The 57,671-nt window shown below is 32.8% G+C and carries 55 protein-coding genes and 1 tRNA gene (2 of these 56 only partly in view); 34 read left to right on the forward strand and 22 right to left on the reverse strand.

Annotated features, from left to right (window positions below; translation table 11 throughout):
- The 3 genes in view from LNQ49_RS17670 to ribD are tightly spaced (at most 9 nt apart) and all read right to left on the reverse strand, a layout consistent with a single transcriptional unit that may run on beyond the window.
- Window positions 1-76: the 5' end (the start) of an IMPACT family protein gene (locus LNQ49_RS17670; protein ID WP_229990331.1), read on the reverse strand. 557 nt of this gene lie to the left of the window's left edge; 76 of the gene's 633 nt are visible here — the first part of the coding sequence; the start codon lies at window positions 74-76; its stop codon lies off the left edge, out of view.
- A gap of 9 nt (window positions 77-85) precedes the next feature.
- Window positions 86-688 carry an HAD family hydrolase gene (locus tag LNQ49_RS17675; RefSeq protein ID WP_229990332.1) on the reverse strand — a complete coding sequence of 201 codons (603 nt, stop codon included), beginning with the start codon at window positions 686-688 and terminating at the stop codon, window positions 86-88.
- The gene (ribD, locus tag LNQ49_RS17680; protein ID WP_229990333.1) at window positions 681-1,736 is read right to left on the reverse strand and encodes a bifunctional diaminohydroxyphosphoribosylaminopyrimidine deaminase/5-amino-6-(5-phosphoribosylamino)uracil reductase RibD; all 1,056 of its coding nucleotides are present in this window, start codon (window positions 1,734-1,736) and stop codon (window positions 681-683) included. The genes LNQ49_RS17675 and ribD overlap by 8 nt, the downstream gene beginning before the upstream one ends.
- A 106-nt stretch (window positions 1,737-1,842) precedes the next feature.
- Between ribD and LNQ49_RS17685 the strand changes: the two genes are divergently transcribed.
- From LNQ49_RS17685 to prmC, 3 genes are read left to right on the forward strand one after another with little or no spacing between them, the layout of a single operon-like run.
- Window positions 1,843-2,328, forward strand: a complete 486-nt coding sequence (locus LNQ49_RS17685) for a GNAT family N-acetyltransferase (protein ID WP_229990334.1) — start codon at window positions 1,843-1,845, stop codon at window positions 2,326-2,328.
- Window positions 2,329-2,332: 4 nt separating this feature from the next.
- Window positions 2,333-3,142, forward strand: coding sequence for a hypothetical protein (locus tag LNQ49_RS17690; protein WP_229990335.1), 810 nt, complete (start codon window positions 2,333-2,335; stop codon window positions 3,140-3,142).
- A gap of 27 nt (window positions 3,143-3,169) precedes the next feature.
- On the forward strand, window positions 3,170-4,024 hold the full coding sequence (gene prmC / locus LNQ49_RS17695) for a peptide chain release factor N(5)-glutamine methyltransferase (protein ID WP_229990336.1): 855 nt from the start codon (window positions 3,170-3,172) through the stop codon (window positions 4,022-4,024).
- Window positions 4,025-4,140: 116 nt separating this feature from the next.
- Here prmC and LNQ49_RS17700 read toward each other — a convergent pair whose 3' ends face one another.
- Window positions 4,141-5,385 carry an ABC transporter permease gene (locus LNQ49_RS17700; RefSeq protein WP_229990337.1) on the reverse strand — a complete coding sequence of 415 codons (1,245 nt, stop codon included), beginning with the start codon at window positions 5,383-5,385 and terminating at the stop codon, window positions 4,141-4,143.
- A 145-nt stretch (window positions 5,386-5,530) separates the two neighbouring features.
- Between LNQ49_RS17700 and hisS the strand changes: the two genes are divergently transcribed.
- The 11 genes from hisS (at window position 5,531) to LNQ49_RS17755 (ending at window position 15,609) form a co-directional block, all read left to right on the forward strand.
- Entirely contained in the window at window positions 5,531-6,904 is a 1,374-nt protein-coding gene (gene hisS, locus LNQ49_RS17705) for a histidine--tRNA ligase (RefSeq protein ID WP_229990338.1), read from the forward strand.
- Window positions 6,905-7,099: 195 nt separating this feature from the next.
- Window positions 7,100-7,170: transfer RNA gene (locus LNQ49_RS17710), tRNA-Trp, on the forward strand.
- Window positions 7,171-7,554: 384 nt separating this feature from the next.
- On the forward strand, window positions 7,555-8,133 hold the full coding sequence (locus tag LNQ49_RS17715) for a nucleotide exchange factor GrpE (RefSeq protein ID WP_229990339.1): 579 nt from the start codon (window positions 7,555-7,557) through the stop codon (window positions 8,131-8,133).
- 96 nt (window positions 8,134-8,229) lie between these two features.
- Window positions 8,230-9,345: a molecular chaperone DnaJ gene (dnaJ, locus tag LNQ49_RS17720; protein WP_229990340.1), complete on the forward strand. Its 1,116-nt coding sequence runs from the start codon at window positions 8,230-8,232 to the stop codon at window positions 9,343-9,345.
- Between the two features lie 169 nt (window positions 9,346-9,514).
- The gene (locus LNQ49_RS17725; protein ID WP_229990341.1) at window positions 9,515-10,435 is read left to right on the forward strand and encodes an ABC transporter ATP-binding protein; all 921 of its coding nucleotides are present in this window, start codon (window positions 9,515-9,517) and stop codon (window positions 10,433-10,435) included.
- A gap of 149 nt (window positions 10,436-10,584) precedes the next feature.
- Complete coding sequence (locus tag LNQ49_RS17730) at window positions 10,585-11,901, forward strand: ABC transporter permease (RefSeq protein ID WP_229990342.1); 1,317 nt, start codon at window positions 10,585-10,587, stop codon at window positions 11,899-11,901.
- A gap of 105 nt (window positions 11,902-12,006) precedes the next feature.
- Window positions 12,007-13,170 carry a sigma-54-dependent transcriptional regulator gene (locus LNQ49_RS17735; protein ID WP_229990343.1) on the forward strand — a complete coding sequence of 388 codons (1,164 nt, stop codon included), beginning with the start codon at window positions 12,007-12,009 and terminating at the stop codon, window positions 13,168-13,170.
- Window positions 13,171-13,266: 96 nt separating this feature from the next.
- Window positions 13,267-13,920 carry a DEAD/DEAH box helicase gene (locus tag LNQ49_RS17740; RefSeq protein WP_229990344.1) on the forward strand — a complete coding sequence of 218 codons (654 nt, stop codon included), beginning with the start codon at window positions 13,267-13,269 and terminating at the stop codon, window positions 13,918-13,920.
- Between the two features lie 39 nt (window positions 13,921-13,959).
- Window positions 13,960-14,178, forward strand: coding sequence for a putative signal transducing protein (locus tag LNQ49_RS17745; protein ID WP_229990345.1), 219 nt, complete (start codon window positions 13,960-13,962; stop codon window positions 14,176-14,178).
- A gap of 87 nt (window positions 14,179-14,265) precedes the next feature.
- A complete protein-coding gene (locus LNQ49_RS17750) occupies window positions 14,266-15,069 on the forward strand; it encodes a Cof-type HAD-IIB family hydrolase (protein ID WP_229990346.1) in 804 nt (267 codons plus the stop codon).
- Window positions 15,070-15,081: 12 nt separating this feature from the next.
- Window positions 15,082-15,609 (forward strand): GNAT family N-acetyltransferase, encoded by a 528-nt coding sequence (locus tag LNQ49_RS17755; RefSeq protein ID WP_229990347.1) that lies wholly within the window; start codon window positions 15,082-15,084, stop codon window positions 15,607-15,609.
- A 25-nt stretch (window positions 15,610-15,634) separates the two neighbouring features.
- Here the strand turns inward: LNQ49_RS17755 and LNQ49_RS17760 are convergent, their stop codons facing one another.
- Both LNQ49_RS17760 and LNQ49_RS17765 read right to left on the reverse strand, forming a co-directional pair.
- Window positions 15,635-16,738, reverse strand: coding sequence for a helix-turn-helix domain-containing protein (locus LNQ49_RS17760; protein ID WP_229990348.1), 1,104 nt, complete (start codon window positions 16,736-16,738; stop codon window positions 15,635-15,637).
- 314 nt (window positions 16,739-17,052) lie between these two features.
- On the reverse strand, window positions 17,053-17,574 hold the full coding sequence (locus tag LNQ49_RS17765; protein ID WP_229990349.1) for a hypothetical protein: 522 nt from the start codon (window positions 17,572-17,574) through the stop codon (window positions 17,053-17,055).
- Between the two features lie 637 nt (window positions 17,575-18,211).
- Between LNQ49_RS17765 and mtaB the strand changes: the two genes are divergently transcribed.
- A complete protein-coding gene (gene mtaB / locus LNQ49_RS17770; protein ID WP_229990350.1) occupies window positions 18,212-19,546 on the forward strand; it encodes a tRNA (N(6)-L-threonylcarbamoyladenosine(37)-C(2))-methylthiotransferase MtaB in 1,335 nt (444 codons plus the stop codon).
- Between the two features lie 120 nt (window positions 19,547-19,666).
- Here the strand turns inward: mtaB and LNQ49_RS17775 are convergent, their stop codons facing one another.
- Entirely contained in the window at window positions 19,667-20,383 is a 717-nt protein-coding gene (locus LNQ49_RS17775; protein WP_229990351.1) for a 3-ketoacyl-ACP reductase, read from the reverse strand.
- A gap of 255 nt (window positions 20,384-20,638) precedes the next feature.
- Between LNQ49_RS17775 and LNQ49_RS17780 the strand changes: the two genes are divergently transcribed.
- Window positions 20,639-21,484, forward strand: coding sequence for a L,D-transpeptidase (locus tag LNQ49_RS17780; RefSeq protein WP_229990352.1), 846 nt, complete (start codon window positions 20,639-20,641; stop codon window positions 21,482-21,484).
- 61 nt (window positions 21,485-21,545) lie between these two features.
- On the opposite strand, the gene LNQ49_RS17785 is transcribed toward LNQ49_RS17780, so the two are convergent.
- Together LNQ49_RS17785 and LNQ49_RS17790 are read right to left on the reverse strand one after the other, a co-directional pair.
- Window positions 21,546-22,133, reverse strand: coding sequence for an LURP-one-related family protein (locus tag LNQ49_RS17785; protein WP_229990353.1), 588 nt, complete (start codon window positions 22,131-22,133; stop codon window positions 21,546-21,548).
- A 1-nt stretch (window position 22,134) separates the two neighbouring features.
- Entirely contained in the window at window positions 22,135-22,968 is an 834-nt protein-coding gene (locus LNQ49_RS17790; protein WP_229990354.1) for a DUF6929 family protein, read from the reverse strand.
- Between the two features lie 55 nt (window positions 22,969-23,023).
- Between LNQ49_RS17790 and LNQ49_RS17795 the strand changes: the two genes are divergently transcribed.
- From LNQ49_RS17795 to LNQ49_RS17835, 9 genes are all read left to right on the forward strand, one after another.
- Complete coding sequence (locus tag LNQ49_RS17795) at window positions 23,024-23,191, forward strand: hypothetical protein (RefSeq protein ID WP_229990355.1); 168 nt, start codon at window positions 23,024-23,026, stop codon at window positions 23,189-23,191.
- Complete coding sequence (locus tag LNQ49_RS17800; RefSeq protein ID WP_229990356.1) at window positions 23,178-24,059, forward strand: PPK2 family polyphosphate kinase; 882 nt, start codon at window positions 23,178-23,180, stop codon at window positions 24,057-24,059. The genes LNQ49_RS17795 and LNQ49_RS17800 overlap by 14 nt, the downstream gene beginning before the upstream one ends.
- A 156-nt stretch (window positions 24,060-24,215) precedes the next feature.
- Window positions 24,216-24,944 carry a hypothetical protein gene (locus LNQ49_RS17805; RefSeq protein ID WP_229990357.1) on the forward strand — a complete coding sequence of 243 codons (729 nt, stop codon included), beginning with the start codon at window positions 24,216-24,218 and terminating at the stop codon, window positions 24,942-24,944.
- A 3-nt stretch (window positions 24,945-24,947) separates the two neighbouring features.
- On the forward strand, window positions 24,948-25,352 hold the full coding sequence (locus tag LNQ49_RS17810; RefSeq protein WP_229990358.1) for a hypothetical protein: 405 nt from the start codon (window positions 24,948-24,950) through the stop codon (window positions 25,350-25,352).
- A gap of 341 nt (window positions 25,353-25,693) precedes the next feature.
- Window positions 25,694-27,151, forward strand: coding sequence for a PhoX family protein (locus tag LNQ49_RS17815; protein ID WP_229990359.1), 1,458 nt, complete (start codon window positions 25,694-25,696; stop codon window positions 27,149-27,151).
- A 96-nt stretch (window positions 27,152-27,247) separates the two neighbouring features.
- Complete coding sequence (locus LNQ49_RS17820; protein WP_229990360.1) at window positions 27,248-29,032, forward strand: cytochrome-c peroxidase; 1,785 nt, start codon at window positions 27,248-27,250, stop codon at window positions 29,030-29,032.
- 280 nt (window positions 29,033-29,312) lie between these two features.
- On the forward strand, window positions 29,313-29,912 hold the full coding sequence (locus LNQ49_RS17825) for a porin family protein (protein WP_229990361.1): 600 nt from the start codon (window positions 29,313-29,315) through the stop codon (window positions 29,910-29,912).
- 126 nt (window positions 29,913-30,038) lie between these two features.
- Window positions 30,039-31,088 (forward strand): sensor histidine kinase, encoded by a 1,050-nt coding sequence (locus tag LNQ49_RS17830; RefSeq protein ID WP_229990362.1) that lies wholly within the window; start codon window positions 30,039-30,041, stop codon window positions 31,086-31,088.
- Window positions 31,089-31,204: 116 nt separating this feature from the next.
- Entirely contained in the window at window positions 31,205-31,918 is a 714-nt protein-coding gene (locus LNQ49_RS17835) for a LytR/AlgR family response regulator transcription factor (protein ID WP_229990363.1), read from the forward strand.
- A gap of 2 nt (window positions 31,919-31,920) precedes the next feature.
- On the opposite strand, the gene LNQ49_RS17840 is transcribed toward LNQ49_RS17835, so the two are convergent.
- Together LNQ49_RS17840 and LNQ49_RS17845 are read right to left on the reverse strand one after the other, a co-directional pair.
- On the reverse strand, window positions 31,921-32,856 hold the full coding sequence (locus tag LNQ49_RS17840) for a DUF6268 family outer membrane beta-barrel protein (RefSeq protein ID WP_229990364.1): 936 nt from the start codon (window positions 32,854-32,856) through the stop codon (window positions 31,921-31,923).
- Window positions 32,857-33,034: 178 nt separating this feature from the next.
- Window positions 33,035-33,550 carry a hypothetical protein gene (locus LNQ49_RS17845; RefSeq protein ID WP_229990365.1) on the reverse strand — a complete coding sequence of 172 codons (516 nt, stop codon included), beginning with the start codon at window positions 33,548-33,550 and terminating at the stop codon, window positions 33,035-33,037.
- A 194-nt stretch (window positions 33,551-33,744) separates the two neighbouring features.
- Here LNQ49_RS17845 and LNQ49_RS17850 point away from each other — a divergent pair, with 194 nt between their 5' ends.
- From LNQ49_RS17850 to LNQ49_RS17860, 3 genes are all read left to right on the forward strand, one after another.
- Window positions 33,745-35,130: an MATE family efflux transporter gene (locus LNQ49_RS17850; protein WP_229990366.1), complete on the forward strand. Its 1,386-nt coding sequence runs from the start codon at window positions 33,745-33,747 to the stop codon at window positions 35,128-35,130.
- Window positions 35,131-35,221: 91 nt separating this feature from the next.
- A complete protein-coding gene (locus tag LNQ49_RS17855) occupies window positions 35,222-35,449 on the forward strand; it encodes a hypothetical protein (RefSeq protein WP_129537524.1) in 228 nt (75 codons plus the stop codon).
- 53 nt (window positions 35,450-35,502) lie between these two features.
- Window positions 35,503-37,440 (forward strand): LTA synthase family protein, encoded by a 1,938-nt coding sequence (locus LNQ49_RS17860; RefSeq protein WP_229990367.1) that lies wholly within the window; start codon window positions 35,503-35,505, stop codon window positions 37,438-37,440.
- Between the two features lie 272 nt (window positions 37,441-37,712).
- On the opposite strand, the gene meaB is transcribed toward LNQ49_RS17860, so the two are convergent.
- From meaB to LNQ49_RS17875, 3 genes are all read right to left on the reverse strand, one after another.
- The gene (gene meaB, locus LNQ49_RS17865) at window positions 37,713-38,807 is read right to left on the reverse strand and encodes a methylmalonyl Co-A mutase-associated GTPase MeaB (RefSeq protein WP_229990368.1); all 1,095 of its coding nucleotides are present in this window, start codon (window positions 38,805-38,807) and stop codon (window positions 37,713-37,715) included.
- A 104-nt stretch (window positions 38,808-38,911) separates the two neighbouring features.
- The gene (locus LNQ49_RS17870) at window positions 38,912-39,553 is read right to left on the reverse strand and encodes an NAD(P)-dependent oxidoreductase (protein ID WP_229990369.1); all 642 of its coding nucleotides are present in this window, start codon (window positions 39,551-39,553) and stop codon (window positions 38,912-38,914) included.
- 55 nt (window positions 39,554-39,608) lie between these two features.
- Window positions 39,609-40,016, reverse strand: coding sequence for an Rrf2 family transcriptional regulator (locus tag LNQ49_RS17875; protein ID WP_229990370.1), 408 nt, complete (start codon window positions 40,014-40,016; stop codon window positions 39,609-39,611).
- Between the two features lie 116 nt (window positions 40,017-40,132).
- On the opposite strand from LNQ49_RS17875, the gene LNQ49_RS17880 reads away from it, so the two are divergent.
- The 3 genes from LNQ49_RS17880 (at window position 40,133) to LNQ49_RS17890 (ending at window position 43,031) form a co-directional block, all read left to right on the forward strand.
- A complete protein-coding gene (locus LNQ49_RS17880) occupies window positions 40,133-41,044 on the forward strand; it encodes an AEC family transporter (RefSeq protein WP_229990371.1) in 912 nt (303 codons plus the stop codon).
- 31 nt (window positions 41,045-41,075) lie between these two features.
- On the forward strand, window positions 41,076-42,293 hold the full coding sequence (locus LNQ49_RS17885; RefSeq protein WP_229990372.1) for an MFS transporter: 1,218 nt from the start codon (window positions 41,076-41,078) through the stop codon (window positions 42,291-42,293).
- A 99-nt stretch (window positions 42,294-42,392) separates the two neighbouring features.
- Complete coding sequence (locus LNQ49_RS17890; RefSeq protein WP_229990373.1) at window positions 42,393-43,031, forward strand: peroxiredoxin; 639 nt, start codon at window positions 42,393-42,395, stop codon at window positions 43,029-43,031.
- Window positions 43,032-43,083: 52 nt separating this feature from the next.
- Here LNQ49_RS17890 and LNQ49_RS17895 read toward each other — a convergent pair whose 3' ends face one another.
- From LNQ49_RS17895 to LNQ49_RS17910, 4 genes are all read right to left on the reverse strand, one after another.
- Window positions 43,084-45,321 carry a cation:proton antiporter domain-containing protein gene (locus LNQ49_RS17895; protein ID WP_428978340.1) on the reverse strand — a complete coding sequence of 746 codons (2,238 nt, stop codon included), beginning with the start codon at window positions 45,319-45,321 and terminating at the stop codon, window positions 43,084-43,086.
- Window positions 45,322-45,499: 178 nt separating this feature from the next.
- Window positions 45,500-46,846: an adenylosuccinate lyase gene (gene purB, locus LNQ49_RS17900; RefSeq protein ID WP_229990375.1), complete on the reverse strand. Its 1,347-nt coding sequence runs from the start codon at window positions 46,844-46,846 to the stop codon at window positions 45,500-45,502.
- A 92-nt stretch (window positions 46,847-46,938) separates the two neighbouring features.
- Window positions 46,939-47,631: a sterol desaturase family protein gene (locus LNQ49_RS17905; RefSeq protein ID WP_229990376.1), complete on the reverse strand. Its 693-nt coding sequence runs from the start codon at window positions 47,629-47,631 to the stop codon at window positions 46,939-46,941.
- Window positions 47,632-47,643: 12 nt separating this feature from the next.
- Window positions 47,644-48,339 carry an SIR2 family NAD-dependent protein deacylase gene (locus LNQ49_RS17910; RefSeq protein WP_229990377.1) on the reverse strand — a complete coding sequence of 232 codons (696 nt, stop codon included), beginning with the start codon at window positions 48,337-48,339 and terminating at the stop codon, window positions 47,644-47,646.
- A gap of 183 nt (window positions 48,340-48,522) precedes the next feature.
- Here LNQ49_RS17910 and cysC point away from each other — a divergent pair, with 183 nt between their 5' ends.
- The 3 genes from cysC to LNQ49_RS17925 all read left to right on the forward strand — a co-directional run bounded on the left by cysC (window position 48,523) and on the right by LNQ49_RS17925 (window position 50,909).
- Window positions 48,523-49,044, forward strand: a complete 522-nt coding sequence (gene cysC, locus LNQ49_RS17915; RefSeq protein ID WP_229990378.1) for an adenylyl-sulfate kinase — start codon at window positions 48,523-48,525, stop codon at window positions 49,042-49,044.
- A gap of 161 nt (window positions 49,045-49,205) precedes the next feature.
- Window positions 49,206-50,183, forward strand: coding sequence for a sulfotransferase family protein (locus tag LNQ49_RS17920; protein ID WP_229990379.1), 978 nt, complete (start codon window positions 49,206-49,208; stop codon window positions 50,181-50,183).
- Between the two features lie 63 nt (window positions 50,184-50,246).
- Complete coding sequence (locus LNQ49_RS17925; RefSeq protein WP_229990380.1) at window positions 50,247-50,909, forward strand: TrmH family RNA methyltransferase; 663 nt, start codon at window positions 50,247-50,249, stop codon at window positions 50,907-50,909.
- A gap of 55 nt (window positions 50,910-50,964) precedes the next feature.
- Here the strand turns inward: LNQ49_RS17925 and LNQ49_RS17930 are convergent, their stop codons facing one another.
- From LNQ49_RS17930 to secA, 4 genes are all read right to left on the reverse strand, one after another.
- Window positions 50,965-52,572, reverse strand: a complete 1,608-nt coding sequence (locus LNQ49_RS17930) for a PepSY-associated TM helix domain-containing protein (RefSeq protein ID WP_229990381.1) — start codon at window positions 52,570-52,572, stop codon at window positions 50,965-50,967.
- Between the two features lie 94 nt (window positions 52,573-52,666).
- Window positions 52,667-54,826, reverse strand: a complete 2,160-nt coding sequence (locus LNQ49_RS17935) for a TonB-dependent receptor (RefSeq protein WP_229990382.1) — start codon at window positions 54,824-54,826, stop codon at window positions 52,667-52,669.
- 96 nt (window positions 54,827-54,922) lie between these two features.
- Entirely contained in the window at window positions 54,923-55,300 is a 378-nt protein-coding gene (locus LNQ49_RS17940) for a hypothetical protein (protein ID WP_229990383.1), read from the reverse strand.
- Between the two features lie 180 nt (window positions 55,301-55,480).
- Window positions 55,481-57,671, reverse strand: the 3' portion of a protein-coding gene (gene secA, locus LNQ49_RS17945) for a preprotein translocase subunit SecA (RefSeq protein ID WP_229990384.1). The gene runs 1,151 nt beyond the window's last position; the window shows 2,191 of its 3,342 coding nt (coding positions 1,152-3,342); the start codon falls outside the window, past its right edge; its stop codon occupies window positions 55,481-55,483.

A 57,671-nucleotide genomic window follows, 5' to 3' on the forward strand; every position in this document is an offset into this window, starting at 1 on the left:
ACTTGCTGCTCTTTTCTTTATACAAGACTTCTTCCGAAGGGGAAGCTATCGTTTGGTAAGTATCTTTGATTTCCAAGATTGTTTTTTAAATTATTTTTTTGTCAAATAAATCTACGACATCTTCTTTTCCTACTTGTAGGTTCCATACTTGAAGCCCTAGTTCGGCTGCAGCATTGGTGTTTTCGATTTTGTCGTCAACAAACAACGTTCGTTTTGGGGATAGCTCGTGTTTGTTTATAATGTAGTTATAGGCTTCGTGATTTGGTTTCCTCATTCCAATTTCGAATGAGAAATAGACTTTTTCAAAACATTGGTAGAAATCACTGTAAAAGGAAACGCCTGTTTTGTGTTCGAAAGTCTTGATGTGAATCGAATCGGTGTTGCTTAGTAAAAATAGCCTGTATTTTCCTGAAAGCATTTGAAGAAATTCTAATCGATATAGTGGGAAATCAAGTAAAACAGCGTTCCAAGCATTGAGGATTTCTTTTACTGAAGCATTCGGAATTTCTTTTTGAAATCCTGCTATAAATTCTTCAGGAGTAATACTGCCTGTTTCGAATTTTGTATTTAGTAGGTCTAAATTAGAGTTCCATTCTGATAGGCCAAGTTTTTTTAGTCCATCAATTGTAGCTTGTTTGTCTAGGTTGATAAATATATCCCCAAAATCAAAAATGATAGTGTCAATCATGGTTTCTAACTTGTATTAATTCGTCTTTGCCAATGTATGTTTTTTTTGATTTTTTACCAGCAACTTTAGGAGCTTTGGTGCCTTGTGTAAAGTAAGTATTTCCAACAAAAAAACGTCCTTCATCCCAAAGATTGGTATCGATAAAGGTTTGTAGAGTTTGTAGTCCACCTTCGATAATAATTGATTGAATTTGGTGTTTGTACAAAACTGCAAGTATTTGCTGTGCAATATTTTCTTTAAAATCAATTACTTCAAAGATAAGGTTTTCTTTTTCACTGGCAATTTTGATTTTTGTAAATACAATGGTTTTAACATCACCGTTAAAAACATGGCTGTCTTGTGGAATGCGATTGTTTTGATCTAAGACTACTCGAATCGGATTGTTTCCTGCCCAATCACGAGTATTTAATTTTGGGTTGTCATCGATAACAGTTTGTGTTCCGACTAAAATAGCTTGTTCTTCGCTTCGCCATTTGTGTACCAACTGTCTGGAATATGTATTTGTAATCCAGATCGGTTCTCTTTTGGAAACGGTATCGCTTTCTTTTTTTGGAGTTAGAAATCCATCTTTAGATGCCGCCCATTTTAAGATTATATAGGGTCTTTTCTGTTGGTGAAAAGTAAAGAAGCGTTTGTTGAGTTCGTTGCACTCTTCTTCCAAGACTCCAATGATGACTTTTTTTCCAGCTTCAAGGAGTTTTTTAATTCCTTTGCCTGCAACTTTTTCGTTTGGATCAACTGTACCGACAACCACATTGGGAATTTCATGTGTAATGATTAAATCGCAACAAGGAGGTGTTTTTCCAAAATGGCTACAAGGCTCTAAGCTTACGTAAATAGTTGCTTTTTGGAGTAACGATTTGTCTTTTACAGAATTTATAGCATTTACTTCGGCATGAGGTTCGCCAGCTTTTTTATGCCAACCTTCTCCAATAATCGTATCGTTATAAACGATTACGCTACCAACCATTGGGTTTGGGTATGTAGTTCCTAAACCATTTTTAGCAAGTTGAATGCAGCGTTTTATGTATTTTTCATGTATATTCACAATACAAAAGTAGTTATTTTTGAGTTTATGATTTAGTTTTGAAACTATCTAAAATTACAATAAAGTATATTTACTTTTGTGTTTAAATAAGACAGAATAAGAAGAAATGGAAAATTGGACTATCAGAAAAATAATTAAAGAAGATAATCTTGCTGTGGCACAATTAATAAGAGCAGTTTTTGATGAGTTGAATATTCCGAAAGTAGGAACAGCATACGAAGATCCTTATTTAGATTTTATGTTTGAAGAATATAATAAACCTAAATCAGTTTATTATGTGGTTGAAAACAATAGTAAAATTGTTGGTTGTGCTGGAGTTGCTCCTCTAGAAAATGAAGCAGAAACAATTTGTGAATTGCAAAAGATGTACTTTTTGCCCGAAACACGTGGTTTGGGAATAGGTGCTCAAATGATGGACAAATGTTTACAGGCGGCTAAAGAGTTTGGTTTTGAAAATTGTTATATAGAGACGATGCCTTTTATGCATGCCGCCCAAAAATTATATAAAAAATCAGGTTTTGAATATCTTGATGCGCCAATGGGTAGCACAGGTCATACTTCATGCCCAGTCTGGATGTTGAAAAAATTATAAGCTTATGAAAAAATTAATTATCGGAATTGCTTTGATTTCGATTGTATTCTCGTGTAAAGATTCGAAAGAAATAAAAACAGCTAAGGCTACTGAGGTTGTTGTTAAAGCTGTTAGTAAGGATTCTGTTAAGCAGAATGAAGTTGTTTCGGATGAAGATTTTAAAAGTGATTTTGATATTTTGTTACCTCGAAGCTATCGAAGTTATGGAGCTGAAAATCCAGCTGCTTCCTTAACTGAGAAATGGATTGATTTGTACGAACAAAATGGAGAGTATTATTTAGGGAAAGCAGATTTTAAAACGGAGAAAGGATTTGATGAGTGCTCTGGAGATTCTTTGATATCAATTATTTCTAAAAATAGAACAATTATTTTTATGGATTATCCTGGTTTGAAATTTGGGAAAATAAAGTCTTTAAAAATTGAAAAAAATAAAGTTTGGCCTAAAGAAAAAGCGACTTATTTGTTTAATAATGTTAGCTATACTTTGAGAGCTGAAGGGAAAGTTCTTTCTTCGTCAATGGTGCATACTGATGATGATAAGCAAGAGGTTTTTAAAGAGGTTGAGAATTATAAACTTTATTTAACCACAGGAAATACTAAAGAGCAATTGCTTTTAACAGAGGAATCGTTTAATGATACATTTGTAGTATTGCTTTTTGCAGGCGATATTGATGGTGATGGAAAATTAGATTTTGTTTTTGGCGCAAATAGGCATTATGAAGAGGAGCGAGTGATTTTGTTTCTTTCGTCAAAGGCTAAAAATGGTGAAGCAGTAAAAAAAGTTTCTGAAGTTGCAATAGGGTTTGATTGCTAATCAAATCTACTTTTAATAAAATATAAAATGAAAATAAAACAATACAGAACGCAATTTATTCAAGAGCTTTCGGGGATTTATGATGTTCTGGAAGTAGAGAGTTTTTTCTATTTAATTCTTGAAGAAAAAAGAAATCTCAAGCAAATAGATTTGGCTTTAAATCCTGATTTGACTTTTTCGGAACAAGAAATTGAGGAGTGGAGCGTGTTGGTTGCTGAATTAAAAAAAGAAATTCCGATTCAGTATTTATTAGGGAAGACTAATTTTTATGGATTGGATTTTGAGGTAAATTCAAATGTTTTGATTCCGCGACCTGAAACAGAAGAGTTGGTAGAGTGGATTGTAAAAGAAAATTCAAATATTGAAAAGCACAAAGAGTTAAAGATCTTGGATATAGGAACAGGGAGTGGTTGTATTGCAATTTCGCTGGCTAAGAACCTTCCAAAAGCTCAGGTTTCTGCTATTGATGTTTCGGAGAATGCTTTGGCCACTGCTAAGAAGAATGCTGATTCTAATAGTGTTTCAGTTACTTTTTTACATCGAAATATTTTGGAAACCGAAGATTTAATGCAGGAATTTGATGTTATTGTTTCTAATCCGCCCTATGTTCGGAATTTGGAGAAAGAAGAAATCAAGAAGAATGTTTTAGATAATGAACCTCATTTAGCACTTTTTGTTGAAGATAATGACGCATTGATTTTTTACAGAAAAATAGCTGAGTTAGCAAAGAAAAATTTAGTAAAAAACGGAAGTCTTTATTTTGAAATCAATCAGTATTTAGGAAAAGAAACTGTTGAATTGCTTGAGAACTTAGGCTTTAAAAACATCGAATTACGTAAAGATATTTACGATAATGATAGGATGATTTTTTGTAGAAAGTAAGATGTTGTGAGTGAGATGTTGTGAGTGAGATGTTGTGAGTGAGATGTGAAATGTTATTAGGGGTGTTTTCTGCAAGTTTTTTTAAACTTGCAGAAAACACTTAACACTAAAAGAATCTACTCGTAGCGTAATGCTTCAATAGGATCGAGTTTGGAAGCTTTTATTGCGGGATATAATCCAGAAACAATGGCAACCATAAAACTAGTGCTGAAAGCAGCAAAAATTGCTCCCCATGGAATTACAAATACAAAATTCATAGCTGTAGAAATTCCGAAGCCAATTAAAATCCCAAGAATAATTCCGACTAGACCGCCTAATTGTCCGATTAGTAAAGTTTCAATAAAAAACTGAACGGCAATAGTTGTCTTTTTGGCACCTAATGCTTTACGAACACCAATTTCGCGTGTACGTTCTGTTACTGACACAATCATAATATTCATTAAGGCAATCGATGAGCCTAGGATAGTGATGACACTAATACACCATGCAGCTATGCCTAGATATTGTGTGATGCTTAGAATACGATTAATAAGGTCATCGCTTCGTACTACACCAAAATTATTATCACGAGTGGGGCTTAATTTTCGAACTCGACGCATGGTGCTTGTTGCGTTGTCTATGGCTTGATCGAGGAGTTCTTTTTTAGAAACCATTACGCTTATAGTGTAATTTATGTTTGGAGCAGTAAATAATGAACGTGCTACCTGTATCGGGATTAGTACGCGTAAATCCTGGCTGTTTCCAAAAGTGGATCCTTTTTCTTTTAATACCCCAATTACTCTAAAGCGTGCTCCTCGAATAGAGATGATCTTATCGATTGGATTCACATCTTTTAGTAAGCCCTTCATAAAATCGGAACCTAGTATACATACATAGGTATTGTTTTCGATGTCAAACTGATTAAAGGTTCTGCCGATGCTGGTTTCTAGGCCTGAATTGCCAATAAAATGCTCATCGACGCCTAGAACTTTAATTTCGGGGTCGGTTTTAGTAGAAAGGTATCTTACTTCGGCAGTAGAAGTTGCTGTAAATGAAAGCGATGTTTCTGTAAATGGGTATCTGAATTTGTTTTTGAAAGCGACAGCTTCAGGATAAGAAATAATTGGATTGATAACTTCTCTTTCGTTACCACCTCGGTTTCTAACTTCATTTTCGTACTGATTAATATTGAAAGTATTTGCTCCCATAGAAGCAAAATCAGTAGAAATAGTATTTTCTAAAGCCGAAACTACGGTTAGGATTCCGACTAAAGCAGTGATGCCGATTGCGATAATTAAAACGGTTAGAATCGTTCGTAATAATTGAGTTCGAATCGAACCAAATGCAATTCGGATATTTTCTTTGAATAATTTTAGCATCATACTAGTTTGTCACGAAAATACAATTTTTGTTACAAGTTTGTTTTAGAAGAGTCATTAATTTATTTTAAAAGTGAGATATTTGCATTCGATTTACAATTTTGAGAAATCTGAAATCTTAAGTCTAAAATTTAAAATACCAAATTAAATGGCATCAAAACCTAGTATTCCTAAAGGAACCAGAGATTTTTCACCTACAGAGGTGGCGAAACGTCAATATATTATTCAAATTATAAAAAGTAATTTCGAGAAATTTGGTTTTCAACCAATCGAAACACCTTCATTTGAAAATTCGGAAACCTTAATGGGTAAATATGGAGAAGAAGGAGATCGTTTGATTTTTAAAATATTAAACTCTGGTGATTATTTGTCTAAAGCAAACGAAGCGCATTTAGAAGCAAAAGATAGTACAAAATTAACTTCTAGTATTTCTGAAAAAGCGTTGCGTTATGACTTAACTGTTCCTTTTGCTAGATATGTGGTACAACACCAAAACGAAATTGAATTTCCTTTTAAAAGATATCAGATTCAGCCAGTTTGGCGTGCTGACCGTCCGCAAAAAGGACGTTTTAGAGAGTTTTTTCAGTGTGACGCTGATGTTGTAGGGTCTAAATCATTGTGGCAGGAAGTAGAGTTGGTACAATTGTATGATACTGTTTTTACCTCTTTGGGATTAAATGGGGTTACTATAAAAATAAATAACCGAAAAATATTATCAGGAATTGCTGAAGTAATTGGTGCTTCGGATAAATTAATTGACTTTACAGTAGCGCTAGATAAGCTTGATAAAATAGGCGAAGATGGTGTGAAAAAAGAAATGATGGAGAAAGGAATTTCTGAAGAAGCGCTTGTAAAAGTGCAGCCATTATTTAGTTTTACAGGGACTATTTCGGATAAAATTAATCAGCTTTCAGATTTATTAGCTTCTTCTGAAGAAGGTATGAAAGGGGTGGAGGAATTGCGATTTATATGTGATAATGTTTTAAGCTTAGGTCTGTCTACGGCAATTTTAGATTTAGATGTTACACTAGCTCGTGGTCTTAATTATTATACAGGAGCAATTTTTGAAATTGGTGCACCTAAAACTGTAGCAATGGGATCTGTTGGTGGTGGTGGAAGATATGATGATTTAACTGGTATTTTTGGATTAAAAAATATGAGTGGAGTTGGAATATCTTTCGGATTAGATCGTATTTATTTAGTGCTTGATGAGTTGCAATTGTTTCCAGAAACTGTTATAGCAACTTCTAAAGCTTTGTTTATAAACTATGGTGATAAAGAAGCATTTTATGCACTAAAAGCAATTCAGGAATTAAGAAAAGAAAATATAAAAGTTGAATTATATCCTGATAATGTAAAGGTAGGGAAGCAGTTTCAGCATGCTGATAAACGTGCGATTCCTTATGCGGTTATAGCAGGAGAACAAGAAATTGAATCAAATTCATATTCACTTAAGAATTTGCTGACTGGTGAACAAGTTTCAGTTGATTTGGAAGGGTTGAAAGCGGCTTTGCTTGTGTAATCACAAAGAATACAGTCCCAATTGCTATCGTAAAGTATGAAAAGTTTTAATCTGATTTAAAAATACAGATTTCACAAATATTTGATGGTGATTGTGTTAGTGAATTATTAGCGTTTATCCGTTTAATTCTTTTTAAATTTGTTTGAAATAATTGGTGAGAAAGAAAAAAATACATTTAATTTGCGGCCTTAAGTTACGGGCGTAGTTCAAGGGTAGAATAGCGGTCTCCAAAACCGTTGATGGGGGTTCGAATCCCTCCGCCCGTGCAATAAAGTAGTATTAATAACAACAGTTATTAATTATTTAGCAGAGGCTTTCGTAGCGTTAAAGGTTAAAAAGCATAAAAAAAGCTTCGTCTATTAGGCGAAGCTTTTTTAATATAGTAAAGTTGAATTAATAATTTATTATAAGTGCCGAAGCTAACTTTATAAATTTAATTTTGATAGGTAAAACTAACTATTTTGTAATTACCTCAAATGTATCTAATCTATACTGCAATTTTCTTAAAATTATATTAATTTTTTGAGAATATGATTGCTCCAGAAGTATTAATTAATGGCTGAATAAAATGAAAATTTGTCAAAAGATGACAATTTGACATTTTATAAGATTTGGCAGTACTTTTGCAATCCATAGAAAAGAATAAAAAAATGAAGTTTAAGAATATTTTTAAAAATAAAAGTAATATGACTACGGAGAATACAGAAATCGATCAAGAAATAGATGACGTAACGTTAGAGAATAATGCCAATGGCGAACAGATTATTCTTGAGGAATTAAGTGTAGAAGAACAATTATCTCAAGACTTAGCAAGAGAGAAAGATAAATTCTTGAGGTTATTTGCTGAATTTGAAAATTACAAAAAAAGAACTTCAAAAGAAAGAATGGATTTGTTTAAAACTGCTAATCAAGAGGTATTGCTAGCTATGCTTCCTGTATTAGATGATTTTGACAGAGCACTAGTTGAAATCAATAAATCTGATGATGAGCTTTTGGCAAAAGGAGTAGAGTTAATCTATGACAAACTAAAAAGTACATTGACGGCTAAAGGTTTAGAGCAAGTAGAAGTTAGAGCAGGTGATGCATTTAATGCAGACTATGCTGAAGCAATTACTCAAATTCCTGCCCCTTCGGATAAACTAAAAGGTAAGATTGTTGATGTACTTGAGAAAGGATACAAATTAGGAGACAAAATTATTCGTTATCCTAAAGTGGTTATTGGAAACTAAAATAACAAATTATAAATCCCAAATCCCAAATAGATAGTTTTGAAAGTTCAGAATTGAGTTATTTATTGGGTTTTGTTTTTTGGAATTTAAACAATTATGAAAAAAGATTTTTACGAAATATTAGGCATTTCAAAAAATGCGGATGCTGCCGAGATTAAAAAAGCGTACCGTAAATGTGCGTTAAAATATCATCCGGATAAAAATCCGGACAACAAAGAGGCAGAAGAGAACTTCAAATTGGCTGCAGAAGCATATGAAGTTTTAAGCGACCCTAATAAAAAAGCCAAATACGATCAATACGGACACCAAGCCTTTGATGGTTCAGGTGGTTTTGGAGGTGGAGGACATGGTGGCATGAATATGGATGACATATTCAGTCAGTTTGGCGACATCTTCGGAGGCGGATTTGGTGGTTTCGGAGGCGGCGGAGGCGGCGGTCCTCGTCGTACTAAAGGAAGCAATCTTAGAATAAAAGTTAAATTAACTTTAGAAGAGATTGCAAATGGCGTTGAGAAAAAAGTAAAAGTAAAACGTAAGGTTCAAGCCAAAGGGGTTACTTATAAAACATGTTCTACATGTAATGGTCAAGGGCAGGTAATGCGTGTGACTAATACAATTTTAGGTAGAATGCAATCTGCTTCGACTTGTCCAAGTTGTGGAGGTTCTGGTCAGATTTTAGATAAAAAACCAGCCAATGCAGATTCGCAAGGAATGGTTCAGGAAGATGAAACTGTATCAATCAAAATTCCAGCAGGAGTTGTTGATGGAATGCAGTTAAAAGTTTCTGGTAAAGGAAACGATGCGCCAGGAAATAGTGTACCAGGTGATTTAATTGTTGCAATTGAAGAACTTGAGCACGATGTCTTGAAGCGTGAAGGAGAAAATTTACATTACGATTTATATATAAGTTTTCCAGAAGCTGTTTTAGGTATCTCAAAAGATATTGAAGCAATTAACGGAAAAGTACGAATTAAATTAGAAGAAGGAATTCAATCAGGAAAAATTCTGAGATTGAAAGGAAAAGGAATTCCAAGTATCAATGGATACGGAAGCGGTGATTTATTAGTACATGTAAATGTTTGGACACCAAAAACATTGAGCAAAGAACAAAAACAGTTTTTTGAAAATGCTTTAACGGATGAACATTTTATTCCGAATCCTGAGAAAACGGATAAATCATTTTTTGAAAAAGTAAAAGATATGTTTTCATAAATACATCTTGTCTTTTATAAAACGTTACAATTAATTTAGAAACCCATCTTAACTTTGTTTTAGGATGGGTTTTTTTTTGTAACAATACTAAGTATTCGCTACTAATTATTTACTTTTACACACGCGAGGCCAAAATGGCCAAATTGACTTAGTAAACCCACAAAAAAGCATGAGCAACTTACTCGAAGTACATAATGTCGTAAAACAATACGGTGATTATGTTGCGCTTAACGAAGTTTCATTGAATGTTCCAAAAGGTAGTATTTATGGGCTATTAGGTCCTAATGGAGCCGGAAAAACATCTCTTATACGAATTATAAATCAGATTACTTTGCCAGATAGTGGAGAAGTGATTCTTGATGGCGAAAAATTACAACCTAAACATGTTCAGCATATCGGATATCTTCCTGAAGAAAGAGGACTGTACAGTTCTATGAAAGTAGGAGAACAATGTTTGTATCTGGCTCAGATGAAAGGATTGTCTAAAGCCGAAGCTAAAAAACAATTAGAATATTGGTTTGATAGATTAGAAATACAAGGATGGTGGAACAAAAAAGTTCAAGAGCTATCAAAAGGAATGGCACAAAAAATCCAGTTTGTAGTTTGTGTATTGCATAAACCAAAATTATTGATTTTTGATGAGCCATTTTCTGGTTTTGACCCGGTTAATGCCAATGTCATAAAAGATGAAATTTTGGCATTAAAAGAACAAGGTTCAACAATCATCTTTTCGACACATCGAATGGAAAGTGTAGAGGAGCTTTGCGATCATATTGCTTTAATTCATAAATCGAATAAACTAATTGAAGGAAAATTGGTCGATGTAAAAAGACAGTTTAAGACAAATAGTTTTGAGTTAGGGATATTAACAGACAATATAGAAGGTTTGATGTATGATATTACACAAAAATTCACTGTTTTACCTGCCAATTTTAAATCATTGGGTGACGAATTAAAACTGGAAATTCAGATTGGAAATGCAACGCCAAATGAATTATTGAATATATTAACGCAACGCGGACAGGTGACTCATTTTGTTGAGAAAATTCCAAGTGTAAACGATATTTTTATTCAAACAGTAACCAAATAGATTGTTAGACTTGCTTAGATTTTTGGACAACTTAGATTAATTTTAAAATCTAATAAACCCAAGAAAGTCTAGAGAAATCAAAAAAATGAATAATCAAATAATCTAAGCAAGTCTAAGTAGTCTAAAAATCTAACAATCTAAAATAAAAAATGAGTATTATATCATTAATTATAAAAAGAGAATTTATTTCTAAAGTTCGTAATAAGTCTTTTGTCGTAATGACTTTTTTAAGTCCGCTATTGTTTGTTGGGATAGCTGCTTTTATCGGATATTTAAGTTCCATGAAAGCCGACACAAAGCGTATTGCAATTCATGACGAAACGGGTTTGTTTGCTGCGCAGTTTACAAAGCAGAATGTAAAAAATATTGAGTTTAGATATCTCGACCTATCCAAAGTACCTTTACAATCTTTAAAAGATAGTATCGCCAAAGAACGTTTAGACGGATTGCTTTTGATTCCTAAAACTGATAAAATAAAGGATTTAGAAAGTAAAATCGAATTTATATCCAACAATAGTCCGAGTATTGCTTTTATTGAAAATACACAAAATACAATTGCTGATGAGATTACGAGAATTAATTTTCAAGAAGCAAATCTTGATACATTGGCTATAAAAAATGCTCAGGCAAATGTAAATATACATCTTGCAAAAGCATCGGGGGAGGAAAGCTTAAAAGGATTAAATGAAATAAAAATTGCAATTGGAGGGTCTTTTGGTTACTTGATAATGATGTTTATTGTTATTTATGGTAATATGGTTATGCGAAGTGTAATCGAAGAAAAAACCAATCGAATTATAGAGATTATTATTTCATCAGTAAAACCTTTTCAGTTGATGATGGGGAAGATAATCGGAACTTCTTTGGCAGGTTTATTGCAGTTTTTAATTTGGGCTATAATAGGATTTGCTTTAATGTTTGCAGCATCAGCATTTTTTGGTGTAAACGTGGGGCCAACGGCTAAGATTCCGCCAGAATTAATGCAGGTAGCGCAAAAAGAATTGATAGGTACTGCTCAGATGTATATTAATGAATTATGGAGTTTGCCAATTGCAAGTATCTTAATTGGATTTGTAGTTTATTTCATAGGAGGCTACTTTTTATATAGTTCGTTTTATGCAGCTATTGGAGCGGCAGTTGACAATCAAACGGATTCTCAGCAATTTCTATTACCTATTATAATGCCTTTGATTTTGAGTGTTTATATTGGTTTCTTTACTGTGGTAAATGACCCACATGGGACTATTGCAGTAGTGTTTTCGATGATACCGCTTACTTCACCAATTGTTATGTTAATGCGACTTCCGTTTGGAGTGCCTTGGTGGCAAATAGTTATTTCAGTAACTTTATTGTTTGCTTCATTTTTTGCAGTAGTTTGGTTTGCTGCCAAAATTTATCGCGTAGGAATATTGATGTATGGCAAGAAGCCTACATGGAGAGAATTGTATAAATGGCTTAAATATTAATTTTTTAAAAGTTACTAAGGGGTGAGTTACTGAGTTGCTAAGATTAGCTTCTTTCAAAAAAAAACTCAGAACCTTAGGACTTGAGAATTTTAGAACCTCAAAAAAATGAGTAGAATACTAATTATAGAAGACGAAGCAGCTATACGTAGAGTGCTTACTAAGATACTATCAGAAGAAAATGATAGCTATCAGGTAGAAGATGCAGAAGATGGTGTTTCAGGATTAGAGAAGATAAAAAACAACGATTACGATTTGGTTTTGTGTGATATCAAAATGCCAAAAATGGATGGTGTTGAGGTATTGGAAGAAGTGAAAAAAATTAAACCAGAGATTCCGATGGTTATGATTTCTGGACATGGTGACATGGAAACGGCAATTCATACAATGCGCCTTGGAGCATTTGATTATATTTCAAAACCACCAGATTTAAATCGTTTATTAAATACAGTTCGTAATGCTTTAGACAGAAAAAAACTTGTTGTTGAAAATAAGATTTTAAAGAAAAAAGTAAGTAAGAATTACGAAATGATTGGTGATAGTGAAGCTATTAGTCATATTAAAGTGATGATTGATAAAGTAGCTGAAACGGAAGCTAGAGTTTTAATTACTGGGCCTAACGGAACAGGAAAAGAGCTAGTAGCACATCAATTACATGAAAAAAGCGGACGTTCTAATTTTCCTTTAATTGAGGTGAATTGTGCTGCAATTCCTAGCGAGTTAATCGAAAGTGAATTGTTTGGTCATGTAAAAGGAGCTTTTACATCGGCTGTAAAAGATAGAGCAGGTAAGTTTGAAGCAGCAGATAAAGGAACTATTTTTCTAGATGAAATTGGAGATATGAGTCTTTCAGCTCAAGCAAAAGTATTGCGTGCTTTACAAGAAAGTATGATTACCAGAGTAGGAGCTGAGAAAGATATAAAAGTAGATGTTCGCGTCGTTGCTGCAACCAACAAAGATTTAAAAACAGAAATTGCTGAAGGGCGTTTCCGTGAAGATTTATACCACCGTTTGGCAGTGATTTTAATAAAAGTGCCAGCATTGAATGATAGAAGAGAAGATATTCCGGCTTTGGTTTCGCATTTTGCCGAAAAAATAGCTTCAGAACAAGGGAATGCCGTTAAATTGTTTTCGTCTCAGGCGATACAATTATTGCAAGAATATGATTGGACAGGAAATATCAGAGAATTAAGAAACGTTGTAGAGCGCCTTATTATATTAGGAGGAAGCGAAATTTCTGAAACAGATGTGAAGATGTTCGCAAGTAAATAAAATTTAATTAAATGATTTTAAAATTAAATGATTGAAAGATTGGGCTACTAGTTTGATTTTTAATTGTTCAATTTTTTAATCTTTCAATCTTTGAAGATGAAACTAAAAAAAATAAACGAAAAGTTACAGGAAGCATTAATCGAAAACGGTTTAACCGAAGCTAATGCATTGCAGCAGGAAACTTTTTCTACGCTAAAGAGTGGAGTAGATTGTATTATTGTGGCTCCAAAGGGAAGCGGAAAATCAACAACGATTGTATTGAACGTTATTCAGCAATTGGCTGGTAAAAATGAAGAGTCACCACGTGCTTTGATTATTGTAGAAGATAAAGCAAAGGTGCTAGAAATGGAAGAGCTTTTTGAAAAGTACGGAAAGTACAATAATCTTGAAGTTTACGGAGTGCATGATAAAGGAGATATGGATTATGATAAAAACTACATTTCAACGGGTGTAGATGTCTTAATTGGAACTCCAAATAAATTAAGCGATATGTTTACTACTGCAGGGTATAATGTAAACCGTTTGAAAATGTTTATTTTGGATGATGCAGATCCAATTTTGAAATTACGTCATGAAACTAAAATTATGCGTATTTCAAATAGTATTGCCAAAACACAGCGAATTGTTTTTGCAGAAAAACTTACTGAACGTATTGAAATTTTGACAGATAAAATGTTACTTGAGCCTTATTTGTTTGAAATAGATGAGGAAGACAACAATGAGGATGAAGAGGAAGATATTGAAGAATAGATTTTAATTTAAGTTATTAATAAATAAAATAGAAACGATATGGGATTAATGAAAGTGTTTTCGGGAAGTGGAATTTTAGCACAAGCTTTACAATTAAAATTAGAAGAGGCACAGGTACCGACAGAAATTAGAGATAATACTCAATCGGCTCGTTTAGCTGGTTTTGGTGGTTCAGATTTAGCTGTTGAGGTATTTATTCAAGAGACTGATTTTGCTAAAGCAAACCCTGTTATTGAAGATTTTAAAATGAGTCTTTAACGATTAACTATTTGGCTCAGTTTACAGTCTTGGTTATTCTGAATTTACTGAAAGGCAAGACTGTAACTGAATATTTAAAAAAAGAATATGCAATACAAAATGTTGGTTTTAGACATGGATGATACCTTGTTGACCGATGACCATAAGATTTCAGATATCAACAAAGAAATGCTTCTTAAAGCCCAAGAACTGGGAGTTTATGTAGTTTTGGCTTCAGGTAGACCAACTTCGGCAATGACTTCTTTTGCCAAAGAACTGGAATTAGATTTAAACAATTCATATATGATTTCTTTTAACGGAGCTGTTATTAGTACTGTTAAAGACAACGAAATTCTTTTTGAACAAACTTTGTCAAAAGAGCAAATTCATGAATTGTATGATTACAGTATAGAAAAGAAAACACATATTATTACGTATTTGAATAATGAAATTATCAGCGAAACTGATTCTGAATTTATTGAAATAGAAAAGGTGATTACGGGTTTAAAACATACTAAAGTAGCTAGTTTTAAAGAAGCAGTTACTACGTCTGCAGTAAAATGTATTTTGCTTGAAGAACCAAGTTATTTAAAAGGACTTGAGGCCGATTTAAAGGCTACGATGCCTCATTTAAGTGTAGCAATGTCAAAGCCTTTTTTCTTAGAGGTAGCTCAAAACGGAATTGATAAAGCAGCAAGCTTAAAGCTTTTGGCGGAGAAATTAAATATCAATCAATCGGAGATTATTGCTGTAGGAAATGCAGGTAATGATTTGTCAATGATAGAATATGCTGGTTTAGGAGTTTGGGTAGATAATGTTACTCCCGAATTACGAGATAAGGCAGATGTAATTGTAGCATCAAATAACAATCACGGTGTTGCCGAGGTTGTACAACGTTATATCTTGAATTAAATATTTTATATAATGAAAGCTTCAATAGAAACTGAACGTTTATTGCTAAGAGAATTCCTTTCTACTGATGATAAAGGAATGTTTGAACTTGATTCGAATCCAAATGTACATAAGTATTTAGGAAATAAGCCAGTGACTCATATTGATGAAAGCCGTGCTTATATTGAATTTGTTCATCAGCAATATAAAGATTTTGGAACTGGACGTTGGGCAGTAATTCTTAAAGAAAGCAATACTTTTATAGGTTGGTCTGGAATTAAATTCATTACAGAAAGTATCAATAACCATAAGGATTTCTATGAAATTGGTTATCGTTTTATTGAAGAGTATTGGGGTAAAGGATATGCTACCGAAGCAGGAAAGGCTTTTATAGATTATGCTTTTAATGAAATGAAAGTAGAAGCTATTTATGCTTATGCAGATAAAGGAAATGCGGGTTCTAGAAATACACTAGAAAAGCTTGGATTAAAATATGTAAATTCCTTTATACTAGATGAAGGGGAAGAAGTTTGGTATGAACTAAAGAATCCTAATTTTTAGACCTAGATTTTAAAATGTTTTGTGTTTACAAATCTGAATATTTCTTTTTGAATTCTGAAGGAGTAAGTTTCGTCATTTTTTTGAAAATAGTATTAAAAGATGTTTTCGAGTTGAATCCCGACTCGTAGGCGATACCCAGTATAGAGAATTTTTTTTGTGAATTATCCAATAGCAATTTTTTAGCCAAATCAATTCTGTATTTGTTTACAAACTGAAAGAAATTCTGATTGAAACCAGTATTTAAGAGATAAGATAATTGATGAATATTAATTTGCAGCAGATCCGAAAGTTTCAACAAGTTAAGTTCCCCATCCAAATAGGGTTTTTCCGTTTCCATTATTGTAATTAATTGCTGTTTTAAATCTTCAAATTCATTATCTGGTATTAATTTCTTCTTATCAGCGAGTATTTTATCTTCTAGTTTTAACGACAATAATTCTTCTCTTTGTTTCTTATTTGTAGGGTAAATTTCCTTTTGTCTTATAGAATAGCGAGAGGCACTATAAGCAATAATTAAGAACAGTAAATCCATGATAAAATGTTCATTTCTTTTATGGATGAATATATTGTAAAGCTCATAGCATACAGTTATAGTTAGTATTATAAAGAACTGTACGATAAGCTCGATGAACCATTGCAAATTGATATTTTCGGTATTAGAAGATATAATCTGTATTCTTTTTTGATGGTGACGAATTTTGAAATAAATAATAATGATGTATAATAAATTATGCGACACTCCAATAAACATTGCAACAATATAAAATACTTTATTTTCAGAATTAAGTAATAATAAGAAATAGATAAAAGGAATTATAAGACAATATAAGTCATTCTTCCTAAAACGATAATTTGGATTTATAAAAAATACAGCGCTAAAGAATAAGAATATTGGAGTGAATATTTGTAGAATATCAATTATGAATATCAAGAGTCTATTAGGTGAGAACCCACAAAAAGTTAAAACATCCAGAAACCAAAATGTTGACCAGAAAAACAGAAATAAACCAAAGAAAAAATTACCTTTCTTGTTAACATTCATTGGGTTAGATAATACAATATGAGATTGTAAAATAAGACCTCCATATAATAAAACAATGACAAATTTCTGAAGATTTTCAAACTGCATTATTCCAAATTTTTATGGGTTACAATGTTTTAAAGGATATGTTTTTTTTAGAATTATTAAAAGTAATCAAATTTATTAATGATTTACTTTTTATGCGGAATTATATAAATGAGAAGGTAAAGAGGAGGAAAGTCAAAGTTTTATTTGTGTAAAACTAAGCCTTAGTTTATTTAAGAGAAGTAATTGAAGTTTGACCAAGGTTTGAATTGTTTATGGTCAAGAAAAAAGAATTCCAAATTTTTGTAATCTTAGCGTACTATGATGTGCAAAAATTTGGAAAACGGTTTGTAGGTTATAATACTTTGGGGAGTGTATTATTTTTTAGCTACTGAAATAAAATATTTATTTCCATCACCCATTGTAAGTTTTACACGCTCGTCGCAAACATCAATAGAGTAATTAGCATTCTCGTAACAAGTACAAGTTGTATTTTTATCTTTAGACATTTCAGTTTTACAGTTGTTGCTTTTGTAAGTTGACAATTGTGGAGTGTACAATGAAACTAAATCAGTCGAAGCAGTTACTAATGATATAATACTTGCAGTATTACCATTTGCAATTCTATAAACGATTCTATCTGTATAAGAGATATCATTTACCGTTACTTTTCTGATGTAGGTATAAGCAGTAGAACCTTCTTCAACAGATTTTACTTCAAATTTAAATCCAATACTACGAATTTCAATATCAAATTTTGATTGTGAATTGTAACTTGCCCAAGAGGTAAGTGTAGCAATTGAAGGAAAAGGATTTGTAGTTGGTGTACTAGCAGTTTGTGCCTGAACTCCAAAAGTAGTTAATAGCATTAATAAGATTGTGGGGAAAAATGCTTTCATGTTTTTTTAATTAATTTTAATACCTACTCTATATGGTTTTCGGCTTGCCCATTCATGTTTTTATTCAATTAAGAACTTTAATAACTTTATGAAAAAATAACTAACGTAAATTGATGTTAATTAGTATTGTTTTTACCACATTTTTCGTGGGGTGAATTTAAGACGAATATTTACGCGAACAAAGCGTATAATAGGAAAACTTTAGTTTTTAAAATCATTTTTTTTTAATGTATGCATCTTGTTAATATCCATTTAATTGGATGTGAATTTATTTGTCTAAGGTAGTTATATAAGGAGAAATAGACTACATATAAATAAGATTTTTCTCTAGTTAGAATGTTTTTTGCTTTGTTTTTTTTATTTGAATTTACAAAAAATATCTAATTAGCACTTTCATTGAGTCAAAATGACGCTTCATGCTTAGTTTTTTCTAGATTTTGCTTTTCATTTTTGCTAAAAGTAAAATCAGTATTGCTTTTTTGGTGTTTTTTGGAGGGAATAAATGTTTATACAACTCAAAATATTGATATATAGCTAATTATTGATTTCGTTTTGAAAAATATTGTACGTAAATTTGCAAACTCTTTTGTAAAGAGATAAATTATAATAGATACTACTTAAAACGTAGTTTATTGCTATGGAAAATAGAAAAAAAGTTGCTTTTTATACGCTTGGATGTAAACTGAATTTTTCAGAAACATCTACAATTGCCAGAAATTTTAATGATGAAGGTTTTGATCGTGTCGATTTTGAAGATGTTGCTGATATATATGTAATCAATACGTGTTCGGTTACCGAAAATGCTGATAAACAATTTAAGCAGGTTGTAAAAAAAGCGATGAAACTCAATAATAAAGCGTTTGTCGCAGCTGTGGGATGTTATGCACAGCTTAAGCCAGAAGAATTAGCATCGGTAGATGGTGTTGATTTGGTTTTGGGAGCTACCGAAAAGTTTAAAATTACTGATTACATCAATGATTTGAGCAAAAATGATATGGGCGAAGTGCATTCTTGCGAAATTTCAGAAGCTGATTTTTATGTAGGAAGTTATTCAATAGGGGATAGAACTCGTGCTTTCTTAAAAGTACAAGATGGCTGTGATTATAAATGTACTTACTGTACAATTCCGCTTGCCAGAGGAATTTCTCGTAGTGATGCTTTGGAGAATGTATTGCAAAATGCTAAAGAGATATCAGCTCAAAATATCAAAGAAATTGTTCTAACTGGAGTTAATATTGGAGATTACGGAAAAGGGGAATTCGGAAACAAGAAACACGAACATACTTTTCTTGATTTAGTACAAGCTCTAGATAAAGTTGAGGGAATTGAACGTTTGAGAATTTCTTCGATTGAGCCTAATTTATTGAAAAATGAAACAATTGAGTTTGTCTCTAAGAGCAGAACTTTTGTACCACACTTTCATATTCCGTTGCAATCGGGAAGTAATGACATTCTGAAATTAATGAAACGTCGTTACCTTCGTGAAGTATATACTGAGCGCGTAAATAAGATTCGTGAAGTTATGCCTCATGCTTGTATTGGTGTTGATGTTATTGTTGGATTTCCTGGTGAAACCGATGAGCATTTCCTTGAAACGTATCATTTCTTAAACGAAATGGATATATCGTATTTACACGTTTTTACTTATTCAGAAAGAGATAATACTGAAGCAGCTAATATGCCAGGAATTGTTCCTGCAAATGTGCGTGCTAAACGCAGTAAGATGTTACGTGGATTATCAGTTAAAAAACGTCGTGCTTTTTACGAAAGTCAATTAGGAGCTAATAAAACAGTTCTTTTTGAAGGCGAAAATAAGGAAGGCTATATTCATGGTTTTACAGAGAATTACGTAAAAGTAAAAACGCCTTGGAATCCTGAATTAGTAAATACATTACACGAAATTAATTTGACTACTATTGATGAAGACGGAAGCGTTCGTATGGAGTTTTTAAATAAACTGGCAGAAGCTTAACTGTTCTTTGTGAGATGTTTTCTGTGAGATGTAAAATATTTACTGTAAAACATGAAAATCTATAAAATAATAAAACCCCTTTTTCGAGGGGTTTTATTGTATATATTGGGTAGGTTTTTATTAAGGATTTGTTGACCAAATGCTGCTGTTTTTTATAAAAACTCTGCGATTTAATTTAAGTTGTGCAATGATTAATTCAGCGATATCTTCAGATTGCATTACTTTTTCTGGATTACCATCTGTTAGTTTTAAATCTTTAGCCATATCAGTTGCTACAGTACTTGGTGTTAAGGCTGTAACTCTGATATTGTGTTTTCTCATTTCCTGCATTAAAGAATCAGTTAATCCTAATACAGCAAATTTTGAAGCACTATACGCACTAGTCAATGCATTTCCGTTTAAGCCTGCAGTTGAAGATATGTTAATAATATCACCAATTTGGTTTTCAATCATATTTGGTAAAACGGCACGAGTTACATAATAAATACCCATTAGGTTTACTTGAATAATTCTTTCCCAAGCTGCTGGTTCTAATTCTAAAAAATTACCAAAAGCTGCGATTCCAGCATTGTTAATTAAAATATCGATAGTTTTAAATTCGGCTAATGCTTTCTCTACCGCATTATTTACTGAGTTAATGTCAGCTACATCGGCAGTAATTGCCAATGATTTTACTCCTAGAGCATTTATTTCGCTTGCTACATTATCAATATCAGCTTGAGTTCTTGCCATCAAAATTACATTCACACCTTCTTTTGCTAATGCAATTGCAACCGCTTTTCCAATTCCTTTTCCTGCACCTGTAATTAGTGCATTTTTATTTTTTAGATTACTCATAGTAGTTATTTTTATGTACTGTAAAGTACAATTTGTTTTATATCGTTTGTCGTACAAAAATACTTATTTTGAATTTTGGAAATGGTCTTTTGAATGGATTGTTAATATAAAATTAACTGGATTTTCCTGTTTTGAAATACTATTACGTTTTCGGTTTTACTTTTATAGCTATCTTTAAATAAAGGAACTTATTGTAATAATTATGTAATGCTTTATTGTATTGAATACTGCAAATTTGTAATAAACACATCTATTATGAAAAAAGTACTTCTTATTTTAACTATAGCAATTGTGCTATTCTCATGTAAAAAAAATGAGACTCCTGAGATAAAAGAAATGCAAATAAGAGAAAAACCAAAAGTGATTTCTTATCATATAGAGAATAGAAAAGATTGGTTGAAAACGAACGCTACCACTGATGCACAGTTGGGTATTCTTATTGCAATTAACAGAACGGATAAAGCTAATTTTACTAAAATGGATTCTATCTTGGTTCCTTCTGATTTAAATGGTAAGGTAGAGCATTATCTTCCGTTTCCGTTGACAGTACCGTATTTAAAAGATATTGATAAAATACTATTCTTTTCTTACCCAACGCAAACATTTGCGGCTTATGAGAAAGGGCAATTGGTTTACACTGGGCCTACTAATATGGGGAGAAAAAAAGATCCAACACCTACAGGGCTTTTTTATACTAACTGGAAAGCTGAGCAAACGGTAAGCACCTTTAATGATGAGTGGGATTTGAAATGGAATTTTAATATAGAAAACAAAAAAGGGGTTGGTTTTCACCAATATGCTTTGCCTGGATATCCCGCTTCCCATTCATGTTTGCGACTTCAGGAAAAAGATGCCCGTTATCTTTATGATTGGGCCGATCAATGGGTTCTTGCTGATAAAGAAAATATAAAGGTAAAAGGAACTCCTGTAGTCGTTTTTGGGACTTACGATTTTGATGGAAAGAAGCCTTGGCTACAATTAGCTAAAGATCCTAATGTTTTGGAAATTTCTGCAGATGACATAGAAAAAGAAACAGCACCTTTCTTAGAAAAGATTTTGGCAGAACAGAAGAATAGGGAAGAGTATGAAAGTAGTAAATAACAAAAAGCCACAAATTCCTTTTGTTGAGGTAATTTGTGGCTCCTATAATTTGATTTGTTTATTATTCTTTCAACACCATATCAATACACATTACAGCTGCTAGGATAAGTTGTCTTGAACTATCATCAGGGGGAACAGTATTCTCTATTTGAAGTACATAATTATCGGCACTGGTGAAAAATTCTTTTCCCATTCCTGCCCATTTTTTATTTACTTGACCAAGCATTTTTGTGTCTTTGGTAAATTTAAAATCCCAACCTGTCCATTTTCCTTGTAGTGTACAAACCGGTCTTTCGTTTTTATCTAAAATTTCGAATTTCCCTCCGATAGAAAGTAGTTTTTGTTTGAATGTTCCAATTAAGCGTTCTTTTTCGTCGAAAATTTCTACTGTAGAACGGAAAATCGCTACACCACGTTTTACATTAATTATTTTTTCCCCAGCTGGAGTTGAAATTTCAATGTTAAAAGGTGTTGCTCTTTTAAAATCGGTAAAGCGTAATACTTTGGTGAAAAAGCCTAGGTCTTTTTCTCGGCAATTCATTATTATTTGATTATTCTCAGGATTGTAAATGTCATAGTTGTTAGCAGCTTTGAACATCCCGATATGTTCTTTTACTAAAAATAGGTTTTGATTTAAGATAGGGTTCATTCTAATTGTTTAAAGTTAATTTGTAGATTGTTGTTTTTAAAACTTCAGTATCGTTGTCTTCGCAAAGCAAAAATTCGATTTGTGAGTTTGATTTTTTATATAATGTTAGTCCTTCAAATTTATTTGTTGAGGTAATCTTTTTGGTGAAGTCTATTTTCATGGTTTTAAGATCGATTCGACCAATGAAACTTCCTAATATTTCTCCATCATTGTAAGTAGATTTTGTGTCTTCGGCTGTAGCCAAAAAGTAAATTTTATCATCAACCAGTATGGCATCAGTAAAACTGCTTCGAACTCCTTTTATTTTTGGAAGCTTATAATCTACTGCAATAAGGCTGAACTCTTCGCCTAAGTTTTTGGCATGTATGGTGAAGATGGCATTTTTATTGGTTTTTCCATTTCCACGATTGAATAAATACCAGTTCTCGCCATCAAAGATTGCTCCTTCGAGATTAAAATCTTCGGGTTTTATACCTGAGAAATTTTGCATTACAGCATAAAAATCAGTTAGATTGTTTGTTGCAATTTTAGTTTTTGATTTTAAATCAAATTCAACCATTTTGTTTCTCTGATCGGTAGAACCGGAACCAAAAATGTAAAGGGTATCGTTGTGATTTGTGATGGATTCAAAATCAGGTTTCAGATTTTTTGCAATGTTTTCGGTTGGATTAGCAATTATTTCATGTTTTTTTAAATCGGTGCTATCGATATTGTATTCGTATAAGTAACCGCTATTATCGCCAATGATAAATAATGAATTGTCTTGATATATAAGCCCTGATGCTGAACCGATTCCTATGATTTGGAATAGGATTTCGAGTGTGAATTTTTCCATGGATGTTGTTTTAGTGCAGGTGTCTCAGCCCCGATTGTAATGAAAATACTTTGAAATGAAATTGTTGTTTTGTCTTGAAGGAACAGAGCGACCAGCGGAAGCTCCTGTAACTTTATTAGAGAAAAGCAATTTACTGAAAAGTATTGTAATGCAAAGCGGGAAAAAGCTGACCAAAAATAGTATATTTACTTTAATTAAAACGATGAAATATGAAATCAATTGACCCAAAGAATTTTAAAGTTGTTGATAAAATAAAATTATCAAAGATCCCTACATTATTGGATATCGATGCCGATGAGAAGGAAAAAGAAGTTAAGCTGGATAAGGTGCAAGCCAAATTAAGTAAACTGCAAGATGTTATGTATGCTCATAATAGGTACGGTGTCTTGATTTGTTTGCAAGGAATGGATACTTCGGGGAAGGATAGTTTGATTCGTGAAGTTTTTAAGGAGTTTAATCCTCGTGGGGTTGTGGTTCATAGTTTTAAGACACCTAATTCGACAGAGTTGGAACATGATTATTTATGGAGACATTATCTTGCTTTGCCTGAAAAGGGGAAGTATGCGATTTTTAACCGTACACATTACGAGAATATTTTGGTTACTCGTGTGCATCCTGAATTTATATTAAATGAGAATTTGCCCGGAATTGAGAAAGTAGAAGATATTCCTAAGGATTTTTGGAAGGATAGAATTGACCAAATCAATAATTTTGAGAAGCATATTACCCAGAATGGAATTATTGTTTTTAAGTTTTATTTGCATTTGAGTAAAGAAGAACAGCGCCAGCGTTTATTGCGACGATTGGAAAAAGAGAAGCATAACTGGAAATTTTCGGTAGGAGATTTAAAGGAAAGAGGACATTGGGAGGAATATATGGAGTATTATGAAGAGGCTATAAATAAAACCTCGACCAAAGATGCGCCTTGGTATGTAATTCCAGCCGATGATAAAGAAATGGCTCGTTATATTGTAGCAAAGGTTATTTGGGAAGTGATGCAAAAACATACCGATATTAAGGAACCTGAACTGGATGAGAAGATAAAAGATAATATTAAAATATATAAACAGCAGTTAGAAAATGAGTCTTAGAAATAAGGCTCTTTTTTTTGGTTTGATGTTATTGTAAGTTTGAAATCAAGCATTTTTTGCAAAAATAATAAAGGAAGGTGTAGAAAACGAAGTATTTATTGTAGTGTTTTTCTTATTTTTGAAAGAACAGTATAAGCACTATAATAATTTAACAATATGGATACAAGCACATTTGGATTTGGAGTAAAAACCAATTTAAAGCCTTCGGAATATAATAACTTATTTGGAGACCCTTTTTTTGGAGAAGTAGGAAATTTAAACGCAAGAATCGTATATCAGCGATTGAGTGAAAGAGAGAAAGCTTTGATGCTAAAAGCGAATTATATTAAAATGATTAAAAAAGCTAGGGAAAGAAATTACAATATGGCAGCTGATTGTTTGCAATGGTGGTTGGATGGTACAGGAAATACTAAAAATATTGATTTTCATTGGCTTAGAAAGCAAAACGAAGTTATTGTCGCTGAAAATAAGAATGTTAAACGATTTCAAAATGATCCTGAATTTGAAGCATTTATTAAAACTTTGAAAGAAGGAATTTCGAGTAGGCATATTAGACATTTTGACTGTCAATTTACTGGAGGTATTTTTAGAGAATTGTACTATACTGTTGGTACTAGTACAATAACTTCAAGATGTAATTTTAATGTTTTAAAACAGAAAGATAATTTTACATTGTCAGGTACAATAATTCATTCTTGGTGGGATAGATACGATTGGCATAAAGGAGCATTTGCTTACATTTATGGTTTCGGAAATGTTCAGGATTCAGACGCTTTATTAGTAGAAAAATATTGTGGAGCTAAACCATTTGATATGAGAAGTAATTGGCAACAAACTTTTAATAAAACTTTCAAAGATGGAATATCAAATCTTAAATTAAGATAAGAAATGAAAAATAAAAAATACTTTATAATATTAGGAATTATCCTCTTCTTAATCTTTGCTACTTATTATTGGGATAATAGATTCGTAAAACTTCAGCCTGTAATTACAAAGGAATATACACGTCAAATAATAACTTTTGAAACTGATTTATATAAAATTGCAAAACCAAACGAAGTTCCTGAGAATTATTATAAAAACATAAAGTATGTTATAGACCGTTCGGGTCAAGATTATATGGTTAAAAAGGGAGAAATTTATGTTAGACATAAACTAATGAAAGATTTGAATCTTATTTGGAATTATACTACAAGAACTAGTGACGCTCGTTATTTTGAAGAAATAAGAGAAATGGATAGCATTAATCTTAGTAACCATAAGCGCTATGAAGATTCTATAAAAAAGAAATGAAAAAAGATATTCTCAATTTAAAAATGGATTAAGATTCAGTGTTGTGTTATGAAAAGGATGTACTATTTAAGGAACCTGAACTAGATGAGAAGATAAAAGATAATATTAAAATATATAAACAGCAGTTAGAAAATGAGTCTTAGAAATAAGGCTCTTTTTTTTGGTTTGATGTTATTGTAAGTTTATGAATGGTTAGGATTACTAATTTAATGTTAATTTTTTTAAGGTTTATGAAGGTGTTTTGACTGGACTATTGTTTTTTTGATAATATCTAAATCATTTTAAGTTAAAGAAGAGGGAGTTACTTTGCTAAAAAAATATAAACCAACTTTAAACTAAAAATGAAAAGAATTATTTTACCCCTAATTATTCTAGGTTCGTTAATTACATCATGTAATAATGACTCTAAAGATCAAGAGGAAGTAGCAACATCTAGTGTTGTATTAAAGGATCAATCGGTTACTCCAAGCCTATTGAAAGCAAAAGCAGGTTTTGAAAACTTAAAGATTTATTCTCTTTTTAGTTCTGATGATGTTTTTCCAGATAGTCCAAAGTTTGTTTTTGGAGGTTCTGCTGATGGTTCTGGTCTGTTAAAAAATACGGATGGGACTTTTACTTTTTTGGTAAACAATGAAGATAATTTTGCCGTTTCTAGAATTACTCTTGACAAAACATTCAAACCTACTAAAGGGGAGTATTTGTTAAATTCTAGTGGTGGAACTTGGAGATTATGTGGTGCTACATTGGCTACGCCTGCTGAGCATGGTTTTGGACCAGTATATTTAACTTGTGGTGAGTCTGGAGAAGAATCTCGTACGCATGCATTGGACCCTAACGGAAGTGTAGGTTCAGCATCAGTATCTAAGGAATTAGCTGGATTTGGACGTTTAAGTGCTGAAAATGCTTTGCCTTTACGTACAGCTGCTTACAAAGGTAAAACGGTTGTTGTAATTGGTGATGATGACTCAGGAACTTACGGTGGTCAAGTTTTTATGTATGTATCTAATACTGTGGGTGATTTATCTGGTGGATCTTTATATATGTTAAAAAGAAATGATGATAACCAAAGAGAAAAAGATATGGATGTTAACAAAACATATCCTGTTTCTTTTGTAAAAATCGACAATCATACAACACTTACTGGTGCTCAAATTAATGCATCTGTAAATACTTTGAAAGCAATTAAATTTGGTCGTGTAGAAGATTTGGATTACCGTAAAGGTGGTGGTGCAGCTGATCGTGAATTGTATTTTAACGTTACTGGACAAAATACAACTGGAACAAATGCTGATGGTTCTAGAACTAAATACGGTAGAGTTTATAGATTAAATCTTGATGCAGCAGATCCGTTAAAAGGAACTCTTGAGGTTGTTCTTGATGGTGATAACCGTACAGGAATTGCTGGTAAATTTCAGAATCCAGATAATATTTGTGTAACTAAAAACTTTGTTTACGTTCAGGAAGATGCAAACGGATATGGTGATGAAACTCACGATGCTTACATCTATCAATACAATATTGCAACTAAAGACTTAAAAGTTGTGGTTGAGTTGGATCACCGTCGTACACAGACTGATGCTGCTAAATATAACGTAGGTGGAATGTCTAAATTTGGAGATTGGGAATATGGTGCTTTAATTGATATTTCTGAGCAAGTTGGTATCGAAGATACTTTTATGTTAAGCGTTCAGCCTCATAGCTGGACTGGCGATAAATACAAAGGTGTTGATGGGGGAACTAACCGCCCTAATGAGCAACAAGCAAGTCAAATCTTAGTTCTTAAAGGTTTAGCGAGATAAATTTCTTAAGTAATTATAAAACAGCTATCCACTACTTCAATTTGAGGTAGTGGTTTCTGTTTTTCTGAATATTCCTCTTTTAATCGGTATTAAATCATGAAAAAAATATATTGTTTGTTGTTGGTAATAGCATTAGTTGCTTGTCAGAAAAAAAACAAACATCAGGAAGTAAATGAATTATTTAAAGCAGATATTACTTTATTGATTCAAAAAGTTGCCAAGCTTAAATATTCGGTTCAATCGGATTCGACTGAAGCGCAAATCCAGAGACAGTTTCTAGAAGCACACCAAAGCTATAAGAAAGTCGAGATGATAAGTGAGTATTACTCGCCAACTGTTTCTAAAGCTATTAACGGTCCTGCAATAAGTGAATTTGAAGAAAATGATAAGGTAACAGTTCCGCCTGAGGGATTTCAGGTTATTGAAGAATTAGTTTTCCCTAAATATAATGCCACCAGTAAGAAAGAATTAGTTCAAGAATTAGGCGTGCTTGCTGCCAATTTAAATCGTTTAGAGAAAGTTTCGAGTACTAATGAATTGACCGATGGGCATGTGTTTGATGCCATGCGATTGCAAGTGTATCGCATAATTACTTTGGGAATTACAGGATTTGATTCGCCTGTTGTTTTTAATTCAATTCCTGAAGCATCGGTGTCTTTAGAAACTATTGAAAAATACTATCGTGTTTTTATAGCAGATAAGAAGGTTCAGAGTTCTAATCAGGTTCTTGCTATTCTTGACAAAGGACAAAATTATTTAAAAGCAAATACCAATTTTAATGCTTTCGATCGTGCTTTTTTTATCAGAGAAATTGCGAATCCATTAAGCAGAGGACTTTACCAATCTCAGACGGAATTAGGGATTCCGTTTATGAGTGAATCTAGAGGTTTAAAGCCTACAGCTCAAACAATATTTGATAAAGACGCATTTGATGCAGAAGCTTTTTCGGGTTTTCCAGATTATAAAACAACCCCTGAGAAAATAGCGCTTGGAAAAAAACTATTTAATGATCCAATTTTATCTGGAAACAATACCCGTTCATGTGCTTCGTGTCATCATGAGGAGAAAGCTTTTACGGATGGAATGGAACGAGCTGTTTCTTTAGACGGAAAATCGCTAATTCAGCGTAATACACCTACTCTTACTAATATCGCTTTTCAGCGTGTGTTTTTCTCTGATTCTAGAGTGAGTTATCTTGAAGATCAAGCAGTGGCTGTTATTAAAAATGAAAATGAAATGCATGGTTCTTTAGAGAAATCTGCATTGGCGATTCAGAAAGATGCGGACTATGTAAAGGAGTTTAAAAAAGCATTTCCAAAAGGAGAAATAAATGAATTTGAGATAAAAAATGCCTTGGCATCATACATTCGTTCTTTAAGTCATTACGACTCTAAATTTGATCGATATATGCAAAATAAAGCCACTTTTACAGCTGATGAGAAGGCTGGTTTTAACTTATTTGCGGGTAAAGCTAAATGTGCAACCTGCCATTTTATTCCTCTTACAAATGGAACTGTTCCTCCTAATTTTGACAAGTCCGAAAGTGAAGTATTGGGCGTACCAAACAAAAATAAAACGCTTGATGGCGATTTAGGCAAGTTTGTAGTAACACAAGCTGCAATTCATAAATATTCATTTAAAACGCCTACAATTAGAAACATTGAACTTACTGCTCCTTATATGCACAATGGGGTTTATAAAACTTTAGAAGAGGTTGTTGATTTTTACGAGGATGGTGGCGGAATTGGTTTAGGATTTGAGCTTCCTACCCAAACATTACCTGAAGATAAATTGAACTTAACCGATAAAGAAAAGAAGCAACTTGTTGATTTTATGAAGACATTGACTGATGAGAGGTATTTGAAGAAAGTGAAGAGTTAAATGTGGAAAGTTAAATGTGGAAAGTTAAATGTGAAATGTTAGAAGTTAAATGTTAAACGTGAAAAGTGAAAAGTGGAAAATTAAAGGTTAGGCAGATGGTAATGCATGATGTAGAGTAAAGACTATATGTGTTGTCATCTTGAATGGAGTAGAAAGATTTCTTAATGATAACTAAAGGATTTATGTCCGTTGGTCAAAAGAGTAATGCCGTTCATCAAACTAATTTTATTAGCGATTATAGTTTATGCTCCTTTGCAGCAAATTAATAAAAACTATTATCATGAAAATTCACAAATTAGTATTGTTGACTACACTTTTCTTATTAAGCTTAATTTCAAGCAAACTTCATGCACAATCTCCATTACCAATTCATTTTGGTATAAAAGGAGGTGCAAATTATTCAGAGCTACCAGTTTCTGGTGGATTTGATTCTAAATACGCATCTGGTTATTTTGGAGGTGCAATGGCACGTTTTGATGTAGGGAGGTTTTATATCCAAAATGAAATTTTGTATAGTGAGAAATCTTCTAAAATTGAAAAGACTTCTTTAATGGGAGCGCAAAATGTAAAATGGAAAAGCATTGAGATTCCATTAGTTATTGGTTATAAAGTGATCGATGTTGAAGCTTTTAATGTGAGAGTTTTTGGAGGTGGAGTTTACTCTTATGTTGTTGATGAAAACATTACGTCTTTGAACCAGTTAAAAAACTCATTTGGAAAATTTAATAAGTCTAATATAGGATATCAGGTTGGAGCAGGAGTAGAGATGTGGAAGTTTACTTTGGACTTTACTTATCAAGGTGGTTTAAATAACATAAGTAAAGACTTTAGTTCTAAAGCAAATTCATTTAATGTAGGTATTGGGTATTTTATATTTTAAGGTTTCTTTTATAGTTACCCCTTTAGTAGCAGCAAAGAATTTTTTTGGTTCTTTGCTGCTCTTTTTAGAAAATATCAAATTACTTTTGAGTACTAATTTTCCCATACTACTAATTTCCTTTTTTAGATGAATACAAAAGACAGAGATTTACATAGGGCATTTATTGCCTTTTTTTGGTGCCTGTTAGGGATAACCATTTGGGCACAAATGATTGAGGATTATGATATTGTATCAACTACTTATCAAACCGTTTTTATATTATTATTTTCAAGTATTTTTGCTCATTTTCTTAGTGATGTAATGCTTCCTAAGGCATTACGCAAAAATAAAATGCGACCATTTGTAGTACAAGGGATTCTTATGGTTTTGGCTTTGGCATTTTTTTTCGCATTGATTACTACTATTTTTTCCAATGACGCTTCAAGAATGAAATTATATCCTGATGAGGATGGTTCGAATTGGTTTCTTTTCCTATGGGCGAGATTTTACAGCAGTATTCCTTCAGCACTTTTAATTAATGGTACAACCTGTGGTCTTCGATTTTATCAAGAGCACAACATCATTGAAAAGAACCATGCACGATTAAAACGCGCACATCTTGAAGCACAAATAAAAATTTTGCAGGATCAGATTAATCCACATTTGATGTTTAATATCCTCAATCATATTCATATTTTGATGCAAAGTAATGTGAAATTAGCTTCGGACTTATTGATTCAGTTTTCGGATATTCTCAGGTATCAATTGTATGAATGCAACAAAGAATATGTTCCGCTACATCTAGAGATTAAATACCTAAAAGATTTAGTTGCTGTCGAGAGAACAAGATGGGGTGATGAGTTGGAAGTGGAAACAAAATGGAATATAGAAGATGGGAAAATCCAAATTGTACCTTTACTCTTAGTACCTTTAATTGAGAATGCCTTTAAGCACGTTTCAAGATTACCAAGCCAAAAAGGGTATGTTCATTTAACTTGTGAACAAAACAACAAACAACTCGTTTTTAAAATAGAAAACTCATACACTGAACAATATAAAGTCCCGTCTAAAAGCCAAGGGTTGGGTCTTGAGAATGTTAAAAAAAGACTTGCGATTCAGTATCCAGATCGATACGAGTTAAAAATAAATAAAACCGATTCAGATTTTAAAGTTATGCTAGTTTTGAATCTACAATGAGAAGAACATTTTTAGCTACAGATTAGAAGGATTTTACAATATTGAATAAAAGGAATAGATCGGTAAGCTATTTTAAAAGTTAGATTAAATACAACATCAGTTAAAACATATATATTATGAATATGAAATGCCTTGTAATAGATGATGAGCCTATAGCTAGAAATGGGATTGTAGATTTCATTTCTAAGATTGATTTTCTGGATGTAATAGGTACTTGTGCTTCGGCTCTTGAAGCCACTTCATACATTCAGGAGAAGCAGGTAGACTTGATGTTTCTGGATATTAATATGCCTTATCTTTCGGGATTAGAGTTTTTAGAGTCTTTGGATAATCCGCCATTGGTGATTTTTACAACAGCCTATTCTGAACATGCTTTGGATGGATATCGCCTGCAAGTGGTTGATTATTTGCTAAAACCTATTACGTTTCAACGTTTTTACCAAGCTTCTTTAAAAGCCAAGCAATGGCATCAAATGGTTGGTACTTCTAAACAACCCCAGTTAGATCCGTTTCTTTATGTACGTCAAGAAGAGGGGTTTCAAAAAATATCATGGGTTGATATTTTATATATTGAAGGAATGCAGAATTACGCCAAATTGCATTTTAAAGATAAAGTACTTGTAATTCATCAGACTATGATTTCTCTAGAAGAAACACTTCCAGCGGCTATTTTCTTTAGAATCCATAAATCGTTTTTAGTAAATATTACCCATATCGATTCTGTTTCTGGTGGACGTTTGTTTGTAAAAGGACAAGAACTACCTATTTCAAGAACTCGTAGAGAGGAGTTGTTGAAAGAGGTAGTCTATAAAAATTTATTAAGCAGATAGATTTAAAACTTCCACTTAAGGGCTACTGCTCCGTAGAAAGTAGTGGTGAATCTTGGGTCAGCTAGGTCTTTTTCTCTAAAAATATCTTTTATTTTTCGGTTATTGGTCGTAAACGAACGAAACAAAGTTGACCCAACAGTAGGTTCTAATGTCCAATATTTGCCCAATTTTACTCGTGGTTTAATACCAGCAATAATTTGTTGGTAACCCAATAATGTCGATTTTCCGCCTATATTGGTTTCCGCTGTCATTCCGCCTAATTCAACAACAGCATTTAAGTCAAGTTTTTCATTCATTCGGTAACCTAATTCCAATCCTTCTGGGAAGTTGATTTTAAAATGCAACGGACTATGAGATTCCCAATTAAAATAAATTCCAGGAAGTACCATTGGAACACCAAAACTATTGGTAAGTACTGGTCCCACACCCAAAGCTAAATTAGGATTGAATTGTTTGATGAAAAGCACCCCTCCTTGAATCAAGACATCATCTTTGTTGATTTGCTCTAGATCAGTATAAACCCCAACAGAAGCCATTATTAACAGCGACCAAGACTTAGAAATTGATCGTAAGTGCTTGACACCGATTTGAGCATTCAAAATCTCTGTAGGGAATCCATTTGGTAATACTTCAGGAAGAGTTGTCGTGTTATAATCTCTATTTTCCATTTTGGCATACCCTCCTTGAACTCCAATTGACCATAGTCTAGGATTGTTGTATTTATCCATTTCTAAAGAAATGGGAACCTCAAGAGTTATCTGAGCTCTTTTAAAATTACTTGTTGCATCGGTTTTTGAGCTGTCAATTGGTCGAACATAATTAGAAAATGGAACATAATCGATTTTTGCTTCTCCTGATATACCCGATTGTGCTTTCGCAGAAATTGACAGCAATAGGAAAAGAAATAGTTGCGATAAATAAAAAACAGTTTTTTTCATGATTTTGATTAAAATTTTCCACGAAGAACTATGTTCTATTGCAATCCTAAAAAACCGTTTGACTAATGGTTAATATCTGTTGACCAATGGTAAATATTAATGTATATCAAAATTATATAAAACAAGAAAAAGCCTCTCTTTCGAAAGGCTTTCCATGAATATTTTGTGATTTATAATTTTACAATTTAAATCCGTATGCTAATCGCAATGCAATTTGATTCGTGTTGAATTTTGTGTAATCTTCATATCGTACACTGATATCAACATATTTATTGGCATATCCAATTCCAGGAGCCCATAAAAAAGTAGTGTCATTATATCCGTTTGTTACTGCAAAACCAGCACCTACTTCACCTAATACATAAAATTGATCTTCCCAAATAAAAGCTTTAAAACCAGCTTTGGCAGGTATGAAACCTAAGTCTTTTGCATCATCTTTGTTGATGAACAAATTTGTAAATCCAGTTGTTAGGGTTAAAGACGTCTTCATAGATAAGTCATATTGCAGTCTAACATCTCCACCTAAAGACCAATCATAGACCTTATTTGTTGGAATCCCACCATTTAAACCAAATCCTAAACGGAAACCTTGGTCGTATTTTTTTATTTCGGTGTTTTGTTGAGCTGTTGCAGATGTATATATAATTGCAAAAACTGCAATTAATAGCATTTTTAAATTGATTGTCTTTTTCATGATATCGGAATGTTTAGTTTATTAATGATGTAAAAGTAGTAGTAGGGTAGTGTGAGAACGTTATATAATTCTTAGCTTTTATTATATAATATTGAGGTTACCAGTAAATTGAATAATAAATAGGCTTATAAATTGAATAATAGGGAAAGAATTCAAAGCTTCTAATTATCTTTGCAGACTTAAAAAAAAATAAAGTGAACTTTTCTCAATACACAAAAGAATTTTCTTATAATATAAAATTAGCATATCCCATAATATTAGGAATGGTTGGACATACCCTTATCGGTATTGTTGATAATATAATGGTAGGGAAATTAGGAAGTACAGAACTAGCGGCAGTTTCGTTAGGAAACAGTATGATTTTTATTGCCATGTCATTAGGAATTGGATTTTCGACCGCAATAACTCCTATAGTTGCTGAAGGGGATGCTGAGAAGAACCCCGATAAAATCCGCGGAGCATTTCATCATGGATTGTTTTTGTGTACAGTTTTAGGACTAATGCTTTTTGGGGTAATTGTTTTGGCAAAGCCATTAATGGAATTACTACAACAACCAGCCGATGTAATTGTTCTTGCAAAACCGTATCTTGACTGGGTCGCTTTTTCATTGATTCCTTTAATCATGTATCAGGGGTACAAGCAATTTGCTGATGGACTTTCGCTTACAAAATACTCGATGTATGCTATGGTTATGGCAAACGTACTACACATAGGTATAAACTATTTATTGATTTATGGTATCTGGATTTTTCCAAAGATGGGAATTATCGGAGCTGCTTTAGGTACTGTAATCTCAAGAATATTTTTGGTGATGTTCATGCATATTATGATTTCGAGAAGAGCCGAATTAAAACGTTATTTCCAAGGTTTTAGTTTTGACCAAATCAAAAAAGAAACAATTAAAAAAATTATAAGTATAGGATTCCCATCTGCCATGCAAATGCTTTTTGAAGTTGTATTGTTTGCATCATCAATTTGGTTATCTGGTAATATTGGTAAAACCAGTCAAGCAGCCAATCAAGTTGCGTTGAGTTTAGCTTCGATGACTTTTATGTTTGCCATGGGATTAAGTGTAACTTCCATGATTAGGGTTAGTAATCAAAGAGGACTGAATAATTATAAAAATCTAGTGGTAGTGGCACGTTCTATCTTTTTACTTGCGATTATAATCGAAACAGTTTTTGCAATTTTGTTTGTAGTATTCCATAATTACTTGCCAGATATCTTCTTGAATATGGAAAATAGGGAACAAATGCTGGATAATAATGAGGTAATAGCTATTGCATCAAAGTTACTTTTAATAGCGGCAGTTTTCCAAATTTTTGATGGAATTCAAGTAGTTGTCCTAGGAGCATTACGTGGATTGCAAGATGTCAAAATTCCAATGTATATTACATTTGTAGCCTATTGGATTATCGGTTTTCCTATTTCATACTATTTAGCTGAATATACCGATTTAAAAGCAGAAGGAGTTTGGATAGGTCTTTTGGCAGGATTAACTGCAGCGGCTATATTTTTGTATATTCGTTTTCATTACCTGACAAAAAAATTAATCAATAATTCAGTTTCAAATTCATAAATTTGAAGCATAATAAACGCAGACATAACAAATCTGCAGATAAAAAATAGTCTGCCTAGCAGATAAATAGCAAAATAAAATAAAAACAAAAATGGAATTACCTAAATTTTTACTCGGCGACAATACAGATTTCCCAGATGATATCTTCATTATTCATCTTGATTACCCAAGATTTATCATTAATTTAAAAGATGATGAGGTTGAGTTTATGGAAGAAGCAGAAGATCTTGATGAGGCTGAATTAAATGCTGAAATGGAAGGATTGATTGTTCTTGCTAATGAGTTTTACGATAGAGAAATAAAACTTTACGAAGAGTAAACATCTTATTTTAATTTAAATATTTTTTTCAACACTTTAAAAATTCATATTAAATGAAAAAATTCGCTTTCTTAAAACCTATTTTTAATTTTATAGCAATTGGGCTGCTAATTACTACATTAAGTCGAATATTTTTATTTTTTATATTTAAGGATAGAGTAGTTGAAACTCCAAATTTCTGGTACATTTTCCCAATTGGGTTGCGAATGGACTTGATATTACTATGTTATTTGTCATTTTTACCAGCGCTATTGGTTACTTTGTTACCGAATAACTGCATCAAATTCACCAATAAGTTCTTGGTGTTTTATAGTTTCTTATTTCTTTTTCTGATTCTTTTTGTAGAATTGGCGACACCAGATTTTGTGAAACAATACGACACACGTCCAAACAAGATATTCTTGGATTATTTGATATACCCAAGAGAAGTAGTAGGGATGCTACTAAAAAGTTATTTGGTTTCTATCATTGTTACTTTTATAATTTTAGGAGTTGTATTGTATTTTGCTTTTAAGAAAGGAAAGAAATACTTTCATACTCATCCAGCAGATTATAAGTTCAAATTAATTATATTCCCATTAGTGGCTTTTTTATTGTTCTTTGGAGCACGTTCTAGTCTTACATCTAAGCGACCAATTAATGCCAGTAATGCGGTTTTTTCTACAGATCAGTTAACGAATACGTTAGGTTTAAATTCATTTTATACAGTAGCTTTTGCAGCTTACTCTATTAAAAATGAAGGAAACACTAAGATGTATGGTAAAATGGAGGAAGCAGAAGCGATTGCTCGTGTAAAAAAATACATGACGGTAAATCCGGATGCTTTTACAGATCCAGAAATTCCATTTCTACACATTCAAAACCCCGACACACTTTTAAAACGACCATACAATTTGGTTATCTTTTTACAAGAAAGTCTTGGAGCAGAATATGTTGGGATTTTAGGAGGTAAGCCATTAACTCCAGAGTTTGATAAGCTTTCAAAAGAAGGCTTACTTTTTACTAATTTATATTGCACAGGAACGCGTAGTGTTCGAGGAATTGAAGCTGTTGTTACAGGATTTCTTCCTTCTCCATCAGAGAGTGTAGTGAAATTAGGAAACTCACAACAAGGATTTTTTACCTTGGCAGATGCCCTAAAACAAAAAGGATACGAAACGAGTTTCATCTATGGAGGAATGGCTAATTTTGATAATATGGCTTCTTTCTTTAACGGAAATGGATTTCAAGATATCGTAGATCAAGAAGATTTTGATGGCGATGGACATAAATATGCGTTTAAAGGAACTTGGGGATATTCAGATGAAGATTTAGTTGTAAAAGCAAATAATTATTTCAAAGCCAAAGGTGATAAACCATTCTTTTCATTAATGTTTTCTACTTCTAATCACGAGCCATTTGAGTATCCTGAAGGAAGAATTAAACCATACGATAAGAAATCTGCAACGGTTAATAACGCTATGAAATATGCCGATTTTTCGATTGGAAAATTCTTCGAAATGGCTAAAAAAGAAGCTTATTTTAAAAACACTATTTTCATTGTAATTGCCGATCACAATACAAGAACATACGGAAAGAATTTAGTGCCAATAAACAAGTTCCATATTCCAGCATTAATTATGGGACCTGGTGTTCCTAAAGGGAAAGCCTACGATAAATTAGCTAGTCAGATTGATATTCCGCCTACTTTATTAAGTTACGTTGGTGCACAGTTTGAAACGCCAATGGTAGGAAGAAACTTAACTCAAATTGGTCCAGATGTAAAAGGAAGATCAATCATGCAGTTTAATGATATCAATGCTTTTAGAGTAGAGAATAAGGTTGTAATCATGCAACCAAATTTAAAACCACTACAATTTGAAATTAAAAATGATACTACTTTAGTTCCTGTTAAACTAGACGAAGAACTTGCAAAAGATGCTTTGGCACATGTAGTAACAGCAGGAAATCTATACAAACAGAATAAGTATAAACTTAGAAAGAAGAAGTAGATTTTTTAGAGAAAGTTACTGAGTTACTAAGGTTCTGAGGAGCTAAGTTTAAGTGAGTTTTTAACTCAGGAACTTAGCATCTTAGAGCCTTTTTTTTAGGATAGTATATTCTAGGTGAGTTGCTAAGTGGCTAAGACTCTGAGGTGCTAAGTTTAGGCTGAGTTTTTAACTCAGGAACTTAGTATCTTAGAGCCTTTTTTAAGGACAGTATATTCTAGTGAGTTGCTAAGTTTAAGTTGAGTTTTAACTCAGAGACTTAGAAACTTAGCGACTTAGAACCTTTTACTAAAATACAACTCCAATAAAACACTAGCTGCAGCAAAGGGTGAAAGCTCATCATTTTGCACTGCTTTTTTGTTTTTATCAAGTTGGGATATGATTTCGGGATGATTGTAGAAGTTGTTTTTTAATTGCTCATTTATGGCTTCCATCATCCAAAACTGATTTTGTTCTTTTCTTTTTTCTTGAAAATAGTAAGTGTTTTTTGCCATTTCAAGATAATCAAGAATTGTTTGCCATACTTCAGGAATTCCTTCGTGAGTAATAGCACTACAGGTAGATACTGTAGGTTGCCATCCAGATTTTTTGGCAGGGAATAAGTGCAATGCTCTATTGAATTCTGTTTTGGCAAGTCTTGCTTTCTTAATGTTATCGCCATCGGCTTTGTTAATGACTATAGCATCAGCCATTTCCATGATTCCTCTTTTGATGCCTTGTAATTCATCGCCAGCACCAGCAATTTTTAGTAATAAGAAAAAATCAACCATGCTGTGAACTGCGGTTTCGCTTTGACCAACACCTACCGTTTCAATTAATATTGTATCAAATCCAGCTGCTTCACAAAGTATAATGGTTTCTCTGGTTTTTCGAGCAACACCACCAAGGGTTTCTCCTGAAGCACTAGGACGGATAAAAGCATTTTCATCTTTAACGAGTTCTTCCATTCGGGTTTTATCGCCTAGGATACTACCGTGTGAAAATGAACTACTAGGATCGACTGCTAATACAGCTAGTTTTTTTCCTAATCCGGTGAGTTGTTTACCAAAAGCTTCAATAAAAGTACTTTTTCCAACGCCGGGAACTCCGGTAATTCCTATTCGAACCGATTGATTGGCATGAGGCAAGCAGCTGTTAATTATTTCATTTGCTTTGGCTAAATGATCAGGATTGGTACTTTCTATTAGAGTAATTGCTCTGCTTAAAGCGGTTATGTTACCAGATAAGATACCAGAAACTAATTCTTGTGCAGAAGGTTGAATTCGTCTAAAACGTTGAATTTGCTCAATTGATGCTCCGCTGGTGATTTCAGGTTGTGAAATTCCAGGTTTTTCATTTAAACTACTTCCTTGTTTTTTATGTGTTGACAAATTCTTTTCTTTTGAAAGGTAAAAGTAATCAAAACAAAAACAGTTTCAAAAGTAGAAAATTGCTTTTGAAACTGTTTTTGTGAATTTGTTTGACACTGCTTGGATTAATATGCTGCAGTAAAACGTACTTGGTGATGTTTAGGAGTTTCAACTTCATCAGCTATAACTACTGCCAAATCTTCTACAGATAAAATACTTCTTTGATTTTCATCAAAAACAGGATTATCTAATCCTAAGCGATATTTACCAGTTCTTCCTGTGGTGATTCCTGGATGCATTTCGAAAGCAGGGCTAAAAAATGCCCAATCCAAGTCTTTTTCCTCTTTCAAAATATTCAAATAATCTCTTGCAGCCGATGCTCCTGCATAATATTCTTTTGGAAAATCAGGTGTATCTACAGCTTGTAGATTTGGAGCCACAAATAAACTTCCTGCACCACCAATTGTGATAAAACGTTTCACTCCTGATTGTTTTACAGCTTCCTGAATAGATTTTGAACCAGCAATGAAATCAGCATAAAGATTTGGGTTAGTCCATCCAGCATTGAAAGCGCTAACTACAACATCATTTCCTTTTAGGATAGCTGCTAATTCTTTTGTGTTTAAGATATCTGCTGTTACCCAAGTTACATTGGTAGAATCTTTAGGATTTCTTGCAATAGCAGTAATTTCGTGTTTGCGATTTGCTAATTCGTTTAAGATTGTTGAGCCAACAAAACCTGTTGCTCCGATAATTGCGATTTTCATGATATATAATTTAATTAGTAATAAAAAATGTTACAGTTTAGTCTAAAAAAATAGCTTAGAATTGATTTGAAAAATTTTCTAATGTGATTGTGCTTAATTGCGCATTTATTTTTTCGTTGATATCAGCATATAATAAGTCTAGATTTTCGTTTATTTTCTTTCCAACTGGACAATCTGGATTAGGTTGATTCTTTGCATAACCAAGATTTACAGTATCAAAAGTCATTTTAAAAATTTCAAGTAAAGTAATTTCAGCTGCTGGTTTTAATAACCGTGTACCACCATTTTTACCTTCCTTGCTCTCTACAATATGATTCTTTTTTAGGTTTGAAATTTCTTTTCTTACCAAAACAGGATTCAAATTAATGCTACCCGCAATGTATTCCGATGATAGATAATCATTGGGGAATTTTGAGAGTAGAGTTAGAATATGTGTCGTTATGGCAAACTTACCTGAAATCATACTGTAATAAAATATGTTACAAATTTACAGGTTTATATTAAACTGACAAAATAATTTACTTTAAAATTAAATAATTTAAGAAGATATTAAGTAGTATTTTTGTTTTTTTATTGAAGATGAGCAACTTTATTTTAATATTTGTTTTTATCAGTGCTGGACTTATATTGCAAAATATCAAGGGTTTCCCGGTACATATTTACAAAACGTTAAACAAAATTGTAATTTATTTATGTCTTCCTGCTTTGGCATTATATTTTATTCCAAAGATAGAGTGGAGTACTGAATTGTTATTTCCTATAGGAGCAGCTTGGATTAGTTTTGTAGTTGCTTTTTTTCTTTTTTCTATTTTAGGAAAAAAGTATGGTTGGTCTAATAAACTAATAGGGTGTTTAATTCTCACAGCGGGATTGAGCAATACCTCTTTTTTAGGATATCCTATAATAGAGGCCTTGTATGGAAAGCAAGGGCTAAAAACTGCTATTTTGGTCGATCAGCCAGGATCCTTTGTCGTAATTTCGACATTGGGAGTTTTCGTAGCAGCATTTTATTCAAAAGGCAGTCCAGACGCACAGGCAATCACTAAAAAAATATTGCTTTTTCCACCATTTATTACGTTTGTCTTAGCTTGTTTTATGAACGTTTTTGGTTATGATTTTGATGGAAATCTTCAGTTTGCGTTTCAGAAATTAGGTAGTTTGGTTACACCTCTTGCATTACTTTCTGTAGGTTTGCAACTTCGTTTTGAAAAAAATAGTAGGCATTGGCGTTTTTTAACCCTAGGACTATTTTTTAAACTTATCATCACTCCTTTATTGTTTTTGGTATTGTACGTCTTTATTTTAAAACAAAATTCTTCAGTAATTAAAGTTACAATCATGGAAATGGCTATGGCACCCATGATTACAGGAAGTATATTGGCTTCTACATATGGTTTAAAACCGCGACTGAGTAGCATGATGATAGGTTTTGGAATCCCTATTTCGTTTGTTACACTTGCATTTTGGTATTTTATTATGAGTTTTATTTAGTTTATATATTAATTTTTAGTTCTATTTTATTATGAGTTCCCCTAGTAATACAGCCACAATCGATGGTTCGGTTTTGGTTCAAAAAACAGTTTATTCTGTATTGTTTTCAATAGCATTTGCCCATTTATTAAATGATCTAATGCAAGCAGTTATCCCTGCTACTTATCCTATATTAAAGGATAACTTCAATTTAAATTTTACCCAAGTTGGATTAATCACTTTTGTTTTCCAGCTTACAGCATCTTTATTGCAGCCTTTTGTCGGATTCTATACTGATAAAAAGCCGATGCCTTATTCATTAGCCATAGGTATGGTTTTTACTATTTCTGGGTTATGTCTGTTATCGGTATCAACTCATTTCTGGATGTTATTGGTATCAGTTGGATTAGTAGGTATTGGTTCTTCTATATTTCACCCAGAAGCCTCTAGGGTTGCTTTTTTAGGTTCAGGAGGAAAGCGTGGTTTGGCACAGTCTATCTTTCAACTAGGAGGTAATGCTGGTAGCGCAATAGGTCCCTTATTGGTTGCTTTGGTTGTTGCTCCTTATGGGCAATCACACGTAGCTTGGTTTGTTATTGCTGGAATATTGGGTATTATTATTTTATCTAGAATTGCAGTTTGGTATGAGAATCACATGAACTTGAGAGCTGCCAAAAAAATAGATTCAGAAGAAACCACAATTCCTTTATCAAATAAAAAAATAACCATTTCAATTGTTGTTTTGTTGTTGCTTATTTTCTCTAAGTTCTTCTATATGGCAAGTATGTCTAGTTACTTTACTTTCTACCTAATGGATAGGTTCGGAATGAGTATTCAAGACTCTCAGTTTTATTTGTTTGTTTTCTTGGCATCAGTTGCAGCGGGAACCTTAATTGGAGGGCCATTAGGAGACCGTTTTGGAAGAAAGTATATCATTTGGATTTCTATACTTGGAGCAGCTCCTTTTACCTTATTATTGCCTTATGCTAATTTGTTTTGGACAGGAGTATTGTCTGTAATAATTGGAGTTGTAATTGCATCTGCATTTTCGGCCATCTTGGTGTTTGCACAGGAATTAAAACCTGGAAAAGTGGGAATGATTTCGGGATTGTTCTTCGGATTTGCTTTTGGAATGGGAGGGCTAGGTTCTGCAATTTTAGGATATGTTGCCGATCAAACAACTATTGAATATGTATTTAAAGTAAGTTCGTATTTGCCTTTAATTGGTATTTTGACTTATTTTCTGCCTAATATCAAAAAGAAAGCATAAGTCTATAAAGTCTATCAACTTTATATTTTTTTTATGAGGGCTAATGTTTTCCTTGTGCTTTTTTTAGTTATTTTTAAATAAAATTTTAAATATATACTCATGGCAACATTACGATTAGGAGATATAGCTCCAGATTTTGAAGCAGATACAACTCAAGGCCCTATAAAATTTCATGAATGGTTAGGAGATTCTTGGGGAGTGTTATTTTCTCATCCTTCAGATTTTACCCCAGTTTGTACTACAGAGTTAGGAACTGTGGCTAATTATTACCCAGAATTTGTAAAAAGAAATACTAAGGTTATCGCTCTAAGTGTTGATGGTTTAGAATCGCATTTAGAATGGATTAAAGATATCAACGAGACCCAAAATACTACTGTAAATTATCCTATTATTGCCGACGAAGACAAAAAAGTTGCCAATTTATATGATATGTTACATCCAAACGCAAGTGATAAGTTTACTGTTCGTTCTGTTTTTATTATTGGAAACGATAAAAAAATAAAATTAACATTGACTTATCCAGCTTCGACAGGGAGAAATTTTGATGAATTGCTTCGTGTGATTGATAGTTTGCAATTAACTGCAAATTATAGTGTAGCAACACCTGCAAACTGGAAAGACGGTGAAGATGTGGTTATATCTCCATCGATTCCTGATAGTGATATTGCAGCTAAGTTTCCAAAAGGACATAATCCTATAAAACCTTATTTGAGGATGACTCCTCAGCCTAATAAGTAGGTTTAGATAGAAAATAAAAAAAAGGTATAATTCTTATTATACCTTTTTTGTGTTATACTTTTTTTACGAATTGTTTCATTCGTTTTTTGTCACCAACGACCCAAATGATATCGTCTTTTTCCAAAATTAGTTGTGATTCTGGATTAAGGATTCGTTTACCGTTTCTTTCTATTCCAACTACCAAAGCATTTGTTTTATGTCTAAATTCACTAATACTTTTTTTAGCAAATTCCTCATCAGAAATTTCTAATTGATTTAAAACAATCTCTGATTCTTCGACTGCTGCTGGTATTTCGATTTCGTTTTTGGTTAGATAATTTGTAAACTCATTTACTTGTGCATCTGTACCAATAACACATATTTCATCTCCAGGGAACAGGCGTTCGGTTTTGGTTGGGATTTGTATCGTAATATCACCACGTCTTATAAAAGCGATGTTGATTCCTAGTTCTTCTCTGATTTTTAATTCTTCCAGAGTTTTACCAGCTAGATTAGATTCTTTGGCAATTTCAAATATCGTCATGTGACCATCCCAAGGGGTTAAGTTGGCATACTTTCTATCTATTTTAGTTGACTCTCTATCGTTTAGATTCTTTAAGAAATGATTTTCTATTCTATGGTATTGCTCATTTAGTTTTTTAGGGAAAAATTGATAAGCAGAAACAGCCAAAACTAAGGCTATAAAAGCAACTAAAGGCGAGAAGAAAATGTTTAACAGGAATCCAACATAGAATATTCCTAGTCCGATTCGTATCAATATCATCATCATAATGGGGCCACGGTATTTTCTTTCCTCCCATAAAAGTTCAACTTCTTTTACTGCAACTCGTCTTAATGAAAGTGCCCATAAAAAAGGAGCAATAACGATAAGAGTGATAAGTGCTGCAATTGTGTTTCCAAATCGGGTATCTGCAACTAATGGAGCTACATATTTAGCAGAAAGCAGAATGATTGCTGTTATTATTATTGTGTGTATTACAATTTGAGTAATGTAAGATCGTAATACAATTTGCCAAGTACTAACAGATTTTATGGCTTGTGCGTTAAGGCTATAACGGTTGATGTTTTTGATCCATTTGCGGGGTAATTTTCGTTCTAAGTAATCTGAGAACGGGCCAGCAAATTTAACCATAAATGGGGTTGTAAATGTTGTTACTGCTGATACTGCAACAACTATAGGGTATAAAAAGTCACTCGTTACATGAAGGGACATTCCTAAAGTGGCTATAATAAATGAGAACTCTCCAATTTGAGCCAAACTCATCCCTGTTTGTACGGATTGTTTTAATGGTTGTCCTGAGATTAAGGCTCCAATTGTTGAACTTATTGATTGACCAAAAATAGTAACAAGGGTTAAAATAGCTACTGGCAAAGCGTGGGTGATAAGCATCTCAGGATTGATTAACATTCCCACAGATACAAAGAAAATAGCTCCAAATAAATCTTTTACTGGTTTTACTAAATGCTCAATATGTTCGGCTTGGGTAGTTTCTGCAATAATAGATCCCATGATAAATGCACCTAAAGCAGGAGAGAAACCAACGTTTGAAGCAAAGATTACCATCATTAAACACAAAGCAAGTGATATGATAAGTAACATCTCATCAGTTAATAAATGCTTGGCTTTTTTTAATAAAGTTGGGATAAAGAAGATTCCCCCAACAAACCAAACGGTAAGGAAGAATACTAATTTTAATACTGAAAGGAGTAGTGCACTTCCTGAAAATTGCTGACTTACTGCAATAGTTGATAGTAAAACCATCATCAAAATGGCAACTATATCTTGTACAATAAGGGAACCGATTACTATACCAGCAAATTTTTGCGCCTTGACGCCCAATTCATCGAACGTTTTGAGGATAATAGTGGTGGAGGAGATTGATAAGATGACACCCAGAAAGATACTATCCATTTTAGACCAATCCATCCATTGGCCGACCAGATAACCTAAGGCGACCATTGTTATTATTTGAGTTATTGCAGTTATAGAGGCGGTACCACCGACTTTCATCAATTTTTTAAAGCTAAATTCTAGCCCTAAACTAAAAAGTAAAATAATCACACCAATCTCTGCCCACACTTCAACGCTTTTATTGTCGGTTACAGAAGGAAAAAAATCAATATGATTTCCTGCTAAAAAACCTGCGATTAAGTAGCCTAGAACCAAAGGCTGTTTAAGTTTTTTAAAGATTAGCACAGCAATTCCAGCTGTCATTAGGATTAATCCTAAGTCACTAATTAATGGTTCTAAATGTTGTGTGGCATTTGTTACAGTCTCTGTAGGACTCATAGGCATGTACTTTTTTATATTTATTTTTCGAATTGTTGTAAGATAGCAAAAAATAAAAAAAAATAAAAGTAATCGGATTCCTAAATATAAAATTTAAGATAATTTTATAAAAGAAAATCTCGTTATTTATAGTTAATATGTCTATAAATAACGAGATTTTTATCTGAAAACTAGTGTTTTATATTCCTAGAAAGTTGCTAGGAGTGATTTTCATTAGCTCTGCTCTGATTTCTTCAGAAACATCCAGAGTTGCAATAAAACTATGAATAGCATTTTTGTCAATTGCTTCATTTGTTCTTGTTAATCCTTTTAATGCTTCGTATGGATTTGGATAGGCTTCACGACGTAAAATTGTTTGAATTGCTTCTGCAACAACTGCCCAGTTTTTTTCTAAATCTTCATGAAATTTTGATTCATTTAAAAGTAATTTATTCAATCCTTTTAATGTAGCTTCAAAAGCAATAATGGTATGACTAATAGGTACACCAACATTTCTTAAAACGGTACTATCTGTTAAATCACGTTGTAATCTTGAGATTGGTAACTTAGCCGAAAGGTGTTCAAAAATTGCATTAGCAATTCCTAAGTTTCCTTCTGAATTTTCAAAATCAATTGGGTTTACTTTATGAGGCATAGCCGATGAACCAATTTCTCCAGCTTTGATTTTTTGTTTGAAATATTCCATTGAAACATACGTCCAAATATCTCTGTCTAAATCAATTATTATGTTGTTGATTCTTTTTAAAGCATCAAAGAATGCTGCAAAATGATCATAATGTTCTATTTGTGTAGTTGGAAATGAATGGTGTAATCCTAGTGTGTTTTCTACAAAATTACCTCCAAATTTTTTCCAGTCAATTTGTGGATATGCAACGTGGTGTGCATTGTAGTTTCCTGTTGCTCCACCAAATTTTGCTGCAAATGGGATATTAAATAACAAACGCATTTGCTCTTCAATACGCTCTACAAAAACACCAATTTCTTTACCTAAACGAGTAGGAGAGGCTGGTTGTCCGTGTGTACGAGCAAGCATAGGAATGTCTTTCCATTCTACACTTAATTCTTTTAGCTTGGCTGTAAGTCCAATTAAAGACGGCATATATACGCTCTCAAAAGCTTCTTTCGTTGAAAGAGGAATAGCAGTATTGTTAATGTCTTGAGAAGTTAATCCGAAGTGGATAAATTCTTTATATTCTGATAGACCTAATTTTTCAAAAGCATCTTTAATAAAGTACTCAACCGCTTTTACATCGTGGTTAGTTACTTTTTCAGTTTCTTTTATCCAAAGGGCATCCTCAGTAGAGAAGTTTTTATAAATATTACGTAAACTTTCAAAAAGATCTGAATTTACGTTTGCAAGTTGTGGCAATGGCACTTCGCATAAAGCAATAAAGTATTCAACTTCAATCAATACCCGGTATTTAATTAGCGCTTCTTCTGAGAAAAATGGAGCTAATGAAAGGGTTTTGTTTCTATATCTTCCGTCAATTGGCGATATGGCGTTCAGTTCGTTTAAAGTAGTCATTGTTGTGTTGTTAATTTTGAAGATGCAAATGTAAGTTATTGTTAAAACTTCTGAAAGTTAGTTGCAAGTTATTATAGCTAAACATTGCAATTTTAAATGATTGTTTTAAAAATTTTGTCCCAAATAGTAAAATAAAAGCCAAAATTGTGTGATTCGTTTCTATGATGGTTTGAATGGAATTTTGTTGTCGAAATCCATTTTGTTGCACTGTTTTTATTCCAAAATTCAGGATAAATGTCTTTGTTTAAGTGCCCTAATATTCCGTAAGATAAGTTAAGGATTAGATATAATAGTATGCTGATACAATTAAATTCTATTACCGAAATTATAATAAGCCATATAGCACCAAATCCTAAAGTTTCGATAGGATTAAGAACAAATAAGCTATAAACATTTGTATCGATATGGGTGTGGTGCAATTGATGGATAGGGCGAAACCACGTTAATTTATGGGCTAGATAGTGAAAGCAAAACATAAAAAAGTCCATCAGAAAAATTAATAAAAGTGTATCCAATACTATCGTGAAGAGTGAAGTAGAGAAGTCTATTTTAATAATTTGATATTGGTAGAGTTTATAGCCTATTAAAGTTACCAGCGTATTGCATAGTAAGGTGCTAATAACCCATTTTATATCTGATTTTTTAATTTTTGTGACTTCACCATCAATTAGCTTACCGATACCAATTGCCAAGAGCATTAATAGTAAATTTTCAACAAGAAAAATTCCTATAACCGTAACTGGGTTACAATAAGATAATAGATTGAGCCATTCTTCTAGTACCATGTTTATAATTCTCTATTTTGTTATTTCAGTTAATTTTGTTTTTAATATCTCCATTCCCTTAGAAGCTATTTCAGGAATAACTTCAATTTTATTTCTCAAGTTTGGAATTTTAATTGGTTTAGGATCAATGTAAAAAAGTGGACTACTTGCTGGTGTATATGAGATTAATCCAGCAGCAGGATATACTTGCAAGGAAGTTCCTATTACGGCAAAGTAATCGGCTTGTTCTGCGATTTCTATTGCTTCTTCAAGGGCAGGGACTTCTTCGCCAAACCAAACTATATGGGGACGCAACTGATTGCCTTTTTTGTCTAAATGATTCATGAATAAATCATCATGCCAATCTAAAATATAATTTGAATCTTGTGAGCTTCGTACTTTTAGTAATTCACCATGTAAATGTAAGACCTTGGTACTTCCGGCACGTTCATGTAAGTCATCGACATTTTGAGTTATAATATGTACATCAAAATCTTTTTCGAGTTCTGCCAAAATTAGATGTCCTAGATTCGGTACTACTTCTTTGAGTTGTTTGCGTCTTTGATTGTAAAAATCAAGAACCAATTCGGGATTTCTGTACCAACCTTCTGGGGTAGCCACATCCATTACATTATGACCTTCCCAAAGACCATCACTATCACGGAAGGTTTTAATACCACTTTCGGCACTAATTCCAGCTCCTGTTAAAACAACTAGTTTCTTTTTCATTATTATCTTATTCTAAAAAAATAAAATTAGTCATTTATAACGATAACAGACTATTGATTTTGTAAAGAATGAATTTATAAATGTGATTGTTTTTTTAGTATTTTTACTATAAGCCAATTCTAAAATATTGATTTATATTGCTTTGGTTTTACAAACGAATATATACTCCTTGACAATTTTTAAATGATATTAATACAGTTTACAGGTTTATCGGGTTCAGGCAAGACGACATTGGCAGAGAATGTTGGGAATTTGCTATTAGAAAAAGGATATAAAGTTGAAATTATTGATGGTGATATCTATAGAAAAACACTTTGTAAAGACTTAGGATTTTCAAAAAATGACAGATGCGAAAATGTTAGGCGCCTTTTTAATGTAGGTCAGGATTTTGTTAAATCAGAAGTTATCGTTTTAATGTCAGTAATTAATCCTTACGAAGATTTAAGAAATGAAATAGGGCAATATGAGTTTGTTAAAACAGTCTTTTTGGATAGTTCTATTGCTAATTTAATTAAAAGAGACCCCAAAGGGTTATACAAAAAAGCATTGTTACCAGATAGCGATAGTAATAAAATTAGAAATTTTACTGGAATAAGTGATGTTTACGAAGTTCCTTTAAATGCTGATTTAATACTTAAAACCGATTCTGAATCTGTGGCCGTTTCAACGGATAAACTCTATTCTTTTATTGTAGATAATATTTGAAACTACTTATTTCTTAATTGTCTCATTTCGGAAAGTTATGTTGTAAAGATTTACACTTAATCGACTGTTTTTTAGTCTGTTTTTTGTAAAATGTATATATTTACATTGCAATGATAATTTAGAAACATATAGCAGGTTGTAAGAAAAATTAATTTTAAAAAATGGAAAACTCAGATCATCCTCTTTTAAATTGGATTCCCTATAAGTTAGTCGAAACAGATGATGATGTATATTTTGAATGGATTTATCTAGGAGATAAAAGGTATTTAGATCCTTTTTTTGATGAAACCCTTATGAAATGTAAAGGGCATTATAATAATTCAACAAGATATAAAGTGGTTAGCAGTGTAGAAAACCTTATTGAGTGGTCTACAGAACTGGTTTCGGTTGAGCTAAAATCATTATTGTTTCATGTATCTCGCTGTGGCTCTACAATGATGAGTCAGTCTTTGGCAATTTCTCCACAAAATATAGTAGTTTCTGAGGCTCCAATTCTAGATCAAATTATTAGGAGTACTATTTTTGATTTGGATAAAAAAAGAGATCTTATCAAATCAGTACTACTATTGTTAGGTCAGAAAAGATTTTCTGAAGAAAAGAATTTAATTGTAAAATTGGATTCGTGGCATATATTTCAGGCAGACTACTTGAGATCCATTTTTCCAGATTTGCCTTTTGTTTTACTCTACAGAAATCCAAGTGAAGTATTAAAATCTCATGCAAAATTAAGAGGAACGCATATGGTACCTAATTTGATACCAGCAGCTTTTTTTGGAATCAGTGATCAGGAAATTCAAACAATTAGTATTCAGCAATATGGAGCAGTTGTTTTAGAAAAATATTTTCAGGCTTATCTTGATTTTTATAAGTTGGATAAAAATGTTTCAATGTATAATTATAAAGATGGAATGAAATCTGTTTTAGAACGTTTTCTATCTTTTATCGATGCAGATTATTTTGTAGAAGAGGTAGATCAAATGTGTGAACGCTTGACAAGACATTCTAAAGATGGAGATGTTGTCTTTAAGGGAGATTCTTTTGCAAATGATATTTTGGAAATAGATTTGACTAAGGCAAATGCACTGTATGAAAAATTAGATTCCAGCATAACAGAATATTTGACTGTTAATATATCATAGAGAATTGTTTTAATAGGCTTAATTGTGTGGGTTTTTAGTATTTTTGCCACAAATACTATTGAAATGATTGATTTAGATTACCTCGCTTTCCTTGAAAATATACTTACCGAAAACCGAAAAAGCAAATTTTTAAAAGTCCTCGAGAACCGCACAAAGCACTTTACTATTGCTGTTGAAGATATTTTTCAGATGCATAATACTAGTGCAGTTATGCGTAGTTGTGAAGTTTTTGGAATTCAGGAGCTCAATGTTATCGAGCAACGTTATGGTAAAAGTATCGATAAGGAAATTGCAATGGGTGCTCAAAAATGGGTCGATATTAATACATTTGATAGCATTAGCAATTGTGTAGATACTTTAAAAAACAAAGGATATCAAATTATTGCTACAACGCCTCATGAAAACGATTGCTTGTTGGAAGATTTTGATATTACAAAACCTAGTGCTTTGTTTTTTGGTACTGAAAGAGATGGTTTATCAGAAGAGATTTTGCAAAAAGCCGATGGATTTCTTAAAATTCCAATGGTTGGTTTTACAGAAAGTTTAAATATATCTGTTTCGGCAGCGATAATTATTCAGAATCTAACAAGCAGATTAAGAAATACAACTATTGATTGGCATCTATCTGATGATGAAATTCTAGAGAAACGTTTGGCTTGGGCTAAAAGTTCAATAAAAGACATCAAGCGAATTGAAGCTCGTTATTTTGAAGAAAATCCTAGATAAGGCTCTAAATTACTAAGATACTAAGAAAAAAAATAGCAACTCAGAGCCCCAAAAACTATTTCTTTAGGAACAGAATAAACCCTAGAACACTGACAATTAAAATGGCTAAAGCTGCCAAAACCATTGTTAGGTCTCGAATGTTCTTTCCTGCCCAATCCATGAATAAAAATTTATGCAGGATGGCAAAGGAATAGCCTTCTACTTTATCTGAATTTGTAACTACAGCGGCTAATCTTGAAGTTGAAGTTTCAATAAAATAAGTTGTCTTTTCAGGAGTATCATAGGCTAGTTTTACTACTGGAAGTCTTTTATTAACAAAACCATATTCTCTACTTTCAAAATCAGTTAAGACTTTTGATTCTATCAACTTTGTGTTTTCTAGAGCTGGTTGTGGTGTTTCTTCTGGAGTTTCTACCATTTCGCAGCAAGAAGCTTTTGGTGCTCCATCTGTAAAATAATAGGCTAAAAATGCTGCATATTGAAAATCAATGTTGGGTGAGATTGTATTGGTTGTTGCATTGATATAAACTATTTCAGATTTTGAAACCTTTTTTTTATTCCATTTTGAATTCGAATCTATTTTTGTTTTTTTGAATTTCTTACTTTCTTTTTCTGCCAATTGACAACGGTAATAAATAGTATCGTTTAATGTAATAATACTTGAATTTTGAAAACGATTCCAATCTAAATTTAGGTTGTTATTAAGCAAAGGAATTTCTTTTGTTTCAAAAGTTGGCTCGTACACCATTTGTGATAATGTATAAGGTTCCCATTTTGTAGTGGCATGGTAGGCACCACTAAAAGCAAAAGTTAGAGTGAAAAGTGAAATCCAAATTCCAATTTGGCGATGGTATTTTCTGAGTCCTTTTTTTGGTTGGAGTTTGTCCGTTTTTTTGAATTGCTTCCATAGCAAGCCATAAATTAAGATTCCGCTAAGAGCTGAGAATCCAATAATGGATAGCAATAAAATCATTGTGATGATTCGGACACTGTTGTTGGTAATGGCATCAATAAAAGACCAATTATGAAATGTATCAAAAAACCAAATGAATGCTTGTCTTGAAGTTGGGTTGTAAGTTGCTAGTTTACTGGATGAAGTTTCTACATAAACCTGCATTGCGTCTGGACGGTCAAAGCTTATTTTGTAAACAGGCAGATAGCGATTTACGTATTTGTATTGAGATGTGAATTCAGTAACGATTTCACTCTTTTTCACGGTGCTTTTTTGATCATTTAGGAAATAACGTGAAAGCCATTCAGCATATTTTTTATCCCCATCAATCAGTTTTTTTGTAGTTGAAGTATCAAAATAGAGTAGCTCACCTGTAACGGTTTTTATTTGATAAAAAGCAGTGTTGTTGAATGTTACAATTCTGAAGTTTTTGAATTCGGTGATATTGTTTTTTTTGAGAACTTCTTGAATCGAAAAATGCAATTCGTTTTTTGAAATGAATTGTTGCTCTATTTTATCGTGGGCAATTTCGGGTTTAAAGAAATGTGCCATAAATGGATGCATCAAACCAGACAATGTCCAGAAAATTACTGGGATAATTGTAATTAGCCCAATTGTACGATGCCATTTGTACATATGCTGTTTGATTTTCTTGATGATCTTTGAATCTTTCTTTTTAGAAGGATTTTTTCTCTTTATTTCTTTGCTCATCTGTTGAGTGCTTATGATTTGTTTTTTGCCACAGATTAAAATGATTTTTTAAATCTGTTTCAATGACCTATTTAATCTGTGGCAAAATCTTTACTTATTTTTTTAGCGAAAAATTATATTGTATTCCGAATACAAATGTCCTTGGTGCCGCCGCAGTATAGGTAGGTTGTGCATTTGTTGTATTGGCTCTTGATACATTGTAGGCATATAATTTATCGGTTAGATTGAGTACGTTTCCGTAGATTTCTATGCTTTTCCATTGGTAGCCAATTCTAGCATTAAATAAATTATAGCCATCGTATTTTACGGTATTGATTTGGTCTTGGTAATAACTACCTACTAGTTGCCATTCTATCGAAGTTCTTAGGTTTGGAAGCCAATTTGGATAATAGCTTATTTCTGAATTTCCAGACCATTTCGGTGCTGCAGGCATTTCTTTTCCGTCTAAATTCTGAATTGGGTCACTTGGTTTATCCGAAAGTTTAAAATCGATATAAGTATGTTGTGCGTAAGTTCCGCCTGCACGAATACTAAATTGTTTTGAAGGTCTGTATGAAGCACCAAACTCGATTCCTTTATGGCGCGTTTCGCCAGCCGAACGATAATCAGTTGAGTTGTCAGGAAGTTTAACGTTTAATAATTCATTTTTGCCTTCCATATAATAGACGGCGTAGTCAAAGTTTAGCTTGTTTTCTAAGAGAGAAACCCATCCACCAACTTCATAATTATTGAAGGTTGCAGGTTCTAGATTGTAGTAGAAATCTGCAGGTACTCCTGTTTTTCCTCCAGTTCCAGGTTTAGTTCTGAAAACAGAAGTGATTCCTGGAGGTGCAAAACCTTGAGAATAATTGCCATAAAATCCAATGAAATCTAATGGATTGTAATTTGCTCCCGCCTTGAAAGTTGCTTTGTCATACACCTTGCTTCCTGTAGAAATGTCTAAAGCATTATTGTACTTTACTTTCATATTGTCATAACGACCACCAAGAGTAATAATTAATTTTTCGATTGGATTAAAGCTTACTTGTGCATATCCTGCTGTGTTGAAAATATCGGCAGTATAGTCGGCTAATTTTGTGTCTGGACGTTCGGCAATAATCTCATAAGAATCTACGGTTTGTTTTCCTACTTCTCCCGGATTTAGATTGGCTTTCAAATCAATTACATAAGACCAATAGGTTACTGGAGAATAATCGTATAAAGCACCTGCAACAATTTTAGTATTTAGAAAATTGAATTTTTGAGTGTGCTGTCCAATTGCACCATAGCTTTTAAAGTTATTCGAATTTATTTCGCCTTTAGCAGTTGTTGGATTTACAGTTGGATTCCATCTGATTCCATAAGATGGGTTTTGCCCCAATTTATTATTGCGTAAATAACCCGTAATATAACTACTTGAATTGTCATTCCAATCGTGTTCTAGTGTTATCCGTGTTCGTAAAGCTTCTGATTTTCTATAAGTAAAGTCAGTAGTGCTTTTGTAAGTTCTGTTGTTAAAAGCATCTTCGTTCACACTTCCGCTCATATCCGAATAGTATTTTCCATACATGGTATTACTGATTAATCGGGTAGAAGGGGAGATGTTATAATCAATTCGGGCATTTAGATTGTCTTTGTTGTAATCTGAATATGTCATCCAACCGTTTTCTTGTAAACTTGAAATTCCAGCAATATGAAAACCAACTTTTCCAATTGTTGCCCCGCCTGCTGCTTGAAATCTTCGATATCCATAATTATCTGCCTGAACGCCAAATTTAAATTCTGGTTCAACTGGTGGTTTTAATGAAATTAAGTTAATCGTTCCACCAACAGCTTCTGGGCCGTATAATGATGAAACAGGCCCTTTTACAACCTCTATACTTTGAAGGTTGAATTGATTAATTTCTAATAACGCATTATGATTGAAAACGCCCATTGGACGAATTGGTAAGCCGTCTTCTAGATATAAGTAATAAGCGTTTGTGGTCATTGGCTGGCGAATTGACATCATATGTTGTTCGTTGCCCAGATTTACCATTAAAACACCTGGTGTTTTATTAATGATTTCGTAAACAGCTGTTGCCTTGGTTTCGTTAATAGTTTTTGCGGTTAGTTTACTTATCGCAACTGGAGTCTCCTTACGTAATGTAGCCGTACGATTTGCTGTTACGAAGATGTTTTCTAGTTCTTGTATTTTGGTAGTGTCTTGTTTCGTTTTATTTTGCGCAAAGACACATTGCCCTATTAATAATAGGGTAAAGCATATTTTTTTCATTTTAGTTTATATAAATTTTAAAAGTAACGTGCGTTTTTCCCTGACCTTAAGGCAAGAAAAATTATTTCAATGGATATTGAAATCTGTGACTAGAATTTATATAAAATAGGTTGGAGGGTGAAAAGTAGTATTAGAAACAGCAATAGGTTTCTTATCGAAAGAAGCGAAGATTTTTGCTTTTGATTCGATTGGTGCTACTAATTTTAGATTATTTGTAGTTGTATTTTGAATGTAAATAACCTCTGCTTTTTCTTTCAGATTGTTATGCATTCTTTTTTCGTTATCGGTGTATTTTTTTAAACTTTTTTGAAGATCACATCGGCCGTTACACGAATTAAAAACCATTTTTCGTTGTACACAGATGGTTTTAGAGATTTCTTTTTGGTTTAATTTAAATGAGGTATAAACAAAGAAACTTCCAAAAGATGGAGCCAAAAGCATACATGAGAGGAATATGATTAAAAATTGCTTCAAACTAGATTTCGTTGTTTTCGATAGCAAAAATACGTTATATTCGTTTTAATAGGAACGTATTTTAGTTTTTTTGCAATAAAAAATCCCCAACTACATAGTAATTGGGGATTTTTTTTAGTTTACAGTCTTCAGTCTCAGTTTTCGGTACAAGACTCTAAACTGAGATTGAATTCTTTTTTATTATTTTACGATAACCCATTCGCCAGAAGCTAATAAGCTTTCTGCTTTTTTAAATTTCATCGTCTCAACAGCTCCAGTTGAAACTTGTTGAACTGTTACGTTGTCATTACGATTAATTTTTGGCATATCTCTTACGATAGTTTCAGTAACTTGACGTTGCTGAGTTTCTCCAGCTTCGCGATTAATTTCTTCGCTATTTTCGATTTCGTCTTTACTTAATTTGTAATTTTCTTTTTGACGAACTTCTCTTGCTTCCTGAATTTCTGGAGCGCTTTGAGCTGGTAAATCACCTTTGAATAAGAATGAAATAACTTCTCTATTTACGTTATCCAACATAGAGCGGAATAAGTTAAAAGCTTCTAATTTGTAGATAAGCAATGGATCTTTTTGTTCGTGAACAGCTAATTGAACTGATTGTTTCAATTCGTCCATTTTACGTAAGTGTTTTTTCCAAGCTTCATCAACGATAGATAAAGTGATGTTTTTCTCGAAATCAGCAATTAGTTGTGCGCCTTCAGTTTCGTATGCTTTTTTAAGATCAGTAACAACATTTAATGTTTTGATACCATCTGTAAAAGGAACTACAATACGCTCAAATTGATTGTTTTTCTCTTCGTAAACTCCTTTAATGATAGGGAAAGCTTCTCTTGCGCTACGTTCTGTTTTTTCAGTATAGTAAGCTAAAGTTTCTTTGTATAGTTTTCCTGTAATCTCATTTTCTGGTAATTTGATAAAATCAGCTTCAGTTATTGGAGATGTTATAGAGAAATAACGAATTAATTCAAATTCGAAATTTTTAAAATCATTTGTTACTTTGTTTTGACTTACGATAAGTTCACAAGTATCGTAAAGCATGTTTGCGATATCTAGTTTTAAACGTTCTCCAAATAAAGCGTGACGACGACGTTTGTAAACTACTTCACGTTGAGAATTCATAACGTCATCATATTCTAATAAACGTTTACGTACTCCGAAGTTGTTTTCTTCTACTTTCTTTTGAGCACGCTCAATAGATTTTGTCATCATTGAATGTTGAATTACTTCACCTTCTTGTAATCCCATTCTATCCATTACTTTGGCAACTCTTTCTGAACCAAATAAACGCATTAGGTTATCTTCTAGAGAAACGTAGAATTGTGAGCTTCCTGGGTCACCTTGACGACCTGCACGACCACGTAACTGTCTGTCGACACGACGAGAGTCGTGACGCTCTGTACCAACAATTGCTAAACCTCCGGCAGCTTTTACTTCTGGAGATAATTTAATATCGGTACCACGACCAGCCATATTGGTTGCAATGGTTACTACTCCTGATTTTCCTGCTTCTTCAACAATTTGTGCCTCTTGCTTGTGCATTTTGGCATTCAATACATTATGTGCAACCCCTCTCATCTTAAGCATACGGCTTAATAACTCAGAGATCTCTACAGATGTTGTTCCAATTAATACTGGTCTTCCAGCGTTAGATAATTCAGTTACATCTTCGATTACTGCATTGAATTTCTCACGTGTAGTTTTATAGATATAATCTTCTTTATCTATTCTAGACATAGGGCGATTCGTAGGAATCTCAACTACATCTAATTTATAAATTTGCCATAACTCACCAGCTTCTGTTACTGCAGTACCAGTCATACCACCTAATTTGCTGTACATTCTGAAGTAGTTCTGTAATGTAACAGTTGCAAAAGTTTGTGTTGCAGCTTCGATTTTTACATTTTCTTTAGCCTCAATCGCTTGGTGTAATCCGTCTGAGTAACGGCGACCATCCATGATACGACCTGTTTGCTCATCGACAATCATAATTTTGTTGTCCATGATAACGTATTCTACATCTTTTTCAAAAAGAGCATACGCTTTTAATAGCTGAGTTAAAGTATGGATACGCTCGCTTTTTACACCAAAATCTTGAAATAATCTTTCTTTGGCTTCAGCTTCAGCGTCTTTGTCTAATTTCTGTTTTTCGATAGCAGCAATTTCTGTTCCGATATCTGGTAATACGAAAAAGTCTGCATCTGTATCTCCTGAAAGGAATTTGATTCCGTTGTCAGTTAATTCTACTTGATTATTTTTTTCTTCAATTACAAAGTATAAAGCCTCATCAATTTTATGCATTTCACGGTTGTTGTCTTGCATGTATTGATTTTCGGTTTTTTGAAGCAATTGTTTAATTCCTTCTTCACTCAAAAAT

It is taken from the genome of Flavobacterium pisciphilum (assembly GCF_020905345.1).
In the GTDB taxonomy this organism is placed as follows: Bacteria; Bacteroidota; Bacteroidia; order Flavobacteriales; family Flavobacteriaceae; genus Flavobacterium; species Flavobacterium pisciphilum.

Coding starts and splice junctions, on each gene's coding strand:
- LNQ49_RS17860 (WP_229990367.1), top strand. CDS start 35,503: ATGAAAAAATTCGCTTTCTTAAAACCTATTTTTAATTTTATAGCAATT.
- LNQ49_RS17935 (WP_229990382.1), bottom strand. CDS start 54,826: ATGAAAAAAATATGCTTTACCCTATTATTAATAGGGCAATGTGTCTTT.
- dnaJ (WP_229990340.1), top strand. CDS start 8,230: ATGAAAAAAGATTTTTACGAAATATTAGGCATTTCAAAAAATGCGGAT.
- LNQ49_RS17820 (WP_229990360.1), top strand. CDS start 27,248: ATGAAAAAAATATATTGTTTGTTGTTGGTAATAGCATTAGTTGCTTGT.
- LNQ49_RS17780 (WP_229990352.1), top strand. CDS start 20,639: ATGAAAAAAGTACTTCTTATTTTAACTATAGCAATTGTGCTATTCTCA.
- LNQ49_RS17730 (WP_229990342.1), top strand. CDS start 10,585: ATGAGTATTATATCATTAATTATAAAAAGAGAATTTATTTCTAAAGTT.
- mtaB (WP_229990350.1), top strand. CDS start 18,212: ATGGAAAATAGAAAAAAAGTTGCTTTTTATACGCTTGGATGTAAACTG.
- hisS (WP_229990338.1), top strand. CDS start 5,531: ATGGCATCAAAACCTAGTATTCCTAAAGGAACCAGAGATTTTTCACCT.
- LNQ49_RS17885 (WP_229990372.1), top strand. CDS start 41,076: ATGAGTTCCCCTAGTAATACAGCCACAATCGATGGTTCGGTTTTGGTT.
- LNQ49_RS17880 (WP_229990371.1), top strand. CDS start 40,133: ATGAGCAACTTTATTTTAATATTTGTTTTTATCAGTGCTGGACTTATA.
- LNQ49_RS17745 (WP_229990345.1), top strand. CDS start 13,960: ATGGGATTAATGAAAGTGTTTTCGGGAAGTGGAATTTTAGCACAAGCT.
- LNQ49_RS17800 (WP_229990356.1), top strand. CDS start 23,178: ATGAAATCAATTGACCCAAAGAATTTTAAAGTTGTTGATAAAATAAAA.
- LNQ49_RS17700 (WP_229990337.1), bottom strand. CDS start 5,385: ATGATGCTAAAATTATTCAAAGAAAATATCCGAATTGCATTTGGTTCG.
- purB (WP_229990375.1), bottom strand. CDS start 46,846: ATGACTACTTTAAACGAACTGAACGCCATATCGCCAATTGACGGAAGA.
- LNQ49_RS17755 (WP_229990347.1), top strand. CDS start 15,082: ATGAAAGCTTCAATAGAAACTGAACGTTTATTGCTAAGAGAATTCCTT.
- LNQ49_RS17905 (WP_229990376.1), bottom strand. CDS start 47,631: ATGGTACTAGAAGAATGGCTCAATCTATTATCTTATTGTAACCCAGTT.
- LNQ49_RS17870 (WP_229990369.1), bottom strand. CDS start 39,553: ATGAAAATCGCAATTATCGGAGCAACAGGTTTTGTTGGCTCAACAATC.
- LNQ49_RS17750 (WP_229990346.1), top strand. CDS start 14,266: ATGCAATACAAAATGTTGGTTTTAGACATGGATGATACCTTGTTGACC.
- LNQ49_RS17925 (WP_229990380.1), top strand. CDS start 50,247: ATGATTGATTTAGATTACCTCGCTTTCCTTGAAAATATACTTACCGAA.
- LNQ49_RS17810 (WP_229990358.1), top strand. CDS start 24,948: ATGAAAAATAAAAAATACTTTATAATATTAGGAATTATCCTCTTCTTA.
- LNQ49_RS17675 (WP_229990332.1), bottom strand. CDS start 688: ATGATTGACACTATCATTTTTGATTTTGGGGATATATTTATCAACCTA.
- LNQ49_RS17765 (WP_229990349.1), bottom strand. CDS start 17,574: ATGAAAGCATTTTTCCCCACAATCTTATTAATGCTATTAACTACTTTT.
- LNQ49_RS17855 (WP_129537524.1), top strand. CDS start 35,222: ATGGAATTACCTAAATTTTTACTCGGCGACAATACAGATTTCCCAGAT.
- LNQ49_RS17895 (WP_428978340.1), bottom strand. CDS start 45,321: ATGAGTCCTACAGAGACTGTAACAAATGCCACACAACATTTAGAACCA.
- LNQ49_RS17875 (WP_229990370.1), bottom strand. CDS start 40,016: ATGATTTCAGGTAAGTTTGCCATAACGACACATATTCTAACTCTACTC.
- LNQ49_RS17740 (WP_229990344.1), top strand. CDS start 13,267: ATGAAACTAAAAAAAATAAACGAAAAGTTACAGGAAGCATTAATCGAA.
- LNQ49_RS17795 (WP_229990355.1), top strand. CDS start 23,024: ATGAAATTGTTGTTTTGTCTTGAAGGAACAGAGCGACCAGCGGAAGCT.
- LNQ49_RS17775 (WP_229990351.1), bottom strand. CDS start 20,383: ATGAGTAATCTAAAAAATAAAAATGCACTAATTACAGGTGCAGGAAAA.
- LNQ49_RS17760 (WP_229990348.1), bottom strand. CDS start 16,738: ATGCAGTTTGAAAATCTTCAGAAATTTGTCATTGTTTTATTATATGGA.
- LNQ49_RS17685 (WP_229990334.1), top strand. CDS start 1,843: ATGGAAAATTGGACTATCAGAAAAATAATTAAAGAAGATAATCTTGCT.
- LNQ49_RS17735 (WP_229990343.1), top strand. CDS start 12,007: ATGAGTAGAATACTAATTATAGAAGACGAAGCAGCTATACGTAGAGTG.
- LNQ49_RS17845 (WP_229990365.1), bottom strand. CDS start 33,550: ATGAAAAAGACAATCAATTTAAAAATGCTATTAATTGCAGTTTTTGCA.
- LNQ49_RS17930 (WP_229990381.1), bottom strand. CDS start 52,572: ATGAGCAAAGAAATAAAGAGAAAAAATCCTTCTAAAAAGAAAGATTCA.
- prmC (WP_229990336.1), top strand. CDS start 3,170: ATGAAAATAAAACAATACAGAACGCAATTTATTCAAGAGCTTTCGGGG.
- LNQ49_RS17890 (WP_229990373.1), top strand. CDS start 42,393: ATGGCAACATTACGATTAGGAGATATAGCTCCAGATTTTGAAGCAGAT.
- LNQ49_RS17835 (WP_229990363.1), top strand. CDS start 31,205: ATGAATATGAAATGCCTTGTAATAGATGATGAGCCTATAGCTAGAAAT.
- LNQ49_RS17790 (WP_229990354.1), bottom strand. CDS start 22,968: ATGGAAAAATTCACACTCGAAATCCTATTCCAAATCATAGGAATCGGT.
- LNQ49_RS17830 (WP_229990362.1), top strand. CDS start 30,039: ATGAATACAAAAGACAGAGATTTACATAGGGCATTTATTGCCTTTTTT.
- cysC (WP_229990378.1), top strand. CDS start 48,523: ATGATATTAATACAGTTTACAGGTTTATCGGGTTCAGGCAAGACGACA.
- LNQ49_RS17825 (WP_229990361.1), top strand. CDS start 29,313: ATGAAAATTCACAAATTAGTATTGTTGACTACACTTTTCTTATTAAGC.
- LNQ49_RS17920 (WP_229990379.1), top strand. CDS start 49,206: ATGGAAAACTCAGATCATCCTCTTTTAAATTGGATTCCCTATAAGTTA.
- LNQ49_RS17715 (WP_229990339.1), top strand. CDS start 7,555: ATGAAGTTTAAGAATATTTTTAAAAATAAAAGTAATATGACTACGGAG.
- LNQ49_RS17725 (WP_229990341.1), top strand. CDS start 9,515: ATGAGCAACTTACTCGAAGTACATAATGTCGTAAAACAATACGGTGAT.
- LNQ49_RS17805 (WP_229990357.1), top strand. CDS start 24,216: ATGGATACAAGCACATTTGGATTTGGAGTAAAAACCAATTTAAAGCCT.
- LNQ49_RS17910 (WP_229990377.1), bottom strand. CDS start 48,339: ATGAAAAAGAAACTAGTTGTTTTAACAGGAGCTGGAATTAGTGCCGAA.
- LNQ49_RS17840 (WP_229990364.1), bottom strand. CDS start 32,856: ATGAAAAAAACTGTTTTTTATTTATCGCAACTATTTCTTTTCCTATTG.
- LNQ49_RS17690 (WP_229990335.1), top strand. CDS start 2,333: ATGAAAAAATTAATTATCGGAATTGCTTTGATTTCGATTGTATTCTCG.
- LNQ49_RS17815 (WP_229990359.1), top strand. CDS start 25,694: ATGAAAAGAATTATTTTACCCCTAATTATTCTAGGTTCGTTAATTACA.
- LNQ49_RS17785 (WP_229990353.1), bottom strand. CDS start 22,133: ATGAACCCTATCTTAAATCAAAACCTATTTTTAGTAAAAGAACATATC.